This is a genomic window from Streptomyces sp. NPDC002779, assembly GCF_042888685.1.
Classification (GTDB): domain Bacteria; phylum Actinomycetota; class Actinomycetes; order Streptomycetales; family Streptomycetaceae; genus Streptomyces.
Window position 1 is genome coordinate 1 of the sequence record NZ_JBIAQC010000004.1, and the last position, 57,671, is coordinate 57,671.

Annotated in this window: 4 protein-coding genes and 2 pseudogenes (1 of these 6 running past the window's edge); all 6 read left to right on the top strand. The window is 73.7% G+C overall.

What is annotated here, in order from left to right; translation table 11 throughout:
- Positions 1 to 144: 144 nt before the first annotated feature.
- The gene (locus tag ACFYW5_RS12995; RefSeq protein ID WP_389417464.1) at positions 145 to 11,148 is read left to right on the top strand and encodes a type I polyketide synthase; all 11,004 of its coding nucleotides are present in this window, start codon (positions 145 to 147) and stop codon (positions 11,146 to 11,148) included.
- A gap of 93 nt (positions 11,149 to 11,241) precedes the next feature.
- Positions 11,242 to 16,812: pseudogene (locus ACFYW5_RS13000) on the top strand (SDR family NAD(P)-dependent oxidoreductase); the annotation flags it as partial.
- A gap of 105 nt (positions 16,813 to 16,917) precedes the next feature.
- Positions 16,918 to 29,694 (top strand): annotated as a pseudogene (locus tag ACFYW5_RS13005) (SDR family NAD(P)-dependent oxidoreductase); the annotation flags it as partial.
- 29 nt (positions 29,695 to 29,723) lie between these two features.
- Entirely contained in the window at positions 29,724 to 40,193 is a 10,470-nt protein-coding gene (locus ACFYW5_RS13010) for a type I polyketide synthase (protein ID WP_389417019.1), read from the top strand.
- Positions 40,194 to 40,204: 11 nt separating this feature from the next.
- A complete protein-coding gene (locus ACFYW5_RS13015) occupies positions 40,205 to 53,023 on the top strand; it encodes an SDR family NAD(P)-dependent oxidoreductase (protein ID WP_389417020.1) in 12,819 nt (4,272 codons plus the stop codon).
- 40 nt (positions 53,024 to 53,063) lie between these two features.
- Positions 53,064 to 57,671, top strand: partial view of a beta-ketoacyl synthase N-terminal-like domain-containing protein gene (locus tag ACFYW5_RS13020; protein ID WP_389417021.1) — the 5' portion only. It continues 2,631 nt past the right edge of the window; only the first 4,608 of its 7,239 coding nucleotides appear in the window; its start codon is at positions 53,064 to 53,066; its stop codon lies off the right edge, out of view.

The window sequence follows — 57,671 nt, forward strand, 5'->3', positions numbered from 1 at the left end:
ATGTTGCGGGCGTTGATGGGGCTGTTCGAGTCGGGTGTGCTGGAGCCGTTGCCGGTGCGGGCGTGGGATGTGCGCAGGGCGCCGGAGGCCTTCCGGTTCATCAGCCAGGCGAAGCATGTCGGCAAGGTCGCTCTGACCATGCCGGTGCCGGTGGATCCTGACGGCACCGTCCTGATCACCGGCGGGACCGGCACCCTCGGCTCGCTCCTGGCCCGGCACCTCGTGACCGAGCACGGCGCACGGAACCTGCTGCTGACCAGCCGCAGCGGACCGGAGGCACCGGGGGCGCAGGAACTCATCGCTGAGATAGAGGAGTTGGGGGCGGCGATCCAAGTGGCCGCATGCGACGCCGCCGACCGTGATCAGCTCGCCGCCCTGCTGAACGGCCGTACGCTGACCGGTGTCGTCCACGCAGCAGGGGTCCTGGCCGACGGTCTGGTCACCGCGCTCACCCCGGAGGAACTGGCCACGGTCTGGCGGCCCAAGGCACAAGCCGCCCTGCACCTGCACGAACTCACCCAGGACTCCGACCTCGCCTTCTTCGCGCTGTACTCCTCCGCCTCCGGCGTCTTCGGCGGTGCCGGGCAGGCCAACTACGCCGCCGCCAACAGCTTCCTGGACGCCCTCGCCCATCACCGCCGCGCCCAAGGGCTGCCCGCGACCTCCCTGGCCTGGGGGCTGTGGGAGCAGGCCAGTGCCATGACGGGTGAGCTGGACCTCGCGGATCGTCGGCGGCTGAGTCGCAGTGGGTTGGCTCCCTTGTCGTCCGCGGAAGGGCTGGCTCTGCTGGACCGGGCCCTCGCATCCGCCGAGCCCGCGCTCGTGCCCGCCCGCCTCGACCTGGCCGGTCTGCGCGGCTCGGAGACCGTGCCTGCCATACTGCGCGGACTCGTCCGTCCCGCGACCACCCGCCGCACCGCCGACACGACAGCCGGGATGCGCGACGCGGGGTCGGCGCTCACCGAGCGGCTGGCCGGGCTCGGCCGGGCCGAGCGGGAGCGGCATCTGGTGGAGCTGGTGCGCCGGAGCGTCGCGGCCGTTCTCGGCCATGCCTCCGGGCAGTCCGTCGACGCCGAGCGCTCCTTCAAGGAACAGGGCTTCGACTCGCTGACCGCCGTCGAACTGCGCAACCGTCTCGGCACGGCGACCGGGCTGCGGCTGCCCACCGCGATCGTCTTCGACCATCCGACGCCGACCGCGCTCGCCGCCCATCTGTATGAGGCGCTGTTCCCGCGGGACGTGGAGGCTGTTGACGAGGCGCGGACGCGCGTTGCGGCCGTGGCGGGGACGGACGAGCCGATCGCCATCGTCGGCATGGCCTGTCGGTTCCCCGGCGGTGTGGCCTCGCCCGAGGATCTGTGGCGGCTGGTCGCCGAGGGCGTCGACACCATCGGCGGCTTCCCCACCGACCGCGGCTGGGACCTGGAAGGGCTCTACCACCCCGACCCCGCGCACCCCGGAACCGCCTACACCCGACAGGGCGGATTCCTGTACGACGCGGCCGAGTTCGACCCCGACCTGTTCGGGATCTCGCCGCGCGAGGCGCTGGCGATGGACCCGCAGCAGCGGCTGCTGCTGGAGACCACGTGGGAGGCGTTCGAGCGGGCGGGGCTCGCGCCGACCTCGCTGCGTGGCAGCAGGACCGGTGTGTTCGCCGGTGTGGTCGCCACTGACTACGCGGCGCGGCTGGACGAGGTGCCCGACGATGTCGAGGGGTTCCTCGGCATCGGCAACACCTCCAGCGTCGCCTCCGGCCGGCTCGCCTACACCTTCGGTCTGGAGGGCCCGGCCGTCACCGTCGACACGGCCTGCTCGTCGGCGCTGGTGGCGCTCCACCTGGCCGCGCAGTCGCTGCGGAACGGCGAGTGCGACCTCGCCCTCGCGGGCGGCGTCGCCGTGATGCCGTCGCCGTACATGTTCGTGGAGTTCAGCCGGCAGCGCGGGCTCGCCGCCGACGGCCGCTGCAAGGCGTTCTCGGCGGCGGCGGACGGCACTGCCTGGTCCGAGGGTGCCGGGGTGCTCGTGGTCGAGCGGCTGTCGGACGCGGTCCGCAACGGCCATCAGGTGCTGGCGGTGGTGCGGGGTTCCGCCGTCAACCAGGACGGTGCGTCCAACGGCCTTACGGCGCCCAATGGTCCGTCCCAGCAGCGCGTCATACGGCAGGCCCTCGCGGGCGCCGGGCTGGCCCCCTCCGACATCGACGCCCTGGAGGCGCACGGTACGGGCACCGCGCTCGGCGACCCGATCGAGGCCGACGCCCTGTTGGCGACCTACGGGCAAGGGCGGGACGAGGAACGGCCGTTGTGGCTGGGGTCGGTGAAGTCGAACATCGGGCACACGCAGGCCGCGGCCGGTGTGGCGGGCGTCATCAAGATGGTGATGGCGATGCGGGCGGGCGTACTGCCCCGCACCCTGCACGCCGACGAGCCCACGCCGCATGTCGACTGGACAGCGGGCGGGGTACGGCTGCTGACCGAGAAGCGGGAGTGGCCGGCGGACGGCCGTCCGCGCCGCGCCGGGGTCTCCTCCTTCGGGATCAGCGGCACCAACGCGCACGTCATCCTGGAGCAAGCCCCGGAGCCCGCCGGCGCGGTGACTCCGGCCACGGCGTCCCCCGGCACGGTCCCGTGGGTGTTCTCCGGCCGTACGGAAGGAGCCCTCCGGGCCCAGGCCGACCGTCTCGCCGCCTTCGTCGCGGACCGGCCCGAGCTGCCTGCCGACGGCATCGCGCTGTCGCTCGCCGCGACCCGGGCCGCCCTCGATCACCGGGCCGTCGTCCTCGCCGATGACAACGCCGGGTTCGGGCGGGGGCTCGCTGCCGTCGCCTCGGGGGGCCATGCGCCCGAGGCCGTCACCGGTGTCGCCGCGTCCGAGGGTGCCGTCGCCGTCCTCTTCACCGGGCAGGGCGCCCAACGGGTCGGCATGGGCCGTGAGTTGTACGCCGCGTATCCGGCGTTCGCGCGGGCCCTGGACACCGTGTGCGAGGCGCTGGACGCCCATCTGGAACGGCCGCTGCGTGAGCTGCTGTTCGCGGAGCCGGGCAGCGCGGAGGCGGCGCTGCTGGACCGTACCGTGTGGGCACAGCCCGCACTGTTCGCCGTCGAGGTGGCCCTGTACCGGCTGGTCGAACAGTTGGGCGTGCGCCCCGACTACGTCGCCGGGCACTCCATCGGTGAGCTGGCCGCCGCCCATGTCGCCGGGGTCCTCTCGCTGCCCGACGCCGCCGCGCTGGTCACGGCGCGCGGACGGCTGATGCAGGCGATGCCGGAGGGCGGGGCCATGCTCTCCGTGCGGGCGGGGGAGGACGAGGTCCGCGAGACACTTGCCGGGCGGGAAGCCGTCGTGAGTGTGGCCGCCGTCAACGGCCCGGCGTCCGTGGTGATCGCCGGTGACCGGGAGGCCGTCGCCGAACTCGACGCCCTCTGGCGCGAGCGTGGCCGCAAGACGGCGTACCTGCGGGTCAGCCACGCCTTCCACTCCCCGCACATGGACGGCATGCTCGCGGAGTTCGGGACCGTCGCCGCCGGGCTGGAGTACGTCGAGCCCCGCATCCCGGTCGTCTCCAACGTCACCGGCGCGGGCGCGGCGCCGGGTGAGCTGGGCACCGCCGCGTACTGGGTACGGCATGTCCGCGAGCCCGTCCGTTTCCGGGACGGTGTGCGCTGGCTGCGGGACCAGGGCGTGACCACCTTCCTGGAGCTGGGCCCCGACGGCGTGCTGACGGCCATGGCCGACGACTGCCTCACCGAACCCGCCGCGCGCGAGGCCCACGAGCCCTCTACACCTCCCGCGTTGCTGCTCTCCGCCCTGCGCAAGGACCAGCCGGAACCGCGCACGCTGCTGCGCGCCCTCGCCCACCTGTACGTCCACGGCGGGACCGTCGACTGGGCCGCGCTGCACGACGGCGGCGCCGCCCGCCACGTCGAGTTGCCCACCTACCCGTTCCAGCGCTCCCGCTTCTGGCTGGAGTCCGCCCGTACCGGTACCGCCACGGTCGACACCGTGGACGCCCGGTTCTGGGAGCTGGTCGAGAACCAGGACGCGACGGCCCTCGCCGCCACCCTGGACCTCGGCCCGGCCGACGGCGCCGCCGGCCTCGACGCGCTGCTGCCCGCCCTCGCCTCCTGGCGGCGCGGCGAACGGGACCGGTCCACCCTGGACACCTGGCGCTACCGCACGGTGTGGAAGCCCGTCACGGTCCTCGGCTCCGGCCGCCTGGACGGCACCTGGCTCGCGGTACTTCCGGCCGACGACGGTACGTCCGACACGGCATGGGCACGCCTGTCCTACGCGCTGCGCGCCCTCGGCGCCGACGTCGTCGAACTCCGCCTCGGCGCCGCGGCGTTGGGGCTCGGTGCCGAGCACGTCGCGGGGCTGCTGCGGGACGCCGCTCCCCAGGGTGCCTCCGGGCTGGTCTCGCTCCTCCCCGGCGCCCACGGGCTGGGTGCCACCCTCACGCTGCTCCAGGCGCACCTGGCCGCCGGGCTCGACGCCCCGCTGTGGTGCGTCACCCGAGGTGCCGTCGCCGTCACCCCCGACGAGCGGATCACCGACCCCGCCCTCGCCCAGGTCTGGGGCCTCGGCCGGGTCTTCGGTCTGGAACACGCCCCGCTCTGGGGCGGCCTCGTCGACCTCCCGGCCGAGGTCGACGAGCGGGCCGCGGCCCGCCTCGCCGCCGTCCTGGCCGGCACCGACGGCGAGGACGAGTGCGCCGTCCGCGCCGCAGGGACCTTCCTGCGCCGCCTCACCCGGGCCGCCACCACCGGGGCCCGGGCGGCCACCACTGGCACTCGGACCGCCGTCCCCGGCGCCCGGACCGACACCACCGGCGACCGGACCGAGACCACCGGCCCCCGCGCCGCCGCCACTGGCACTGGGGCCGCCACCGGCGCCCCGACCGAGACCACCGACTCCCGCGCTGCCATCACCGGCGCCCCGACCGAGACCACCGGCCCCCGCGCCGCCGCCACTGGGGCCGCCACCGGCGCCCCGACCGAGACCACCGACCCCCGCGCTGCCATCACCGGCGCCCCGACCGAGACCACCGACCCCCGCGCTGCCATCACCGGCAACCCGACCGAGACCACCGACACCCGGGCCGCCGCCACCCCCGCCGCCACCACCCACTGGCAGCCCCACGGCACCGTCCTGATCACCGGCGGCACCGGTGGCCTCGGTGCGCACATCGCGCGCTGGCTGGCCCGGAACGGCGCCGAGGACCTCGTGCTGACCAGCCGCCGCGGCCCCGACGCGCCCGGCGCCGCCGAACTCGTCGCCGAACTGACCGCCCTCGGCGCCCAGGTCTCCGTCGTCGCCTGCGACATCGCCGACCGGGACGCCGTCGCCGCGCTCCTCGACACGCTGCCCGGACGCCGTCCCCTGAGCACGGTCGTCCACGCGGCCGGCGTCGGCCACTTCACCGCCGTACCGGAGCTGACCCAGGAGCAACTCGCGGACGTGCTGGCCGCCAAGGCGGACGGCGCTGACCACCTCGACGTCCTCCTCGGCGACCGGGACCTGGACGCGTTCGTGCTCTTCTCCTCCATCGCCGGTGTCTGGGGCAGCGGCCACCAGGGCGGGTACGCCGCCGCCAACGCCCACCTCGACGCCCTCGCCCAGGACCGGCGCGCCCGCGGCCTCGCCGCCACCGCCGTCGCTTGGGGCGCCTGGGCCGACGGCGGCATGGCCGACGCCGAGATGACGGCCCACCTCGAACGGCGCGGCATCCGCACGATGCGGCCCGAGCTGGCCCTCGCCGCTCTCCAGCAGGCCCTGGACCGGGGCGACACCGCCGTCACCGTCGCCGACGTCGACTGGGAGCGTTTCGTCCCCGCGTACACCGCCACCCGGCACCGCCCACTCATCAGCGAACTCCCTGACGCACAGCCCTACTTGACGGGCCCGGAGGGCGACCCGGCCGGCGCCGCCGACAGCGACCTCGCCCGCAGGCTCGCCGGACGCACCCCCGATGAGCAGGAGCACCTGCTCATCGAGACCGTCCTCACCGAGGTGGCCGCCGTCCTCGGCCACAGCGGCACCGCGAACCTCCAGCCCGCGCGCGCCTTCAAGGACCTCGGCTTCGACTCGCTCACCGCCGTCGAACTACGCAACCGGCTCACCGCCGCCACCGGGCTGCGCCTGCCGTCCACCCTGATCTTCGACCACCCGACGCCGACTGCCCTCACCGCCCACCTGCGCGGCGAACTCCTCGGTGCCACCGCCGACGCGACCCCGGCCGCCCCCACCACGGCGGCGGCGCCCGACGAGCCGATCGCCATCGTCGGCATGGCCTGCCACTACCCGGGCGGGGTCACCTCGCCGGAGGACCTGTGGCGGCTGGTCGCCGAAGCGGGCGACGCCATCGGCGCCTTCCCCGCCGACCGAGGCTGGGACATCGACGCCCTGTACGACCCCGACGGGCGCCGCCCCGGCACCTCGTACATCCGCGAAGGCGGCTTCCTACACGACGTCGCCGGATTCGACGCCGAGTTCTTCGGGATCTCGCCGCGCGAGGCGCTCGCCATGGATCCGCAGCAGCGGCTGCTGCTGGAGCTGTCCTGGCAGGCCCTGGAACGCGCCGGACTGCCCCCGACCGGGCTGCACGGCTCCGCGACCGGCATGTTCGTCGGCTCCAACGGCCAGGACTATGCCACCCTCCTGGGCCGCGCGCCCGAAGCCGTCGCCGGATACCAGGCCACCGGCAGCGCCGCCGCCGTCGTCTCCGGCCGGGTCGCCTACAGCCTCGGCCTCGAAGGCCCGGCGGTCACCGTCGACACCGCCTGCTCCTCCTCCCTGGTCGCCCTGCACATGGCCGTCCAGTCGCTGCGCAACGGCGAATGCGAACTGGCGCTCGCGGCCGGTGTGACGGTCATGTCCACGCCCGGCCCGTTCGTGGAGTTCAGCCGCCAGCGGGGCCTCGCCGCCGACGCCCGCTGCAAGCCCTTCGCCGAATCGGCCGACGGCACCGGCTGGTCGGAGGGCGCCGGTGTGCTCGTCGTCGAGCGGCTGTCCGACGCGGTCCGCAACGGTCACCAGGTGCTGGCGGTCGTCCGCGGCTCCGCCATCAACCAGGACGGCGCCTCCAACGGCCTCACCGCGCCCAACGGCCCCTCCCAGCAGCGCGTCATACGGCAGGCTCTCGCGAGCGCCGGACTCACCCCCGCCGACGTCGACGCCGTCGAGGCGCACGGCACCGGCACCACCCTCGGCGACCCCATCGAGGCCCAGGCGCTGTTGGCCACCTACGGACGGGCCCGGGACGCCGAACAGCCGCTGTGGCTCGGCTCGGTGAAGTCCAACATCGGCCACACCCAGGCCGCCGCCGGTGTCGCCGGTGTGATCAAGATGGTGATGGCGATGCGGGCGGGCGTCCTGCCGCCGTCCCGTCACGCCGGGGAGCCCACCAGCCACGTCGACTGGTCCGACGGCACCGTCGCCCTCCTCGACCGGGCGGTGCCCTGGACCGAGGGCCGCACCGGCCCGCGCCGGGCCGGAGTGTCCGCGTTCGGCATGTCCGGCACGAACGCCCACGTCATCCTGGAGGAAGCCCCGCCGGGCACCGCGTCCCGTCCCGTGGTCGTCGCCGGGCCCGCCGGACTGCCCGGTTCACACGTCCTCCCGTTGGTCGTCTCGGCCCGTACTGCCGAGGCCCTGACCGCCCAGGCCGCCCGGATCGCGGACGTCGTGGCAGCCGGGACGGACCCGGCCGACACCGGCTGGAGCCTGCTCACCACACGCTCCGCCCTGGAGCACCGCGCGGTGGCGTGGGGCGCCGAGGCGGGCGAGCTGACCGATGCCCTCCGGGCGCTGGCTTCCGGTACGCCCTCCGCACACGCCATCACCGGCACCGCCTCCGAAACGGGCGGCGGAACCGTCTTCGTCTTCCCGGGGCAGGGGGCGCAGTGGCTGGGAATGGGGCGGGGGCTGCTGGAGTCCTCGCCGGTGTTCGCGGCGCGGATCGGGGAGTGCGAGAGCGCGCTCGGGCCGTACGTGGACTGGTCGTTGACCGAGGTGCTGAAGGGCGACGACGACGCCTGGATGGAACGGGTGGACATGGTCCAGCCCGTGCTGTGGGCGGTCATGGTGTCGCTGGCTGCGGTGTGGGAGTCGTTCGGTGTGACTCCGGCGGCCGTGATCGGTCACTCGCAGGGGGAGATCGCCGCGGCTGCGGTAGTCGGTGCGCTGAGCCTGGAGGACGCCGCCCAGGTGGTCGCTCTCCGATCGGCTGCGATCCGGGACGAACTGGCCGGTCGTGGCGGGATGCTGGCGCTGGCGACCGGCCCGCAGCAGGCATCGCAGTGGGTGTCGTCGTTTGGCGAGCGGGTCTCGATAGCCGTCTTCAACGGTCCCGATGCCACGGTCGTTGCCGGTGATCCGGAAGCCTTGGAGGAGATCGCCTCGGTGGCGGAGGCCGCTGGTGTGCGGGCACGGCGGGTCCCGGTGGATTACGCCTCGCACTCCGCGCATGTCGAGGACATCAAGGCCAAGCTCCTCGACGTCCTGTCGCCGGTGACACCGCAGACCTCCCGCATCCCGGTGATCTCCACCGTCACCGGCGAGGTGTTGGACACGACGGCCATGAACGCCTCGTACTGGTACGAGGGCCTGCGCCGTCCGGTGCGCTTCACCGAGGCCGTCCAAGTAGCCCTGCAACAAGGCAATTACACCCTCATCGAGGTCAGCGCCCACCCCGTGCTCACCATGGGCGTGCAGGCCATCGCCGAGGCGGCGGAACAGCCGGTCACGGTCGTAGGCACCCTGCGCCGGGACGAGGACGAGAACGCCCGCTTCCTCGCGAGCGCGGCCGAACTCTGGGTCCATGGCGCCGACATCGACTGGTCCGCCGTCTACGCCGGGCGCCCCGTCAGCCGCGTCGATCTGCCCCCGTACGCCTTCCAGCATCGCCGCTACTGGCTGGAGCCCAGCGAGGACACCGCGGCCGACACCAGTCGTGGCGGCACCCTGGACTCCGCGTTCTGGGAGGCCGTCGAGAGCCAGGACATGGACGCTCTCTCCGGGGCGCTCGCTCTCAACGGTCAGCGGGACGCCTGGCGGGAGGTGTTGCCGGAGCTGGCCTCCTGGCGGCGCCGGCACCGTGAGCTGTCCACCGTGGACGGCTGGCGCTACAAGGTCGCCTGGAAGCAGCAGGCCGACCCCGCTGTACCGGCCGCGCTGTCCGGCCGCTGGCTGCACCTGGCCCCCGAGGGCGCCGGGGACGACTGGTGCACCGGTCTCACCGCGCTGCTCACCGGGCGCGGCGCCGATGTCGTGACCGTGCCCGTGCCGGTCGGTGGCGCCGACCGCGGCCTGCTGGCGCGGCTGTTGGGCGAGGCGGTCGGTTCGGAGGGGGTGACCGGGGTGTTGTCCACCCTGGCGCTGGCCGACGTGCGGTCCGTCGAGGGGCAGCCCGTGGTGGCCGAGGGCGTGGCAGCCACGCTCGCGCTGATACAGGCGGTCGCCGACACCGGGCTGTCCGCCCGGGTCTGGTGCGTCACCCGCGGGGCCGTCGCCACCGGCTACGGAGACGAGATCACCCACCCCGTCCAGGCCGAGGTCTGGGGCATGGGCCGGGTCGCCGCGCTCGAACTGCCGCAGCAGTGGGGCGGCCTCCTCGACCTGCCCGCCGACCTCGACGACGAGCGGGTCCGCCGCCGGATCGCGGCCGTGCTCGCCCAGCGCGACACCGTCGAGCACGACCAGGTCGCCGTCCGGCCCGGAGGTCTGTTCGCCCGCCGGATGGTGCCCGCGCCGCTGCCCGCCGACGGGCCGGTCCGGGACTGGAAGCCGCGCGGCACGACCCTCGTCACCGGGGGCACCGGACTGCTGGGCGGCATCCTCGCCCGCTGGCTCGCCCGCAACGGCGCCGACCACCTCGTCCTCACCAGCAGGCGGGGCCCCGAAGCCCCAGGAGCCGCCGAACTACGGTCGCAGTTGGAGGAGTTGGGCGCCAGGGTCACCATCGCGGCCTGCGATGTCACGGACCGCTCCGAACTCGCCTCGCTCATCGGCGGGCTGGACGCGGCCGGTGACGAGATCCGTGCCGTCTTCCACACCGCCGTCCGCTACGAGCTCGGCGCCCTCGCCGACACCACCCTTGCCCAGTACGCCCACGTCATCGACGCCAAGATCACCGGCGCCCGGATGCTCGCCGAACTGCTCGGCGAGCGGGAACTGGACGCCTTCGTCGTCTACTCGTCCGTCGCCGCCCTCTGGGGCAGCGGTGACCACGGCGCCTACTCCGCCGCCAACGCCCACCTCGACGCCTGGGCGCAGGGGCAGCGGGCCCGCGGGGTGCCGGTCACCGCCGTCGCCTGGGGCATCTGGGACGCCGTCAACGAGTGGGACAGCCAGGACGCCGCAGAACGGCCCGTCCTCAACCGGCGCGCCCAGCGCCAGGGCCTGCCGCTCATCGACCCCGAACTCGCCCTCACCGCCTTCCAGCAGGTCCTCGACCACGACGAGGTCAACATCGCCGTCGCCGACGTCGAATGGGAACGCTTCACCCAGCTCTTCACCTACGCCCGCACCACCCACTTCCTGGACGACCTCCCCCAGGCCCGGCCCCACCTCCCCACCCCCGGACAGACCGCCCCCGCCCCCGGCGCGGACACCTCCGAACTCCGCGCCCGCCTGCGCGCCCTGCCCGCCGGTGAACAGGAGCGTGAGCTCCTGGAGCTGGTACGGAGCCAGGCGGCGGCCGTCCTCGGCCACAGCGGCCCGGCGACCATCGAACCGACCCGCGTCTTCCGCGACCTCGGCTTCGACTCCCTGACCGCCGTCGAGCTGCGCAACCGCCTCGGCGCCGCCACCGGCCTCGCCCTCCCCACCACCCTGGTCTTCGAATATCCCACCGCCGACGCCGTGGTCGCTCTGCTCCGCGACGAGATGGCACTCGACGGCGACGCCCCGGGCAGCGGAGACGTGCTCACCGAACTCGGGCGACTCGAAGAGGCGTTGGCCGCGGCCACCCCTGATACCGACACCCGGCTCAAGCTCACCCGGCAGCTCCAGACCCTGCTGCTGCGGCTGAACGACGACGCGGCAGGCACCACCACCACCGGCACCGACACCACCGACGAAGGGGACCTCGAAGCGGCGACCGCCGACGAGATGTTCGCACTGATCGACCGCGAATTCGGTACCTCCTGACACCCGCTCCGGCCCGACCACCCAGCAACAGTGGAGATGTCGACGATGGCGCAGAACGAAGCGAAGCTCCTCGAATACCTCAAGCGGGTGACCACTGACCTCCGCCACACCCAGAACCGCCTCGCCGCCGTGGAGGAGAAGGACCGCGAGCCGATCGCCATCGTCGGCATGGCCTGCCGCTACCCGGGCGGCATCACCTCGCCCGAGCAGCTGTGGCAGCTCGTCACCGAAGGCGGCGACGCCATCGGCGGCCTCCCCGCCAACCGCGACTGGGACCTGGACAACCTCTACGACCCCGACCCCGACCGGCACGGCAAGAGCTACGTCCGCGAGGGCGGCTTCCTCCACGACGCCGACCGCTTCGACGCCGCACTCTTCGGGATCTCGCCGCGCGAGGCGGTGGCCATGGACCCGCAGCAGCGGATCCTGCTGGAGGTCGTGTGGGAGGCCTTCGAACGGACCGGGATCCCCGTCACCTCCCTGCGCTCCACCGCCACCGGGGTGTTCGTCGGCTGCAACCCGCTCGACTACCGCTCCGGCATCCACCAGGTCCCCGAAGGCGTCGAGGGCCACCTCGTCACCGGCAGCGCCAGCAGCATCGTCTCCGGCCGGATCGCCTACACCTTCGGCCTCGAAGGCCCCGCCGTCACCCTGGACACCGCCTGCTCCTCCTCGCTGACCGCCCTCCACCTCGCCGCGCAGTCGCTGCGCGGCGAGGAGTGCGGCCTCGCGGTCGCCGCGGGCGTCGCCATCATGTCCACCTCCGACGAGTTCAGCGGCTGGAGCCGCCAGCGCGGACTCGCCGCCGACGGCCGCTGCAAGGCCTTCGCCGCCGACGCCAACGGCATGGGCCTGTCCGAGGGCGCCGGCGTCCTCGTCCTGGAACGGCTCTCCGACGCCCGCCGCAACGGCCACCGGGTGCTGGGGGTCGTCCGCGGCTCCGCCCTCAACCAGGACGGCGCCTCCAACGGCCTGACCGCCCCCAGCGGCCAGGCCCAGCAGCGCGTCATCCGGCAGGCGCTGCTGAACTGCCGCCTCAATCCGGCCGACGTGGACGCCGTCGAGGCACACGGCACCGGCACCCCGCTGGGCGACCCGATCGAGGCCCGGGCCCTGCTCGCCACCTACGGCCAGGGCCGGGACCCCGACCGTCCGCTGCTGCTGGGGTCCATCAAGTCGAACATCGGCCATGCACAGGCCGCGGCCGGTATGGCGGGCGTGATCAAGATGGTGATGGCGATGCGGGCGGGCGTACTGCCCAAGACCCTGCACGTCGACGAGCCCACCCCGCACGTCGACTGGTCCGCCGGAAGCGTCTCCCTCCTCACCGAGCCGATGCCCTGGCCCGCGACGGGCCGTCCGCGGCGCTCCGCCGTCTCCGCGTTCGGGATCAGCGGGACGAACGTCCACGTGGTGCTGGAGGAGGGTCCGGCAGAGCCCGTCGAGCCGTCATCCGCCCCGGCTGAGGTCGGCGGGCTGCTGCCGTGGGTGCTGTCGGCCGGTTCGGCGCAGGCGTTGGTGGCGCAGGCCGAGCGGTTGTCCGGGGTGGTCGGGGCGCTGGATCCGGTGGATGTGGGGTGGTCGCTGGCGACCGGTCGGGCCGGGTTGGGGCATCGGGCGGTGGTGTGGGGGCGGGACCGTGCGGAGTTGACGGCGGGGCTGGCTGCCGTGGAGTCCTCCGGCGGGACGGTGGACGGGCGCCTCGCGCTGCTGTTCACGGGGCAGGGGTCGCAGCGGGCGCGGATGGGCGCTGAACTGGCCGCCGAGTTCCCGGTGTTCGCGCGGGCGCTGAACGAGGTGTGCGCCGGGTTCGAAGGGCTGCTGCCGGGGTCGCTGGTGGAGGCGCTGTCGGACGAGACGGGCGGGCTGCTGGACCGGACGGTGTTCACACAGGCCGGGCTGTTCGCGGTCGAGGTCGCCCTGTACCGGCTGGCGGAGTCCTGGGGCGTGTGTCCCGACTTCCTGATGGGGCATTCGGTCGGTGAGCTGGTCGCCGCGCATGTGGCGGGCGTGTTCTCGCTGGAGGACGCCTGCCGGCTCGTCGCGGCACGCGGGGGACTGATGGACGCGCTGCCCGGGGGCGGGGCGATGCTCGCGGTGCGCTCGGGCACTTCCCAGGTGCGCGACGTCCTCGCCACCCTCGGCAACGCGGTCGACGTGGCGGCGGTGAACGGGCCGACGTCGGTGGTGGTGTCGGGCTCGGTGTCGGATGTCGAGGCGGTGCGCGAGCGTTTCGACCTGGCAGGCATCAAGACCCGGCGGCTGACCGTCTCGCACGCCTTCCACTCCTCGCTTATGGAGCCCATGCTGGGCGAGTTCGAGCGGGTCGCCGCCGAGGTCGCGTACGCCGAGCCGCGCATCCCCGTCGTCTCGAACGTGTCGGGCCGGGTGGCGGGCGACGAGATACGCACCCCCGAGTACTGGGTCCGGCACGTCCGGGAGTCGGTGCGGTTCGCGGACGGCATGGCGTGGCTGGCCGGGGCCGGGGTGAGCAAGTTCCTGGAGCTGGGCCCGGACGCCACGCTCACCGCGATGGGCGCCGAGAACGTGGAGGGCCTGTTCCTCCCGGCCACGCGCCGGGGCCACGGCGAGGTGAAGACGTTCACGCAGGCGGTGTCCCGGCTGTGGACCAGCGGCGTCGACGTCGACTGGGCCGCCCACTTCACCGGGCGCGATCCGCACCCCGTCGACCTGCCCACGTACCCCTTCCAGCGTGAGCGCTACTGGCTCCAGGTCCACGACGGCTCCGGCGACCCCGCCGGACTCGGCCTCGCCGCGGCCGGTCACCCCTTGCTGGGCGCGGCCGTGCGCCTCGCCGCGGACGGCGGTGCCGTGCTGACCGGCCGCCTCTCCACCCGGACCCACCCCTGGCTCGCCGATCACGCGGTGGCGGGGACTGTGCTGCTGCCGGGGACGGCCTTCGTGGAGCTGGCGGTGCGTGCCGGTGACGAGGTCGGTTGCGGGAGTGTGCGCGAACTGACGCTTCAGGCGCCCCTGGTCCTGCCTGAACAGGGTGGTGTGCAGATCCAGGTCGTCGTCGGTGCCCCCGAGGAGGACGGGCAGCGCTCCCTCGCCGTCCACTCCCGTCCCGAGGACGCGGGCCCGGACGCCCCCTGGACCACGCACGCCGAAGGCATCCTGGCCGACGCCCAGGACACGACCCCCGCCGACCTCACGGCCTGGCCGCCGGACGGCGCGGAGCCGGTCGACGTCACCGGCTTCTACGCCGCCGCCGAGACCGCCGGTTACGGCTACGGCCCCGCCTTCCAGGGCATGACCGCCGCCTGGCGCAGGGGGGAGGAGGTCTACGCCGAGATCACGCTGCCCGAAGCCGTCCGCGCGGACGCCGACGCCTACGGCCTGCACCCCGCCCTCCTCGACGCGGCCCTGCACCCGCTCGGCGTCCTCGCCGACGCCGAGACCCACACCATCCGCCTGCCCTTCGCCTGGCGGGACGTCACCCTGCACGCCGCCGGAGCCGGACAGCTCCGGGTGGCCCTCACCCCCGGCGGCCCCGACGGCACCTCCCCGGCCGTCACCGTCGCCGACCCGACCGGCCGCCCGGTGCTCACCGCCGCATCCCTCACCCTGCGCCCGCTGCGCCCCGACCAGCTCCCGGCCGCCCCCGTCCATGGCGACCGGCTCTTCCGCCTCGACTGGCAGCCCCTCGACACGACCCTGCCCGAGACACCGCACGACGAGGCCTGGGCGACCCTCGGCCCCGACCCGCTGGCCCTCGCCGCGGGCCTGCAGTACGCCGGTACGACCGTCTCCGCGTACCCGGACCTGGCCGCGCTGACCGCCGTACTCGACGCGGGCGTCCCCGCGCCCCCCGTGGTGCTGCTTGCCTGCGCCGCTCCCGCCGACCCGTCCGCGCGTAACGCCGAAACCGCGCACGACGCCGAGACCCCCCACGACGCCGAAACCGCGCACGGCGCCGTCCGGACCACCCTCGCCACCCTGCGCGCATGGCTCGCCGACTCACGGCTCGCCGAGACCCGCCTGGTCCTCGTCACCGCCGGCGCCGTCGCCACCCGTACCGGCGAGGACGTCCCCGACCTCGCCCACGCCCCGCTGTGGGGCCTCGTCCGCACCGCCCAGAGCGAGCACCCCGACCGCTTCCTCCTGGTGGACGCCGAGGACGCCACCGGGGCGGAACCCGAGCTGCTGGCCGACGCGGTACGAGCCGCCCTGGCCGCGGGGGAGCCGCAGGCCGCCCTGCGCGGCGAGCGCGTCCTCGTGCCCCGCCTCGCCCGCTGGACCCCCACCGGTCCCGACGACCGCACCTCCCCCTGGCGCACCGAGGGCACCGTGCTCATCACCGGCGGCACCGGCACGCTCGGCACCTTGGTCGCCCGCCACCTTGCCGGGCACCACGGCGTCCGCAGGCTCCTGTTGACCAGCCGCTCCGGCGACAACTCCCCCGGGGCGGACGCCCTCGTGGCCGACCTGGCCCGGCTCGGCACCGACGCCGAGATCATCGCCTGCGACGTCGCCGACCCCGGCGAACTGGCCACCCTCCTCGACAAGATCCCCGCCGAGCACCCGCTGACCGCGGTCGTCCACGCCGCCGGAGTCGTCGACGACGCCGTCCTGACCGCCCTCACCCCCGACCAGGTGGAGGCCGTGCTGCGCCCCAAACTGGACGCCGCCCTCACCCTCCACCACCTCACCCGCGACCTCGACCTGTCCGCGTTCGTCCTGTTCTCCTCCACCGCCAGCGTCTTCGGCGGCCCGGGCCAGGCCAACTACGCCGCCGCAAACGCCTTCCTGGACGCGCTCGCCCATCACCGCCGCGCCCACGACCTGCCCGCCACTTCCGTCGCCTGGGGCCTGTGGGGCGAGACCAGCGGGATGACCGTCCGCCTCGACCAGGCGGACCTGGACCGCATCACCCGCTCCGGGCTCGCCCCGCTCTCCTCCCCGGCGGCCCTCGCCCTCCTCGACACGGCGAGCGCCGGCGGCGACGCCCTGCTCGTCGCCGTCGAGATCTCCATGGCCACCCTGCGACGGAACGCCCAGGCCGGCATGGTGCCCCCCATCCTCGGCGGCATCCTCCCCACCCCGCCCCGGCGCGCCTTTGCCCGCGCCACCGACACCGGCGGCCCGAGCCTCGCCCGGCAACTCGCGGGCAAGGACGCCAAGGAACGCCTCGCCCTCTTCCAGGAACTGGTCCGCGGCCATGTGGCCGAAGTGCTGGCCCACGGCAGCTCCGTCGAGGTCGCCGTCGACGCCGACCGCGACTTCAACGACCTCGGCTTCGACTCGCTCACCGCCGTCGAACTCCGCAACCGGCTCGGCACCGTCACCGGACTGCGCCTGCCCACCAGCCTCGTCTTCGACTACCCCAGCCCCCGCGCGCTCGCCGCCCACCTCAACAGCCGACTCACCCCCGAGGACGAGGGGCAACCCACCGCCCTCGGTGAACTGGAGCGGCTGGAGGCGGCCCTGGCCGCCGCCCCGCCCACCGCCCGGGGCCGCTCCGCGCTCCTCAAGCGCCTCCAGTCACTGGTCTGGCGACTGGAAGCCACCGACGAGGACGACAGCCCCGAAGCGCCCGACGGCACCCCCCTGGGCGCCGGGCCGCAAGCGACCGCCTCCCTCGACACCGCCACCGACGACGAGATGTTCGCCCTGATCAACAAGGAACTCGGCCTCGGCTGACCACCCCGAGCACCCCCGCTCCCCAGCGCCCGCCCCAACCCCTCCTGGAGACAAAGGCAGATGTCCGGCAACGAAGCCAAGCTCCGTGAGTACCTCAAGTTGGTCACCGCCGACCTCCAGGAGACCCGTCAGCGCCTGCAGCGGACCGAGGCCAAGAGCCACGAGCCGATCGCCATCGTCGGCATGGCCTGCCGCTTCCCCGGCGACGTCACCTCCGCCGACGACCTGTGGCGGCTGGTCGCGGAGGGCGGCGACGGCATCACCCCCTTCCCCGTCAACCGGGGCTGGGCCGAGGACCTGTACGACCCCGACCCGGACACACCCGGCAAGAGTTACGTCACCGAGGGCGGCTTCCTGCACGACGCCGACCGGTTCGACGCCGAGTTCTTCGGCATCTCACCGCGCGAAGCACTAGCCATGGACCCCCAGCAGCGGCTCCTGCTGGAGACGGGCTGGGAAGCGTTCGAGCACGCGGGGATGGCCCCCGGCTCCCTGCGCGGCAGCCGCACCGGCGTCTTCGTCGGCGCGTCGAGCTTCGGCTACCTCACCGACATGCTGAACGTCCCCGAACAGGTCAGCGGCTTCTCCCTGACCGGCAACGCCACCAGCGTCCTCACCGGGCGCCTCTCCTACACCCTGGGCCTGGAAGGCCCCGCGGTCACCGTCGACACGGCCTGCTCGTCGTCACTGGTCGCCCTGCACCTCGCGGTCCAGGCGTTGCGGAACGGCGAGTGCGACCTCGCCCTGGCGGGCGGCGTCACCGTCATGCCGAGCCCCGGCGTCTTCGTCGAGTTCAGCCGCCAGCGCGGTCTGTCGGCCGACGGCCGCTGCAAGGCCTTCGCGGCCGCAGCGGACGGCACCGGCTGGTCCGAGGGCATCGGCGTGATCGCCGTGGAACGCCTCTCGGACGCCCGCGCCAAGGGCCACCGCGTCCTCGCCGTCGTCCGTGGCTCCGCCGTCAACCAGGACGGCGCCTCCAACGGCCTCACCGCCCCCAACGGCCCCTCCCAGCAGCGCGTCATCCAGCAGGCGTTGGAGAGCGCCCGCCTCACCCCGCGCGACGTGGACGCGGTGGAGGCCCACGGCACGGGCACGACGCTGGGCGACCCGATCGAGGCACATGCGCTGCTGGCCACGTACGGCCAGGAGCGCTCGGCGGAACGGCCGCTGTGGCTGGGGTCGGTGAAGTCGAACATCGGTCATACGCAGGCCGCCGCGGGCGTCGCGGGCGTCATCAAGATGGTGATGGCGATGCGGGCGGGCGTACTGCCCCGCACCCTGCACGTGGACGAGCCCACCCCGCACGTGGACTGGACGGCCGGCCACGTCTCCGTGCTCACCGAACCGCGAACCTGGGACGCGGCAGAGGAGGGCGGGACGCGACGCGCGGCGGTGTCCTCCTTCGGTATCTCCGGGACGAACGCGCACGTGATCCTGGAGGAGGCACCCCCAGAGCCGGCGCCGGAGCCGGTGGTCGCCGCCGGTGCTGGGTGGCCTGTAGTGCCCTGGTTGGTGTCGGGGCGTACGGCGGGAGCGTTGGCTGCGCAGGCGGGTCGGTTGGCGGGAGTGACGGGTGACCCGGTGGACGTGGGGTGGAGCCTGTGGGCTTCGCGTACGGCGCTGGAGCATCGGGCGGTGGTGTGGGGCCGGGAGACCTCCGAACTGACGGCTGGGCTGGGGGCGCTGGCGTCGGGTGCTGTCGCGGGTAATGCGGTGTCGGGTGCGGCTGTGGCGTCGGGTGCGCCGGTGTTCGTGTTTCCGGGGCAGGGGTCGCAGTGGTTGGGGATGGGGCGGGGGTTGTTGGAGTCCTCGCCGGTGTTCGCGGCGCGGATCGGGGAGTGTGAGGCGGCGCTGGGGCCGTTCGTGGACTGGTCGTTGAGCGAGGTGCTGACCGGTGACGATGACGGGTGGATGCAGCGGGTGGACATGGTCCAGCCGGTGTTGTGGGCGGTCATGGTCTCGCTGGCTGCTGTGTGGGAGTCCTTCGGTGTGACTCCGGCGGCTGTCATCGGTCACTCGCAGGGGGAGATCGCGGCTGCTGCGGTGGTCGGTGCGCTGAGCCTGGAGGACGCGGCTCGGGTGGTCGCGCTGCGTTCGGCTGCGATTCGGGATGAACTGGCCGGTCGTGGTGGCATGTTGTCGCTGGCGACGAGTGCTGAGCAGGCTTCGGCTTGGGTGTCGCCGTACGGGGATCGGGTCTCGATAGCGGTTTACAACGGTCCGGACGCCACGGTGGTGGCCGGTGATCCCGAGGCCCTGGATGAGATTTCTGCGGTGGCGGAGGCCGCTGGTGTTCGTGCGCGGCGGGTTCCGGTGGATTACGCCTCGCACTCCGCCCATGTGGAGGACATCAGGGCCAAGCTGCTGGAAGCCCTCGCCCCGGTGGCACCGCAGACCTCCCGCATCCCGCTCATCTCCACCGTCACCGGTGCCGTGTTGGACAGCGAGACCATGGGTGCCGCGTACTGGTACGAGGGCCTGCGCCAGCCGGTGCGCTTCACCGAAGCAGTTCAAGTCGCCCTGGAACAGGGCCACTTCCGGCACATCGAGATCAGTGCGCACCCCGTCCTCAGCACGGCCGTGCAGGCCATCGCGGAGGCGGCGGAGAAGCCGGTCACCGTCGTCGGCACCCTGCGACGGGACGAGGACGAGAGTGCCCGCCTCATCGCGAGCGCCGCCGAACTCTGGGTCCACGGCACCGACATCGACTGGTCGGCGGTCTACGCCGGCCGTGCCGCCACCCGGGTCGATCTGCCGACGTACGCCTTCCAGCGGGAGCGCTTCTGGCTGGAGTCGGCCGGCTCCGCGGGTGACCCCGCCGAGTTGGGTCTCGGTGCCGCAGGGCATCCGCTGCTCGGGGCGGCCGTCAGTCTCGCGGCGGACGGGGGACTGGTGCTGACCGGCCGGCTCTCCACCCGGACCCATCCGTGGCTCGCCGATCACACCGTCGCGGGCACTGTCCTCTTCCCCGGCACCGGCTTCGTGGAACTGGCGATCCGCGCCGGGGACGAGGTGGGCTGCGGGCATCTCACCGAACTCACCCTCCACGCCCCGCTCCTCCTCCCCGAGAGCGCGGGCGTGCAGGTCCAGGTCGTCGTCGCGGCCCCCGACGACACCGGCCGCCGGGCCCTGAGCGTCCACGCCCGGCCCGAGACCGACGCCACCGTGGACACGCCGTGGACCCGCCACGCCGAGGGCGTCCTCGCGGCCGCGACCCCCGTCGCGCCCGAGCCCGAGGCCGAGCTGACCGTCTGGCCTCCGCAGGGCGCCGAAGCCGTCGACCTCGCCGTCTTCTACACCGAGGCGGAGGCGGCCGGGTACGGATACGGCCCCGCCTTCCGCGGTCTGCGCACGGCCTGGCGGCTCGGCGACGCGGTCTACGCCGAAGTGGAACTGCCGGAGGAGCAGCACGCGGGCGCCGCCCGCTTCGGTGTCCACCCGGCTCTGCTGGACGCGGTGCTGCAGGCGATCGGCCTCGGCCGGTTCGGCGGGGACGACGGCCGGGACGAGGGTGTGGTGCGGCTGCCGTACGCCTGGTCCGAGGTGGCGCTGGCGGCCGTAGGAGCGGCGGCGGCCCGGGTACGGCTGCGGCCAGTGGGTCCGGACGCCGTGACCATCGACGTCGCCGACGCGGCGGGCCGCCCGGTGGCTCGCGTGGGTTCCCTGGCGCTGCGGCCCGTGCGCCCCGAGCAGGTGGCGGCGGCCATCGCCCCGGCCAACGACGGTCTGTTCGCGCTGCGGTGGAGCTCCGTACCGGCGGTGGCGGCCGAGACTTCGACCGCTTGGGCGGTCGTCGGTGACGACACCCTCGGCCTGGCCGCCGCCGTGCAGGTCGCGGGCGTGGCCGTCGACTCGTACCAGGATCTCGCCGGGCTCCGTGAGGTCGTGGAGGCCGGGGTCCCGGCCCCGCGCACGGTCCTGTACGTGCCGCCCGCCGCGTCCGGCGCAGGGCTCGCCCGGGACGCGGAGGCGGTGACGGCCGCCCTGCTCGCCCTGCTCCAGGAGTGGCTCGCCGACGACGCGCCGGCGGAGTCCCGGCTGGCCGTGGTCACCCGGGGCGCGGTGGCCACCCGGACCGACGAGGACATCCCGGACCTGGCGGCGGCCGCCGTCTGGGGGCTGGTCCGTACCGCCCAGACCGAGGCGCCGGGCAGGTTCCTGCTGGTCGACCTCGACCCCGGCGAGCAGGCGGTCGACGAGGTCACCGACGCCGTCGCCGCCGCGCTGGCCGCGGACGAGTCGCAGGTCGCGGTCCGCTCCGGCGAGGTGCTGGCACCGCGGCTGACCCGTGCCGACACGGGCGGCGCACTCGTGCCCCCGGCCGGCGAGCGGGCCTGGCGGCTGGACACGGCCGCCTCCGGCACCCTGGAGGGCCTGCGGCTGCTGCCCGCTCCGCAGGCGGCGGCCGAACTGGCCCCCGGTGAGATCCGGATCGGGGTCCGCGCCACCGGCGTGAACTTCCGGGACGTGCTGATCGGGCTGGGCATGGTGCCCGGCCAGACGGTCATGGGCAGCGAGTGCGCGGGCGTCGTGCTGGAAGTGGGCGCGGAGGTCACCCGCTTCGCCCCGGGTGACCGCGTCGTCGGCATCGTCGACGGCGGCTTCGGCCCGCTGGCCGTGGCCGACGCGCGCATGGTGGCGCCGGTGCCCGAGGGCTGGTCGTACGAGCAGGCCGCCTCCGTGCCGGTGGCCTACCTGACCGCCTACTACGGGCTGATGGACCTCGGAGGCATCGGACCGGGGCGCACCGTCCTCGTCCACGCGGGCGCGGGCGGCGTCGGGATCGCCGCGATCCAGCTCGCCCGGCACTTCGGCGCCGACGTCCTCGCCACGGCCAGTCCCGGCAAGTGGGACGTGCTGCGCGGCCTGGGGCTCACGGACGACCGGATCGCCTCCTCCCGGGATCTCGAGTTCAGGGAGAAGTTCAGTGCCCAGCGCGTGGACATCGTTCTCAACTCCCTCGCCCGCGAGTTCGTCGACGCCTCCCTCGACCTGCTGCCGCGCGGCGGACGGTTCCTGGAGATGGGCAAGACCGACAAGCGCGACCCCGAACAGGTGGCGCGCGATCACGCGGGCGTCGTCTACCGGGCGTACGACCTGAAGGAAGCCGGAGCGGAGCGCTGCGGCGAGATGCTGGCCGAGGTGCTGGAGCTGTTCCGGCGGGGCGCGCTGCGGCCCATGCCGATCACGACCTGGGACGTCCGGCGCGGGCCCGAGGCGTTCCGGCACATGAGCCAGGCCAAGCACACGGGAAAGGTGGTCCTCACCGCGCCGCCCGCCCTCGACCCGGACGGCACGGTCCTCATCACCGGCGGCACCGGCACGCTCGGCTCGCTCCTCGCCCGCCACCTGGTCACGGACTATGGCGTCCGCAACCTCCTCCTCACCAGCCGCACCGGCCCGGCGGCACCGGGAGCAGCCGAACTCATAGCCGAGCTGGGCGAGTTGGGGGCGACCGCGACCGTCGCCGCCTGTGACGCAGCCGACCGCGACCAGCTCGCCGCCCTCCTGGACGGCCTGAACCTGACGGGTGTCGTCCATGCGGCGGGCGTCCTCGCCGACGGCCTGGTCACCTCCCTCACCCCGGACCAACTCGCCGCCGTCTGGCGGCCCAAGGTCGACGCCGCCGTCAACCTCCACGAGCTGACCCGCGACGCCGACCTCGCCCTGTTCGTGCTCTACTCCTCCGCCTCCGGCGTCTTCGGCGGGCCCGGACAGGCCAACTACGCCGCCGCGAACGTCTTCCTGGACGCGCTCGCCCAGCACCGCCGCGCCCAGGGACTGCCCGCCACCTCCCTCGCCTGGGGTCTGTGGGCACAGGCCAGCGCCATGACCGGACACCTCGCCGACACCGACATCAACCGGGTCGCGAAGAACGGCTTCGTCCCTCTCACCGACCGGACCGGCATCGCCCTCTTCGACGCCGCCGCTGCCCGTGACGAGGCCCACTTCGTCGCCGCCCAGGTCGACACCGCCGCCCTGCGCGCCGCCGTCGCCGGAAAGCCGGTACCGCCGCTGCTCCGCGGCCTCGTGCGCGGCACCGCCCGCCGCACCGCCGAGACCGGGGAGGCGGACCGCACCGGCTCCCTCGCCGCACGGATCGCCGCGCTGGCGCCCGCCGAACGCGAACGTCACCTGCTCGACCTGGTCCGCTCCCATGTCGCCGCCGTCCTCGGCCACACCACCCCGGGCTCCGTCGACGCCGAACGCCCCTTCAAGGACCTCGGCTTCGACTCCCTCACCGCCGTCGAGCTGCGCAACCGCGTCAACGCGGCCACCGGCCTGCGCCTCCCGGCCGCCCTCACCTTCGACCACCCCACCCCGGCCGCCGTGGCCCGCCTCGTCGCAGGCGAGCTGTCCGGCGTACGGGACGACTCCGCCACCGCCCCCGTCACGGCGGCGGCGCCGGACGAACCGATCGCGATCGTCGGCATGGCCTGCCGCTTCCCCGGCGGCGTCGGCTCGCCCGAGGACCTGTGGCGCCTCGTCGGCGACGGCCGCGACGCCGTCACCGTCTTCCCCGCCGACCGCGGCTGGGACATGGAGTCGCTCTACGACGCCGACCCCGACGTCCGCGGCAAGACCTACCTGCGCGGCGCCGGACTGATGGCCGACGTCGCCGGGTTCGACGCCGGGTTCTTCGGGATCTCACCGCGCGAGGCCCTGGCCATGGACCCGCAGCAGCGGCTCGCGCTGGAGGTCTCCTGGGAGGCCGTCGAACGCTCCGGCATCGACCCGGCCTCGCTGCGCCGCAGCCAGACCGGAGTCTTCGTCGGGGCACTCAACTCGGAGTACCTCTCCCGGCTCGACTCGGTCCCCGACGAGGTCGAGGGCTTCCTCGGCACCGGCAACATGCTCAGCGTCACCTCCGGCCGCATCGCCTACCAACTGGCCCTCGAAGGCCCGGCGGTCACCGTCGACACGGCCTGTTCCTCCTCCCTGGTCGCCCTGCACATGGCCGTCCAGGCGCTGCGCAACGGCGAGTGCGACATGGCCCTCGCCGGCGGGGTGACCGTCGTCTGCACCCCGGCCGGATTCGTCGAGATGAGCCGCCAGCGCGGTCTCTCCCCGGACGGCCGCTGCCGCGCCTTCTCCGCCGACGCCGACGGCTTCGGCCCGGCGGAAGGCGTCGGCATGCTGCTCGTGGAGAGGCTGTCGGACGCTCGCGCCAACGGCCACCGCGTCCTCGCGGTCGTCCGCGGCTCGGCCGTCAACCAGGACGGCGCCTCCAACGGCCTCACCGCCCCCAACGGCCCCTCCCAGCAGCGCGTCATCCGCCAGGCACTCGCCGCCGCCGGGCTGGCCGCCGCCGAGGTGGACGCGGTGGAGGCACACGGTACGGGGACGACGCTCGGCGACCCGATCGAGGCCGCCGCCCTCATGGCCACCTACGGCCAGGACCGGGACCCCGACCGGCCGTTGTGGCTCGGCTCGATCAAGTCGAACATCGGGCACACGCAGGCCGCGGCCGGTGTGGCGGGCGTCATCAAGATGGTGATGGCGATGCGGGAGGGCGTACTGCCCCGCACCCTGCACGTCGACGAACCCACCCCGCACATCGACTGGACGGCAGGCGGCCTACGACTGCTGGCCGAGGAGCAGGACTGGACGGCGAACGGGCACCCCCGCCGGGCCGGAGTGTCGTCCTTCGGGATCTCGGGGACCAATGCCCACGTCATCGTAGAAGAAGCCCCGGAGGACACCCGGGCCGAACCGGCGCCCGTCGTGGTCGCCGGTCCCGAGGGCCTGTCCGTCTCGCCCGTCGTGCCGTGGCCGCTCTCCGCCCGCGGCGCGGCAGGACTCACCGCCCGCGCCGCCTCCCTCGCCGAAGCGCTCACGGACGCCGACCCCGTCTCCGCCGGCTGGACGCTCGCCTCCGGCCGCTCCCCGTGGGAACACCGTGCGGTCGTCTGGGGAGGGGACACCGGTGAGCTGACCGGGGGCCTGGCCGCACTGGCGTCGGGTCGGGTGACGGGGAACGTCGTCTCCGGTGTGGTGGGTTCAGGCTCCGGCGCTGTGTTCGTGTTCCCGGGGCAGGGGGCGCAGTGGCTGGGGATGGGGCGGGGGCTGCTGGAGTCCTCGCCGCTGTTCGCGGCGCGGATCGGGGAGTGCGAGAGCGCGCTCGGGCCGTACGTGGACTGGTCGTTGACCGAGGTGCTGAAGGGTGACGACGACGCCTGGATGCAGCGGGTCGACATGGTCCAGCCGGTGCTGTGGGCGGTCATGGTTTCCCTGGCGGCTGTATGGGAGTCATTGGGCATCGAGCCCGCTGCCGTCATCGGCCATTCGCAGGGGGAGATCGCGGCTGCGGTGGTGGCTGGTGCGTTGAGTCTGGAGGACGCCGCCCAGGTGGTGGCGCTGCGGTCCGCCGCGGTCCGGGACGAACTGGCCGGCCGTGGCGGGATGCTGGCGCTGGCGACCGGCCCGCAGCAGGCATCGCAGTGGGTGTCGTCGTATGGCGAGCGGGTCTCGATAGCCGTCTTCAACGGTCCCGATGCCACGGTCGTTGCCGGTGATCCGGAAGCCCTGGAGGAGATCGCCTCGGTGGCGGAGGCCGCTGGTGTACGGGCCCGGCGCGTCCCGGTCGATTACGCCTCGCACTCCGCGCATGTCGAGGACATCAAGGCCCAACTCCTCGACGTCCTGTCGCCGGTGACACCGCAGACCTCCCGCATCCCGGTGATCTCCACCGTCACCGGCGAGGTGTTGGACACGACGACCATGAACGCCTCGTACTGGTACGAGGGCCTGCGTCAGCCGGTCCGCTTCACCGAGGCCGTCCAAGTAGCCCTGCAACAAGGCAATTACACCCTCATCGAGGTCAGCGCCCACCCCGTGCTCACCATGGGCGTGCAGGCCATCGCCGAGGCGGCGGAACAGCCGGTCACGGTCGTCGGCACCCTGCGCCGGGACGAGGACGAGAACGCCCGCTTCCTCGCCAGTGCCGCCGAACTCTGGGTCCACGGCACCGACATCGACTGGTCCGCCGTCTACGCCGGGCGCCCCGTCAGCCGCGTCGATCTGCCCCCGTACGCCTTCCAGCACCAGCGCTACTGGCTGGAGGCCAGCGCCACCACCGCCGATGTCAGCGGCGCAGGTCTGGCCACCACCGATCACCCGCTGCTGGGTGCCGCCGTCAGTCTCGCCGCGGACGGCGGGGTCGTGCTCACCGGGCGGCTCTCCACCCGTACCCACCCCTGGCTCGCCGACCACGCCGTCGCCGGGACGGTCCTGCTGCCCGGTACCGGGTTCGTCGAGCTGGCGATCCGGGCCGGGGACGAGGTCGGCTGCGGGCACCTCGGCGAACTCACCCTGCACGCGCCCCTGGTCGTCCCGGCGGACTCGGGAGTGCAGGTCCAGGTGGTCGTCGGAGCGCCGGACGAGGGCGGGGTGCGCGAACTGGCCGTCTACTCCCGGCCCGAGGGCGCCGAGCACGACCATCCGTGGCTGCGGCACGCGGAAGGGCTGGTGAGTGCGGAGCCGGTCGATCCGGCGTCCGCGATCGACCTCACCGCCTGGCCGCCGCCCGGCGCCGAGGCGGTGGACGTGTCGGCGTTCTATCCGACGGCCGCTGCCGCGGGATACGGCTACGGGCCCGTCTTCCAGGGCCTGCTGGCCGTCTGGCGGCGGGGCGAGGAGGTCTTTGCCGAGGTCGCCCTGCCGGAGGAGGAGCACGCCTCGGCGGCCCGCTTCGGCGTTCACCCCGCGCTGCTCGACTCCGCCCTGCACGCCATCGGTTTCGGCTCCTTCGGCGGCGATCCGGCCGCGCTGCGGCTGCCGTTCGCCTGGACCGGTGTCTCGCTGTTCGCGGGCGGTGCCGAGCGGCTCCGGGTGCGGATCACCGCGGCCGGGGAGGACTCCCTGAGCGTTCAGGTCGCCGATGTGACCGGCGCTCCCGTGGCCGCCGTGGACTCACTGGTGCTGCGGACCGTCACCGCCGATCAACTCGCCGCCTCCGAGGCGCCGGAGGCCGACTCCCTCTTCGTCGTCGACTGGATCCCGGTGCCGGTGCCGGACGGCATACGCGCGGACCGCTGGGCGGTGCTCGGCGACACGGTGCCGTTGCCCTCCGGCGCGGTCGCGCACCACGATCTTGCGGCGCTGCAGGCGGCCGTCGAGGCGGGCGCGCCGGTTCCCGAGGCGGTTCTCTGGTCGCCGCCCGCCCCAGGTGCCGGTTTCCCGGCCGACTCGGCTCGGCAGGTCACCGCGGACGTCCTCGCCCTCGCCCAGGAGTGGCTGGCGGACGAGCGGCTGGCGGACTCCCGGCTCGCCGTCGTGACCAGGGGCGCGGTCTCCACCGGCAGGGACGCCGACCTCACCGACCTGGCCGCCGCGCCCTCCTGGGGCCTGATCCGCTCCGCCCAGTCGGAGAACCCGGGCCGCTTCCTCCTGCTCGACCTGGACCCGGCGGAGGAACCCGGCGGCGCCGCCGTCGCAGCGGCGCTCGCCGCCGCCCTGGCGGCCGACGAGACCCAGGTCGCCGTGCGCGAGGGCACCCCGCTGGTGTCCCGGCTGGTGCGCCCCGGAGGATCGGACGCCCTGGTCCCGCCCCCGGGCGCCGCCTGGCGGCTGGACACGGCCGCCTCCGGAACCCTGGACGGGCTGACCCTCCTGCCGTACCCGGAGGCCACCGCGCCGCTCGCCGCCGGAGAGGTCCGGGTCTGCGTCCGTGCCGCGGGCGTCAACTTCCGCGACGTCCTGATCGGCCTCGGCATGGTCCCCGGCCAGACCGTCATGGGCAGCGAGGGCGCCGGAGTCGTCACCGAGGTCGGGCCCGGCGTCACGCGGTTCGCCCCCGGTGACCGGGTCCTCGGCCTCATGGGCGGCGCCCTCGGCCCGCTCGCCGTCACCGACCAGCGGGTCCTGGCCCCCGTACCGGAAGGATGGTCGTTCGAGCAGGCGGCGTCCGTGCCGGTGGCGTTCCTGACCGCGTACTACGGCCTGGTCGACCTCGGCTCCGTGAAGGAGGGCGACTCCGTCCTTGTGCACGCGGGCGCGGGCGGCGTCGGAATGGCCGCGATCCAGCTCGCCCGGCACTTCGGCGCCACCGTCCTCGCCACCGCCCACCCCGCCAAGTGGGAGGCGCTGCGCGAACTCGGTCTGCCGGACGAACGGATCGCCTCCTCCCGGGACCTCGACTTCCGCGACACGTTCAAGTCGGCCACCGGCGGTTCCGGCGCCGACATCGTCCTCAACTCCCTGGCTGGCGAGTACGTCGACGCCTCCCTCGACCTGCTGCCGCGCGGCGGCCGGTTCCTGGAGCTGGGCAAGACCGACCGGCGTGACCCCGCCCGCGTCGCCGAGGACCACCCCGGTGTCTCCTACGCGGCCTACGACCTCGCCGACGCCGGGGCCGGCCGCATCGGCGACATGCTCACCGACATCCTGCGGCTCTTCGCCACCGGAGCGCTCCGGCCGCTGCCCGTGACCACGTGGGACGTCCGCAGGGCCCCGGTGGCGTTCCGGCACATCAGCCAGGCCCGGCACACCGGCAAGGTCGTCCTCTCCATGCCGCCGGTCCTCGACCCCGACGGCACCGTCCTGATCACCGGCGGCACGGGCACCCTCGGCTCCCTCCTCGCCCGCCACCTGGTCGCCCGGCACGGCGTACGGAACCTGATGCTCACCAGCCGGCAGGGACCGGACGCCTCCGGCGCCGGTGACCTCCTGGCCGAACTGACCGAGCTGGGTGCCACCGCCGAGATCGTCGCCTGCGACACGGCTGACCGCGAGCAACTGGCCCGCGCCCTCGCCGCCGTACCCGCCGCGCATCCGCTCACCGGCGTCGTCCACGCCGCCGGGGTCCTGGCCGACGGTGTGCTCGCCGCGCACGGGCCCGAGACGCTGGCCCAGGTGTGGCGTCCCAAGGCGGAGGCCGTCATGCATCTGCACGAGCTGACCCGCGACCGCGACCTCGCCCTGTTCGCGCTCTACTCCTCCGTGGCCGGGATCGGCGGCGGCGCCGGACAGGCCAACTACGCCGCCGCCAACACCTTCCTGGACGCCCTCGCCCACCAGCGGCGCGCCCAGGGACTGCCCGCCCTCTCCCTCGTCTGGGGCCTGTGGGAGCAGGCCAGCGCCATGACCGGCCACCTCGACCGCACCGCCGCCGACCGGGCCCGTCAGAACGGACTGGTCAAGCCGATGGACAGCGACACCGGCCTCGCCCTCTTCGACGCCGCCCGCCGACTGGACGAGACCCTGGTCCTCCCCGTCCGGCTCGACCTGCCCCTGATGCGGGCCCGCGCCCGCACCACCGCCGACGTCCGCCCCCTGTTCCGCGCCCTGGTCAAGGTCAGCGGGCGGGGCCGCGCCGCCGACACCCGGTCGACCGCGGACGGCGCCGCCGCCCTCACCGCCGCCCTCGCCGGACTCAGCGCCCCCGAACGCGAGCACCACCTGCTGGACCTGGTGCGCACCCACGCGAGCGCGGTCCTCGGCCACACCGGCACCCGGGCCGTCGAAGCCAACCGGCCCTTCAAGGACCTCGGCTTCGACTCCCTGACCGCGGTCGAACTGCGCAACCGGCTCGGCGCCGCCACCGGCGTCCGCCTCGCCACCACCGTGGTCTTCGACCAGCCCACCCCGCTCGCCCTCAGCCGGCACCTCCTCGCCAAGGTCGCGCCGGACACCGGAACCACCGCCGCACCCGCCGCCCCGGACCAGGAGACCGGGGACGCCGAACTCGGCCGCGCGCTCGCCGCCATCCCGCTCCACCGCCTCCGCGAGGCGGGCCTCGCCGAGACGCTGCTGCGGCTCGCCCGGGACGAAACCGCACCGAACACCCCCAGCGACGACGACGGAACCACCGAAGCCATCGCGGACATGGAGGTCGACGACCTCGTCCGGATGGCCCTCGGGGATGCCGACTCCGACTGCTGAGACGACAGACCCGAGAAGACGGAGGCGACATGACCACCGCGCACGGAAATGACAGGAACGACAAGGTCGTTGCCGCCCTGCGCGCCTCGCTGACCGAGGCGGAACGGCTGCGCAAGCAGAACCGGCAGCTCCTGGCGGCCGCCCGGGAGCCCATCGCGATCGTCGCCATGGCCTGCCGCTACCCCGGCGACGTCCGCTCGCCCGAGGACCTGTGGCACCTCGTGGAGACGGGCACGGACGCCATGTCCGCCTTCCCCGCCGACCGCGGCTGGGACCTCGACACCCTCTACCACCCCGACCCGGACCGCCCGGGCACTTCCTACGTCCGCGAAGGCGGCTTCCTCCACGACGCCGCCGACTTCGACGCCGACCTCTTCGGCATCTCCCCGCGCGAGGCGCTGGCCATGGACCCGCAGCAGCGGCTACTGCTGGAGACGTCGTGGGAACTCCTCGAACGGGCCGGCGTCGACCCGGCCCGACTGCGCGGCCGACCGGTGGGCACCTTCGTCGGCGGCGGCCACTCCGGCTACGGCGTCGGAGGCGCCCGCCTCCCCGAGGGATACGCCCTGACCGGCAGCACCTCCAGCGTCATGTCCGGCCGGGTCGCCTACACCTTCGGCTTCGAGGGCCCCGCCGTCACCGTCGACACCGCCTGCTCCTCCTCCCTGGTCGCCCTGCACATGGCCGTCCAGGCGCTGCGCAGCGGCGAGTGCGACATGGCCCTCGCGGGCGGCTCCGCCGTCATGCCCACCCCGTTCACCTTCGTCGAGTTCAGCCGTCAGCGCGGGCTGGCCGCCGACGGCCGCTGCAAGTCCTTCGCTGCGGCTGCGGACGGCACGGGCTGGGGTGAGGGCGCGGGCGTGCTGCTGCTGGAGCGCCTGTCGGACGCGCAGCGCAACGGCCACCAGGTGCTGGCGGTGGTGCGGGGTACGGCGATCAATCAGGACGGCGCGTCCAATGGCCTCACGGCGCCCAACGGGCCGTCGCAACAGCGCGTGATCCGTGCCGCGCTCGACAACGCCGGGCTGACCGCCGCCGACGTGGACGCGGTGGAGGCCCACGGCACGGGGACGACGCTGGGCGACCCGATCGAGGCCCACGCGCTGCTGGAGACGTACGGCCAAGGCCGGGACCCGGAGCGGCCGTTGTGGCTGGGGTCGGTCAAGTCGAACATCGGGCACACGCAGTACGCGGCCGGTGTCGCGGGTGTCATCAAGATGGTGATGGCGATGCGGGCGGGAGTGCTCCCGCGTACCCTGCACGTCGACGAGCCGACCTCGCACGTCGACTGGACGGCAGGCGCCGTCGAACTCCTCACCGAAGGCATCGACTGGCCCGAGACGGGCCGCCCGCGCCGGTCTGCCGTGTCGGCCTTCGGGATCAGCGGGACGAACGCCCATGTGGTGTTGGAGCAGGCACCGGAGGTCGCGGAGGCGGTTGAGTCTGCGCCTCGGGTGGGTGGGGTGCTGCCGTGGGTGTTGTCGGCCGGTTCGGCGCAGGCGTTGGTGGCGCAGGCCGGGCGGTTGTCCGGGGTGGTCGGTGGGCTGGATCCGGTGGATGTGGGGTGGTCGCTGGCGACCGGTCGGGCCGGGCTGGGGCATCGGGCGGTGGTGTGGGGGCGGGACCGTGCGGAGTTGACGGCGGGGCTGGCTGCCGTGGAGTCCTCCGACGGGACGGTGGACGGGCGCCTCGCGCTGCTGTTCACGGGGCAGGGGTCGCAGCGGGCGCGGATGGGGGCGGAGCTGGCGGCTGAGTTCCCGGTGTTCGCGCGGGCGTTGGATGAGGTGTGTGCCGGGTTCGAGGGGCTGTTGCCCGGGTCGCTGGCGGACGTGTTGGCGACTGATACCGACATGTTGGACCAGACCGTGTTCACGCAGGCCGGGTTGTTCGCGGTGGAAGTGGCGCTGTACCGGCTCGCTGAATCGTGGGGTGTTCGTCCCGACTTCGTGATGGGGCATTCCATCGGTGAGTTGGTCGCCGCGTATGTGGCGGGGGTGTTCTCCCTTGAGGACGCCTGTCGCCTGGTCGCCGCCCGCGGTTCGTTGATGCAGGCGTTGCCCGGCGGTGGGGCGATGCTCGCGGTGCAGGCCGGTGTCGAGGACGTTGTTGCGGACCGGGTTGACGTGGCTGCCGTCAACGGGCCTACGTCGGTGGTGGTTTCGGGCGCCGAGGCGGATGTCGAGGAGGTGCGGGAGCGGCTGACGGCGGCCGGGGTCAAGACGCGGCGGCTGGCGGTCTCGCACGCCTTCCACTCCTCCCTGATGGAGCCGATGCTGGCCGACTTCTCCGAGGTGGCCGCGAGCGTCGACTACGCCGAGCCGCGCATCCCGGTGGTGTCGAACCTCTCGGGCCGGGTGGCGGGCGAGGAGATCCGGACCCCGGAGTACTGGGTACGGCACGTCCGTCAGACCGTGCGCTTCGCGGACGGGATGGCGTGGCTGGCCGGCGTAGGGGTGAACAAGTTCCTGGAGCTGGGCCCCGACGCCACGTTGACCGCGATGGGTGCCGAGAGCGTCGAGGGGCTGTTCGTCCCGGCCACTCGGCGGGGCCATGGCGAGGTGGAGACGTTCACGCAGGGCGTGTCCCGGCTGTGGGCGAGCGGTGTCGACGTGGACTGGGCCGCCCTCTTCGAAGGCCGCAACCCGCACCGCGTCGACCTGCCCACCTACGCCTTCCAGCGCGAGCGCTACTGGCTGGAGTCCGCCGGCACCCCCGCAACGGCACCCGAGGACCCCGAGGAGCTCCGGTTCTGGGAGGCCGTGGAACGGGAGGACGTCGTCGCGGTCGCGGAGGCGGTGGACGCCGGTCACGACGGCACGGATGCCGCTCTGCGCGAGGCGTTGCCCGCGCTCGCCGCCTGGCGTCGGCGTCGGCGGGAACAGAGTGCGGTCGACGGACTCCGCTACACGGTGACGTGGAAGCCCATGACCGGTAGGGAGGTGACGGCCGCCGGGCGCTGGCTCGTCGCCGTTCCCGAGGCCCCCGCAGATCCGGCGTTCCAGGCCGCCGTCCTGGCCGCCCTCACCGCGGCCGGGATCGAGCCGGTCACCCTGACCGTTCCGCTCACCGGCACGGACTGGGCCGAACGGCCCGCCGAGGACGCCCCGTACACCGGTGTGCTCTCCCTCCTGGGCTGCGACCCCGCCGCCCTCACCCCCGATGCCGACGGGCTCGCGCCCGCCGTGACCGCCACCGTCGCCCTGCTGCACGCCCTCACCGCCGCCGGGACCGACGCGCCCCTGTGGTGCGCCACCCGGGGTGCCGTCAGTGCCGCGCCCTCCGACGCCGCGCCCGACGCGGGCGGCGCCTCGCTCTGGGGGCTCGGCCGGGTCGTAGGGCTGGAGCTGCCCGATCTGTGGGGCGGTCTCGTCGACCTGCCCGCGACGTTGGACGAGCGGACCGGCCGGTTGCTCGTCTCCGCCCTGCGCGGCGCCGGAGGCGAGGACCAACTCGCCGTGCGCTCCTCCGGGTTGCTGGCCCGGCGGCTCGTGCGGGCGACCGGTGGTGCCCGGGAGGAGGGGGAGTGGCCGCCGCGCGGCACCGTCCTGATCACGGGTGGCACCGGCGCGCTCGGCGCCCATGTCGCCAGGGCCCTCGCCGATGCGGGCGCCGACCATCTGCTGCTGCTCAGCCGACGAGGGCCCGAGGCACCCGGCGCCAACGCCCTCGCCGCCGAACTGCGCGCTACGGGAACCCAGGTGACGGTCACCGCATGCGACGCCGCCGACCGGGACCGGCTCGCCGAGGTTCTGGCCGGAATCCCGGAGGAGCTGCCGCTCACCGCCGTCGTCCACACCGCCGGAATCGTCGAGGACGGCGTGGCGGCCTCCCTCACCGAGGACGCACTGCGCCGGGTCCTGCGTCCGAAGACGGCCGCCGCCCACCACCTCCACGAACTGACGGCACGTCACCACCTGTCGGCCTTCGTGCTGTTCTCCTCCGTCTCCGGCACCATCGGCACCCTCGGCCAGGCCGCCTACGCCGCCGCCAACGCCTCCCTGGACGCGCTGTCCGCGCGGCGCCGGGCCGACGGGCTTCCCGCCACCTCCGTCGCCTGGGGGCCCTGGGCCGGAGCGGGCATGGCGGGGGAGCAGGTCGTGGAGAGCGGGGTGCGGCGCGCCGGTCTGGTGCCGCTGGACCCCGCGCGTGCCGTGGCCGCGCTGCGCCGGGCCGTGCTCGGCGGCACCGATCCCGCCGGTGCCGTCGCCGTACTGGACGTGGAGTGGGACCGCTTCGCCACCGCCTTCACCGGCAACCGCCCCAGCCCGCTGCTCGCCGACCTCCCCGACGTGCGCCGGGCCCTCGCCGGCCGGGTCGTCGGCGGCGACCGTACGGCCGACGCCGACGACCTCGCCACCCGGCTCACCACGCTGCCCGCCCGCGACCGGGAGCGGGCCGTGGTGGACGTCGTACGCGGCCATGTGGCCGGAGCGCTCGGGCACGCCTCCGCCCAACGCGTCGACCCCGAAAGGCCGTTCAAGGAGCTGGGCTTCGACTCGCTGACCGCCGTGGACCTGCGCAACCGGCTCATCGCCCACACCGGGCTGCGGCTGCCCACCACCCTCGTCTTCGACTACCCCACCACCACCGCCCTCGGCCGCCACCTCCTCACCCACCTCCTGCCGGAGACGGAGGAGAACGGCAGCGCGACAACGGCCACGGGGCCGGGCGGCGACCTCGACGACGACCCGGTCGTCATCATCGGCATGGGCTGCCGGCTGCCCGGCGGGGTCGACTCGCCCGAAGCGCTGTGGGAACTGCTGGCCGAGGGCCGCGACGCCATCACGCCCTGCCCCGACGACCGCGGCTGGGACATCGAGGACTACTACGACCCCGACCCCGAGCGGCCCGGCAGCACCTACGGCCGCGCGGGCGGCTTCATGACCGGCGCGGACACCTTCGACGCCGGGTTCTTCGGGATCTCGCCGCGCGAAGCCCTCGCCATGGACCCCCAGCAGCGGCTCCTGCTCGAATCGAGCTGGGAGACCATCGAAGGGGCCGGGATCGACCCGCACAGCCTGCGCGGCAGCAGGACCGGCGTCTTCGTCGGCCTCGTCGCCTTCGACTACGCCGGCGCCTACGGCCCCGGACAGGAGGACCTGGAAGGCTTCCTCGGCATCGGCAACTCCGCGAGCGTGGCCTCCGGCCGGGTCGCCTACACGCTCGGCCTCGAAGGCCAGGCGCTCACCGTCGACACGGCCTGCTCCTCCTCGCTGGTCGCGCTGCACCTCGCCGCGCAGGCCCTCCGCAGCGGCGAGTGCTCGCTCGCGCTCGCCGGTGGCGTCACCGTCCTGCCCTCGCCCTCCATCTTCCTGGAGTTCAGCCGTCAGCGCGGACTGTCCGCCGACGGCCGCTGCCGCGCCTTCTCCTCCGACGCAGGCGGCTTCGCCCCCGCCGAGGGCGTCGGCATGCTGCTCCTCGAACGGCTCTCCGACGCCCGCCGCAACGGCCACCGCGTCCTCGCCGTCGTCAAGGGCAGCGCGATCAACCAGGACGGCGCCTCCAACGGCCTCACCGCCCCCAACGGCCCCTCCCAGCAGCGCGTCATCCGGGCCGCCCTCGACGGCGCCGGACTCACCACCGCCGACATCGACGCCGTCGAGGCGCACGGCACCGGCACCACCCTCGGCGACCCCATCGAGGCACAGGCGCTACTCGCCACCTACGGTCAGGGCCGGGAGGCGGACCGGCCGCTGTGGCTCGGCTCGGTGAAGTCCAACCTCGGCCACACGCAGGCCGCCGCCGGGGCCACCGGCATCATCAAGATGGTGCTGGCGATGCGGGCGGGCGTACTGCCCAAGACCCTGCACGTCGACGAGCCCACCCCGCACGTCGACTGGACCGCCGGTGACGTCGCCCTGCTCACCGAGCCGACGCCGTGGCCGGAGACGGGCCGGGTCCGCCGCGCGGGCGTCTCCTCCTTCGGGATCAGCGGCACCAACGCGCACGTCATCCTGGAGGCCCCGGAACCGCAGGACGCGGCCGGTGCCGTGCGGCCGCCCGGCTCCGGCGAGCCGGTCTGGCGGGACGGGCCCCCGCCGTGGCCCCTGTCCGCACGCGACGCCGACGCACTGCGCGCCCAAGCCGCCCGGCTGGCCGACCACTTGGCCTCCGGTGACGACGACCCGGCGGACGTCTCCTACGCCCTGCTGACCCAGCGCGCCGCCCTCGAACACCGCGCCGTCCTCCTCGGCCGGGACCGCACCGCCCTCCTGGGCGCCGCCCGCGCCCTCGCGGCGGATACGCAAGCCCGGACGCGCGGCACCCCGGCGGACACCGACGCCGCCGGTCTCGTCGTCACCGGGCGTGCCGGCTCCGCCGGCGGTGTCACGTTCGTCTTCCCCGGGCAGGGCTCGCAGTGGCTCGGCATGGGCCGTGAACTCCTCGCCACCAGCCCCGTCTTCGCCGCCCGCGTCGCCGATTGCGAGGCGGCCCTGGCGCCGTACGTCGAGTGGCGGCTCACCGACCTGCTCAACGGCCCTGCACCCGGTTCCCGTTGGGCGGAGTGGACGGAGCACGTCGAGATCATCCAGCCCGTGCTCTGGGCGGTCATGATCTCACTGGCGGCCGTCTGGGAGGCCCTCGGCGTCACGCCCTCCGCCGTCATCGGCCACTCCCAGGGCGAACTGGCCGCCGCCGTCGTCGCCGGGGCGCTGAGTTTGGAGGACGGGGCCCGCATCAGCACCGCCCGCGCGGCGCTCGGCGTGCCGTTCCAGGAACGCGGCGGCCTGGTGTCCGTCGCCGAGGGCGCCGAGGGAATCACCGCGCGGCTGGCCGCCCGGCACGGCACGCTCTTCGTCGCCGCCGTCAACGGACCCTCCTCCACCGTCGTCGCCGGCACCCACGAGGCGCTGGCCGACCTCATCGCCGAGCTGGAGACGGACGGCGTCTGGTGCCGCCGCGTCGCCCACTCCTACGCCTCCCACTCACCCCACATGGAGGAGATGAAGGAGGACCTGCTCGCCGCCATCGGCACCCTCGAACCCCGGCCCGCCCGCGCCGCCTTCCTCTCCACCGTCACCGGCGGCCCTTACGACCCCACCGCCCTGGACGCCGCCTACTGGTACCGCAACCAGAGCGAGCAGGTCGCCTTCCGTACCGCCGTCGAGGCCGCGCTCGACCTCGGCCACACCACCTTCATCGAGGTCAGCCCGCACCCCGTGTTCACCGCCGCCATCGAGGAAACCGCCGCCGCCGCCGACCGGTCCGCCGCCGTCACCGGGACCCTCCGCCGCAACGAAGGCGGACCCGACCGGTTCGCGACCGCCGCCGCCACCCTCTGGGCCGCCGGAGCCGACATCGACTGGACCACCCTGCACACCGGCCGCGCCCCACGCCGCGTCGACCTGCCCACCTACCCCTTCCAGCGACGCCGCTACTGGCTCACCGCCCCCGCCGGCGCCACGGGCGACCCCGCGGGCCTGGGCCTCACCGACACCGGCCACCCCCTGCTGGGCGCCGTCGTCCACCCCGCCGACGACGACACCCTGCTGCTCACCGGCCGACTCGCCGCCCACGGCCACCCCTGGCTCGGCCAGCACCGGGTGCTCGACACCGCGCTGCTCCCCGGCTCCGCCCTGACCGAGCTGGCCGTCCGCGCCGGCGACGAAGCGGGCTGCGGCCACCTGCGCGAACTCGTCCTGCGCAGCCCGCTGGTCCTGCCCGAGCGGGGCGGCGTACGGATCCAGGTCACCGTCGGTGCCCCGGGCGCCGACGGCGAACGCACCGTCGCGATCCACTCCCGCCCCGAGAGCGGCCCCGACGACGAGCCCTGGACCTGCCACGCGGAAGGAGTCGTACGCCCCGAGACCGGCTCCGAACCGGAACCGGCGGGCCTGACCACCTGGCCGCCGCTCGGCGCCGAACCCCTCGACGTCACCGGTTTCTACGACACCGCCGAGGCCGCCGGGTACGGCTACGGCCCCGCCTTCCGCGGCCTGCGCGCGGCCTGGCGGCTCGGCGAGGAGATCTACGCCGACGTAGCCCTCCCCGAGACACTCCGCTCCGAGGCCCAGCGCTACGGCCTCCACCCCGTCCTCTTCGACGCCGCCCTCCACGCGGGCGCCCTGACGCAACCCACCGATCCCGCCGCGACCGCCCTGGCCTCCGGTGTCACGGCCCCGGCTCCCGCTGCCACGGTCCCGGTCCCCGGCGCCACGGCCGCAGCCCCCGGTGTCACGGTTCCGGCCTCCGGCGCCACCGCCTCGGCCCCCGGCCTCACGGCCCCGGCCTCCGCCTCCGGCGCCCCGGTCCCGGCCTCCGGCGTCACGGCCCCGGCCTCCGCCTCCGGCGCTCCGGTCCCGGCCTCCGGCGTCACGGCCCCGGCCTCCGCCTCCGGCGCCCCGGTCCCGGCCCTCGGCGTCACCGCTCCGGCCCCCGCTGCCCCGGCCTCCAGCGCCACCGCCCCGGCCTCCCCTGCCACCGCCCTGCGGCAGCCCTTCGCCTGGACCGACGTACGCCTGCACGCCACCGGTGCCCCCGAACTCCGGGTCCGCCTCACCCCCGTGGGCCCCGACAGCACCCGGATCCTGCTCGCGGACCCGGCGGGCCGTACCGTCGCCGAGGTCGCCGCACTGGTCCAGCGCACCGTCGACGCCAAGCAGCTCGCCGCCGCGGCCACCGCCGACGACGTCCTCCTCCACATCGAGTGGACCCCGCTGACCGAGCCGGAAACCACCGTGCCCGGCGACGAGTTCGCCACCTGGGCCGTCCTCGGGGACGACCCGCTCGACCTCGCCGCCGCCCTTCAGAACGGCGGCCACCCCGTCAGCGACCACCCGGACCTCGACGGCCTCCTCGCCGTCCTCGACGCGGGCGTACCCGCACCGGAGTGGGTCCTGCTCCCCGCCGCCACCCGCGACCCGGCCGCCCCCACCCCCGCGATCCAAGCCGAGGAGGACCGTGCCGCGGCCCTCCTGGACCGCTGGCTCGCCGACGAACGACTGACCGACATCCGGCTGGCCGTCGTGACCCGCGGAGGCGTCGCCACCCAGGGTTCCGGAACCGTCGCGACCGACCCGGCGGGCGCCGCCGTCCACCACCTCGTCCGCCGCACCCAGGCCGAACACCCCGGCCGCGTCGTCCACCTCGACCTGGACACCGCCCCGGAACCGGACCTGCCGCACGCCCTGCGCACCGCCCACGCCACCGCGGAACCGGCCCTCGCCCTGCGCGACGGCACACTCCTCGTACCGCGCGCCCGCCGCCTGCCCCTGCCCACCACCGAGGAACACCCGCCCCTGAACGGCACCGTCCTGCTCACCGCCGCAGGCGACGGCGCCCCCGCCGCGGCCCTCGCCCACCACCTGGTGACCGAACGCGCCGTCCGCACCCTGCTCATCGCCGCCCCCGCCACCGACCCCCTCACCGAACTGACCACCGCCCTCGACGCCGACCTGCTCCGCAGCCATGGGGTGACCCTGCAACGGGCCACCGGCGACCCCACCGACCGCGGTTGGCTCGCCGGACTCCTCGACGCCCTGCCCGCCGAGCAGCCGCTCACCGCCGTCGTCGACACCGCGGCCGACCCCACGACCACTCTCCACCTGCACGAACTGACCACAGACCGCGCCCTCGGGGCCTTCGCCGTACTCGCCGCCGCACCCGACGCCCGCCTCACCGCCCTGGCCCACCACCGCCACGCCGCCGGACTCCCCGTCGCCCTCGTCACCAGCGCCCCCTGGGACCGCCGTACGAAGGCACCCGCGGCACCCGAACCGGACCCGGCCCCGCAAGCCGCGCCCCCGTCCGCCGCCCGCGTCCTCGCCGCCGCCCTCCACCTGAGCCTGCCGCCGCTCGTCACCACCCGGCTCGACCCGACGGACCTGCGCCGCCACGCCGCCGCCGGCACCCTCCCCCCGGAACTGCGGGAACTCGTACCCGCCGGCCCGACCCGCCGCCGCGGCGCCGCGGGCGCGGCCCAGGGCACCGACCCGGACGGCGGCGACGCCCTCCTCACCAGGCTCGCCGGCCTCACCGCCGACGAACGCCTCCGCCACCTCACCGACCTGGTACGCCGGGAAGCCGCCGCCGTCCTCGGCCACGACTCCGCGGACGCCGTCGACGCCCAACGGCAGTTCAAGGAGGTCGGCTTCGACTCGATGATGTCCGTCCAGCTCCGTAACCGCCTCGGCGCCGAGACCGGTCTCGACTTCCCGGCCACCCTCGTCTTCACCTACCCCGCCCCCGCCACCCTCGCCGCCCACCTCGACGAGCGGCTGCGCCTGGCCGACAGCGGCCCCGCCACCGACCGTACCGACCGCGTCCTGGCCGAGATCGAACGGCTCGACACCGCCCTCGCGGCCGTCGAGACCGACCTCACCGACCACGCCGCCCGCGCCCGCGTCGTCAAGCGTCTCCAGTCCGTGCTCTGGCGATGGACCGGCAACACCACACCCACGGGCGACAGCCCCGGCGAGGGCGTCATCGACGACACCGCCCTCGACTCCGTCACCGACGACGAGATGTTCGACCTGATCGACCGCGAGCTTGGAGCCTAGGAGTAACCGAGATGCCGACCAACGAAGACAAGCTCCGCGAATACCTCAAGCGCGTCACCGCCGACTACTCCCAGGTCCGGCAGCGGCTGCGCGAACTCGAGGCCAAGGACCAGGACCCCATCGCGATCGTCGGCATGGCCTGCCGTTTCCCCGGCGGCGCCGGATCGCCCGAGGAACTGTGGCGCATGGTCTGCGACGGCGTCGACGGCATCACTCCCTTCCCCACCGACCGGGGCTGGGACGAGGACCTGTACGACCCCGACCCCGACGCCTACGGCAAGAGTTACGTCGTCGAGGGCGGCTTCCTGCACGACGCCGCCGACTTCGACCCCGAGTTCTTCGGCATCTCACCGCGCGAGGCCCTGGCCATGGACCCGCAGCAGCGGCTCCTCCTCGAAGCCTCCTGGGAAGCCATCGAACGGGCCGGCATCGTCCCCGCCGGCCTGCGCGGCACCCGCACCGGCGTCTTCGCCGGAGCCGTCGCCTCCGACTACGCCGCACGCCTCGACTCCGTCCCCGAGGAGATCGAGGGCTTCCTCGTCACCGGCAACATGACCGCCGTCGTCTCCGGCCGCGTCTCCTACGTCCTGGGGCTGGAGGGCCCCGCGGTCACCGTCGACACCGCCTGCTCCTCCTCCCTCGTCGCCACCCACCTCGGCGTCCAGGCCCTGCGCAACGGCGAGTGCGACTACGCCCTCGCCGGCGGCGTCACCGTCATGCCCACCCCGTCGGGCTTCATCGGCTTCAGCCGCCAGCGCGGCCTCGCCCGCGACGGCCGCTGCAAGGCTTTCGCGGCCGCCGCGGACGGCACCATCTGGTCCGAGGGCGTCGGCGTCCTCCTCCTGGAACGCCTCTCCGACGCCCGCCGCAACGGCCATCGCGTCCTCGCCGTCATCCGCGGCTCCGCCACCAACCAGGACGGCGCCAGCAACGGCCTCAGCGCCCCCAGCGAACTGGCCCAACGCCGCGTCATCCAACAGGCCCTGGAGAGCGCCCGCCTCACCCCGCGCGACGTGGACGCGGTCGAGGCCCACGGCACGGGCACGACGCTGGGCGACCCGATCGAGGCGCAGGCGCTGCTGGCCACCTACGGCCAGGGCCGGGACGCCGACCGGCCGCTGTGGCTGGGGTCGATCAAGTCGAACATCGGCCACTCCGGCGCCTGCGCGGGTGTGGCCGGCGTCATCAAGATGGTGATGGCCCTCCGCGAAGGCGTCCTCCCGCGCACCCTCCACGTCGACGAGCCCACCCCGCACGTCGACTGGACCTCCGGCGACGTACGGCTGCTCACCGAACCCCGCGAGTGGGTCCCCCAGGGCGACCGGGCCCGCCGCGGCGCGGTGTCGTCCTTCGGCGTCTCCGGGACGAACGCGCACGTGATCCTGGAGGAGGCGCCGGCCGAGTCGGAGCCGGGGCCGGTGGTGGCTTCGGGTCCTGAGGGGTTGTCGGGGTCGGCGGTGGTGCCGTGGCTGGTGTCGGGGCGTACGGCGGGGGCGTTGGCTGCGCAGGCGGGTCGGTTGGCGGGGGTGTCGGGTGACCCGGTGGATGTGGGGTGGAGCCTGTGGGCTTCGCGTACGGCGCTGGAGCATCGGGCGGTGGTGTGGGGGCGGGAGCGCGCCGAACTGACGGCTGGGCTGGGGGCGCTGGCGTCGGGTGCTGTCGCGGGTAATGCGGTGTCGGGTGCGGCTGTGGTGTCGGGTGCGCCGGTGTTCGTGTTTCCGGGGCAGGGGTCGCAGTGGTTGGGGATGGGGCGGGGGTTGTTGGAGTCCTCGCCGGTGTTCGCGGCGCGGATCGCCGAGTGTGAGGCGGCGCTGGGGCCGTTCGTGGACTGGTCGTTGAGCGAGGTGCTGACCGGTGACGATGCCTGGATGCAGCGGGTGGACATGGTCCAGCCGGTGTTGTGGGCGGTCATGGTGTCGCTGGCTGCGGTGTGGGAGTCGTTCGGTGTGACTCCGGCGGCTGTGATCGGTCACTCGCAGGGGGAGATCGCGGCTGCGGTGGTGGCTGGTGCGTTGAGTCTGGAGGATGCGGCTCGGGTGGTGGCGCTGCGTTCGGCTGCGATTCGGGATGAACTGGCGGGTCGTGGTGGGATGTTGTCGCTGGCGACCGGTCCGGAGCAGGCATCGGAGTGGGTGTCGTCGTATGGCGAGAGGGTCTCGATAGCGGTTTACAACGGTCCGGACGCCACGGTGGTGGCCGGTGATCCGGAAGCCCTGGAGGAGATCGCCTCGGCGGCGGAGGCCGATGGTGTTCGTGCGCGGCGGGTTCCGGTCGATTACGCCTCGCACTCCGCCCATGTAGAGGACATCAAGACCAAGCTGCTTGAGGCACTTGCCCCGGTGACACCGCGGGTCTCGCGGGTTCCGGTGATCTCCACGGTGACTGGCGATGTGTTGGACACGACGACGATGGACGCCTCGTACTGGTACGAGGGCCTGCGCCAGCCAGTGCGCTTCACCGAAGCGGTCCAAGTAGCCCTCGAACAGGGCCACTCTCGCTTCAGCGAAGTGAGCGCCCACCCCGTCCTCATCATGGGCGTGCAGTCGATTGCCGAGGCGGCGGAACAGTCGGTCACGGTCGTCGGTACCCTGCGACGGGACGAGGAGGAGAACGCCCGCTTCCTCGCGAGCGCCGCCGAACTGTGGGTGCACGGCACCGACATCGACTGGTCCGCCGTCTACGCGGGCCGTACCGTGCACCGCGTCGACCTGCCCACCTACGCCTTCCAACACCAGCGCTACTGGCTGGAGTCCGGTGGTGCAGGCACCGTTGATGTCAGCGGCGCAGGTCTGGCCGCCGCGGATCACCCGTTGCTGGGGGCCGCGGTGAGCCTCGCCGCTGACGGAGGGCTGGTCCTGACTGGCCGGCTGTCTCTTCGTACGCACCCTTGGCTTGCGGATCACGCCGTTGCGGGCAGTGTTCTCCTCCCCGGCACCGGGTTCGTCGAGCTGGCGATCAGGGCCGGGGACGAGGTGGGCTGCGGCCACCTCACCGAACTCACCCTCCAAGCCCCGCTCCTCCTCCCCGAGCAAGGCGCCGTCCACCTTCAAGTCGTCGTCAGTGCCCCCGGCGCCCAAGGCGAGCGCGGACTTACGGTCTACTCCCGGCCCGAAGGCTCCGTGCCCGACCAGGAGTGGGCCCTCCACGCCGAGGGCCTGCTCAGCCCGGCGCCGGTCAACTCGCCCGGCATCGGGCTCACCGCATGGCCGCCCCCGGGCGCCGAGGCTGTCGACATCTCCGGGTTCTACGCGGGCGTAGAGGCGGCTGGTTACGGCTATGGCCCCGCGTTCCAGGGTCTGCGCGCGGTGTGGAGGCGCGGTGGCGAGGTGTTCGCCGAGGTTGAGTTGGGTGAGTCGGAGCGGGCGGAGGCGGCGCGGTTCGGGATGCATCCGGCGTTGTTGGACGCGGCGTTGCATGCCAATGGTTACGGCGATTTCGGTGCTGGCGGGGAGGTGTTGCGGCTGCCGTTTGCCTGGACGGGTGTTTCGCTGTTCGCGGCGGGGGCTGACCGGTTGCGGGTGCGGATCAGTGCGGCGGGTGAGGATGCGCTGGCTGTGGAGGTGGCCGACGGTACGGGGCAGCCGGTTGCCGAGGTGCGCTCGCTGGTACTGCGCCCGGTCTCGGCGGCTGCGTTGGGCAGCGGCCGGGGCGCGGAGGACGACGATCTCTACCGTGTGGACTGGACGTCTCTGCCGGTTCCCGAGGAGGTCACCGGGGCCGGGGTATGGGCCGTGCTCGGTGCGGAGGATCCGTACAACGTCGGTGCTGCCGTCCAAGGCGCCGGGCTCGCCGTGGACTCCTATCTGGACATCGAGGGGCTGCGTGCGGTCCTCGACGCCGGGGTTCCGGCACCCGAGGTCGCCATGGTCTGCGTCTCGTCGACGGACAGCGGGGAAGGGCTGGCCGAGAGCACTCGCCAGGTGACGGCGGATGCGCTGGCCTTGGTGCAGGAGTGGCTGGCGGTCGATGCGTTGGCCGACACCCGGCTGGTGGTGGTGACGCGGGGCGCTGTGGCGGCGCGTGAGGGTGAGGACGTACGGGATCTGGTGGCCGCTCCGGTGTGGGGGCTGGTCCGGTCGGCGCAGTCGGAGAATCCGGGTCGGTTCCTGCTGCTTGACCTGGACCCGGCCTCGGAGTTGGGCGCCGATCTTGTCGCCGAGGGTGTGCCGGCGGCGTTGGAGGCGGGGGAGTGGCAGCTCGCGGTGCGGGGCGGGGATGTCCTGGTGCCGAGGCTGGCGCGCGCTTCTTCCGGTACTGCGCTGGTTCCGCCGGCCGGGGAGCGGGCCTGGCGGCTGGACACCGTGGCCTCCGGCACCTTGGAAGGGCTCACTCTTTTGCCGGTCCCCGAGGCGACCGCGCCGCTTGCCGCCGGACAGGTGCGCATCGCCGTCCGGGCCGCGGGCCTCAACTTCCGGGACGTCCTCATCGGTCTGGGCATGGTGCCCGGTCAGACCGTGATGGGGAGCGAGTGCGCGGGCGTGGTGGCCGAGGTCGGCGAGGGGGTCACTCATCTCGCCGTCGGCGACCGTGTCATGGGCTTCGTGACGGGCGGCCTTGGGCCGTTCGCGGTCACCGACGCCCGGGTGGTGGTGCCTGTTCCCGAGGGGTGGTCGTTCGAGCAGGCGGCGTCCGTCCCAGTGGTGTTCCTGACCGCGTACTACGGCCTGGTGGACCTTGCCGCCGTCCAGCGGGGCGACACCGTGCTGGTGCATGCGGGTGCGGGTGGGGTCGGTATGGCGGCGATCCAGCTGGCCCGGCACTTCGGAGCCGAGGTCCTCGCCACGGCCAGTCCTGGGAAGTGGGATGTGCTGCGGGGGCTGGGTCTGACGGATGACCGGATCGCCTCTTCTCGGGATCTCGAGTTCCGGGAGAAGTTCAGTGCCAAGGGTGTGGACGTCGTCCTGAACTCCCTCGCCCGGGAGTTCGTCGACGCCTCCCTCGATCTGCTGCCTCACGGTGGCCGATTCCTGGAGCTGGGCAAGACCGACATCCGGGACGCCGAAGAGGTCGCCGCCGAGCGCTCCGGTGTCACCTACCTTGCCTACAGCCCCGGTGACGGCGGCCTGGACCGCGCGAGCGAGATCCTGCGGACCGTCGTCTCCCTCTTCGAGTCGGGTGTGCTGGAGCCGTTGCCGGTGCGGGCGTGGGATGTGCGCAGGGCTCCGGAAGCCTTCCGGTTCATGAGCCAGGCCAAGCACGTCGGCAAGGTGGTGCTCACCATGCCCCCGGTCCTCGACCCGGAGGGCACGGTTCTGATCACGGGCGGTACCGGCACCCTCGGCGCGCTCCTGGCCCGTCACTTGGTGACCGAGTACGGCGTACGGAACGTGCTGCTGACCAGCCGCACCGGACCCGATGCCCCGGGCGCTCAGCAACTCGTCGCCGAACTGGCAGAGTTGGGCGCGACCGCGACCGTCGCTGCTTGTGACGCCGCCGACCGTGACCAGCTCGCCGCCCTGCTGGAGGGCCGTACGCTCACCGGTGTCGTCCACGCGGCCGGCGTCTTGGCCGATGGCGTGTTGACCTCGCTCACCCCGGAGCAGCTGGCGACGGTCTGGCGGCCGAAGGTCGAGGCCGCCGTGAACCTGCACGAGCTGACCGAGGGCTGCGACCTTGCCCTGTTCGCTCTCTACTCCTCCGCCTCCGGTGTCTTCGGTGCGCCGGGCCAGGCCAACTACGCGGCGGCGAACGTCTTCCTGGACGCGCTCGCCCAGCACCGCCGCTCCCAGGGCCTGCCCGCCACCTCCCTGGCCTGGGGCTACTGGGAGCAGGCCAGCGCCATGACCGGCCACATGGAGAACCGCGACCGCGCCCGCCTCTCCCAAGGCGGCCTGATCGCGCTCTCCTCCGAGCACGGCCTGGCCCTCTTCGACCGAGCCCACAGCTTGGACGAAGGGTTGCTCCTCGCCAGCCCGCTGGATTTTGCGGAGCTGCGCGCCCATGCGGCGAGTGGCGTGCTGCCGATGTTGCTGCGGGGCTTGGTGCGTGCGCCGACCGTGACTCGGAGGGTAGCGGCCTCGACGGGGGCGGCCGGGGATGCGAGTTCGCTCGCGGAGCGGCTGGCCGGCCTGAGCGAGCCCGAACGGGAGCGGTTCCTGCTGGACTTGGTCCGTTCGCACGTCGCGGCGGTGCTGGGCCACGCCAACCCGCAAGCCGTCGACGCCGAACGCCCCTTCAAGGACCTCGGCTTCGACTCGCTCACCGCGGTGGAACTGCGCAACCGCCTCAACACCGCCACCGGCCTCCGCCTGCCCGCGACCCTCGTCTTCGACCACCCCACCCCCACCGCCCTCACCCGGCAGATCCGTTCGGAGATATCCGGGCTGCCCGCCGCACAGGAGCCGGGCGCCGTCGCTCGCACGGCGGTCACCGGTGGCCTGGCGGACGAGCCGATCGCGATCGTCGGCATGGCCTGTCGCTTCCCCGGCGGCATCGAGTCCCCGGAGGAACTGTGGCGGCTGGTGCGCGCCGGGGAGGACGCCATCACGGCCTTCCCGCAGGACCGTGACTGGGACGACGACCTCTACGACCCCGACCCCGAGGCCCAGGGCAAGACGTATGTCCGGGGCGGTGGATTCGTGGCGGACGCGGCCGGGTTCGACGCCGCGTTCTTCGGGATCTCACCGCGCGAGGCGCTGGCGATGGACCCGCAGCAGCGGCTCCTCCTCGAAGCCTCCTGGGAGGCCGTGGAGCGCGCGGGCATCGCCCCCGGCTCCTTGCGCGGCACCCGGACCGGCGTCTTCGCCGGGGCCCTGGCCTCCGAGTACGTGGCGCGACTCAACGCCGTACCGGACGGCATCGAGGGCTTCCTCGGCACCGGCAACATGTCCAGCGTCACCTCCGGCCGCGTCGCCTACCAACTCGGCCTGGAGGGACCGGCGGTGACCGTCGACACGGCCTGTTCGTCGTCACTGGTGGCGCTGCATCTGGCCGTGCAGTCGCTGCGCCAGGACGAGTGCGACATGGCACTCGCGGGCGGTGTGACGGTGATGTGCACGCCCACGGGCTTCGTGGAACTGAGCCGTCAGCGCGGTCTCTCGCCGGACGGCCGCTGCAAGGCGTTCGCGGCGGCCGCCGACGGCTTCGGTCCGGCGGAGGGTGTCGGCGTCCTCGTGGTCGAGCGGCTCTCCGACGCCCTCGCCAAGGGGCACCGGGTCCTCGCCGTGGTGCGCGGCTCGGCGATCAACCAGGACGGCGCGTCCAACGGCCTCACGGCGCCCAACGGTCCGTCCCAGCAGCGCGTCATCCGTGCCGCACTCGGCACCGTGGGTCTCTCGCCGACCGACATCGACGTGGTGGAGGCGCACGGCACGGGCACGACGCTCGGCGACCCGATCGAGGCGCAGGCGCTGCTGGCCACCTACGGCCAGGGCCGGGACGCGGAACGGCCGCTCTGGCTGGGATCGGTGAAGTCCAACATCGGGCACACCCAGGCCGCGGCGGGCGTCGCGGGTGTGATCAAGATGGTGATGGCGATGCGGGCGGGCGTGCTGCCCCGCACCCTGCACGTGGACGAGCCGAGCCCGCACGTCGACTGGACGACGGGTGAGGTCAGGCTCCTGACCGAGGAGCGGGACTGGGCGGCGAACGGTCACCCGCGCCGGGCCGGGGTGTCGTCCTTCGGCATCTCCGGGACCAACGCGCACGTGATTCTGGAGGAGGCGCCCGCCGCCTCGGAACCGGGACCGGTGGTGGTGTCCGGCCCGGAAGGGCTGTCGGGCTCGCCGGTCGTGCCTTGGCTGCTGTCCGGGCGGAGTGCGGGGGCGTTGGCCGTGCAGGCGGGTCGGCTGGCGGGAGTCACGGGCGATCCGCTGGACGTGGGGTGGCAACTGATCTCGGGGCGTACGGCGCTGGAGCATCGGGCGGTGGTGTGGGGGCGGGAGCGTGCTGAGCTGACGGCTGGGCTGGGGGCGCTGGCGTCGGGTGCTGTCGCGGGTAATGCGGTGTCGGGTGCGGCTGTGGCGTCGGGTGCGCCGGTGTTCGTGTTTCCGGGGCAGGGGTCGCAGTGGTTGGGGATGGGGCGGGGGTTGTTGGAGTCCTCGCCGGTGTTCGCGGCGCGGATCGCCGAGTGTGAGGCGGCGCTGGGGCCGTTCGTGGACTGGTCGTTGAGCGAGGTGCTGACCGGTGACGATGACGGGTGGATGCAGCGGGTGGACATGGTCCAGCCGGTGTTGTGGGCAGTCATGGTGTCGCTGGCTGCTGTGTGGGAGTCCTTCGGTGTGACTCCGGCGGCTGTCATCGGTCACTCGCAGGGGGAGATCGCGGCTGCTGCGGTGGTCGGTGCGCTGAGCCTGGAGGACGCCGCCCGGGTGGTGGCGCTGCGTTCGGCTGCGATTCGGGATGAACTGGCGGGTCGTGGTGGCATGTTGTCGCTGGCGACGAGTGCTGAGCAGGCTTCGGCTTGGGTGTCGCCGTACGGGGATCGGGTCTCGATAGCGGTTTACAACGGTCCGGATGCCACGGTGGTGGCCGGTGATCCGGAGGCCCTGGAGGAGATCGCTTCGGTGGCGGAGGCCGCTGGTGTTCGTGCGCGGCGGGTTCCGGTCGATTACGCCTCGCACTCCGCCCATGTCGAGGACATCAAGACCAAGCTGCTTGAGGCACTTGCCCCGGTGACACCGCGGGTCTCGCGGGTTCCGGTGATCTCCACGGTGACTGGCGATGTGTTGGACACGACGACGATGGACGCCTCGTACTGGTACGAGGGCCTGCGCCAGCCAGTGCGCTTCACCGAAGCGGTCCAAGTAGCCCTCGAACAGGGCCACTCTCGCTTCAGCGAAGTGAGCGCCCACCCCGTCCTCATCATGGGCGTGCAGTCGATTGCCGAGGCGGCGGAACAGTCGGTCACGGTCGTCGGCACCCTGCGACGGGACGAGGAGGAGAACGCCCGCTTCCTCGCGAGCGCCGCCGAACTGTGGGTGCACGGCACCGACATCGACTGGTCCGCCGTCTACGCGGGCCGTACCGTGAACCGCGTCGACCTGCCCACCTACGCCTTCCAACACCAGCGCTACTGGCTGGAGTCCGGTGGTGCAGGCACCGCCGATGTCAGCGGCGCAGGTCTGGCCGCCGCGGATCACCCGTTGCTGGGGGCCGCGGTGAGCCTCGCCGCTGACGGAGGGCTGGTCCTGACCGGCCGACTGTCTCTGCGTACGCACCCCTGGCTTGCGGATCACGCCGTTGCGGGCAGTGTTCTCCTCCCTGGCACCGGGTTCGTCGAGCTGGCGATCCGCGCCGGGGACGAGGTCGGCTGCGGCCACCTCACCGAACTCACCCTGCACGCCCCCCTCCTCCTCCCCGAGCGCGGCGCCATCCACCTCCAAGTGGTCGTCGGCGTACCGGACGAGAGCGGGGACCGGGCAGTGACCGTGCACTCCCGCGCGGAGGGCGCGGAGCCGGACGCCCCGTGGACGTGGCACGCCGAGGGGGTGCTCGGAGCGAAGACGGTCGAGCCACTCGCGACCGACCTCACCGTCTGGCCCCCGCAGGGTGCGGACCCGCTCGATGTGTCCGGCTTCTACGCGGGCGCCGAGGCTGCCGGTTACGGCTATGGCCCCGCGTTCCAGGGTCTGCGTACGGCCTGGAGGCGCGGTGGCGAGGTGTTCGCCGAGGTTGAGTTGGGTGAGTCGGAGCGGGCGGAGGCGGCGCGGTTCGGGGTTCATCCGGCGTTGTTGGATGCGGCGTTGCATGCCAATGGTTACGGCGATTTCGGTGGTGGCGGGGAGGTGTTGCGGCTGCCGTTTGCCTGGACGGGTGTTTCGCTGTTCGCGGCGGGGGCTGACCGGTTACGGGTGCGGATCAGTGCGGCGGGTGAGGATGCGCTGGCTGTGGAGGTGGCCGACGGTACGGGGCAGCCGGTTGCCGAGGTGCGCTCGCTGGTACTGCGCCCGGCTACGGCGCTGGGCGATGGCCCGGGCAGGGAGGCCGACGACCTCTTCCGTATGGACTGGGCGTCCTTGCCCGTTCCCGAGGAGGTCACCGGGGCCGGGGTATGGGCCGTGCTCGGTGCGGAGGATCCGTACGGCGTCGGCGCTGCCGTCCAAGGCGCCGGAATGGCCGTGGACTCGTACCCCGATCTTGGCGGGGTGCGAGTGGTGATGGAGGCCGGTGTACCAGCGCCCGAGGTGGTGCTCGTCTGTGTTCCGCCGGTGGACGGGGCTGACGGGCTCGCCGGGGCCGCGCAGCAGGTGACGGCGGACGTCCTGGCGCTGCTGCGGGACTGGCTGGCGGACGAAGGGCTGAGCGATACGCGGCTGGTGGTGGTGACGCGGGGCGCTGTGGCGGCGCGTGAGGGTGAGGACGTACGGGATCTGGTGGCCGCTCCGGTGTGGGGGCTGGTCCGGTCGGCGCAGTCGGAGAATCCGGGTCGGTTCCTGCTGCTTGACCTGGACCCGGCCTCGGAGTTGGGCGCTGATCTTGTCGCCGAGGGTGTGTCGGCGGCGTTGGAGGCGGGGGAGTGGCAGCTCGCGGTGCGGGGCGGGGATGTCCTGGTGCCGAGGCTGGCGCGCGCTTCTTCCGGTACTGCGCTGACTCCCCCCGCTGGTGAACAGGCCTGGCGGTTGGACACCGTGGCCTCCGGCACGCTCGACGGGCTGGCGCTGGTGCCGGCTCCGGAGGCGGCCGAGCCGCTTGCCGCCGGGCAGGTCCGCATCGCCGTCCGGGCCGCCGGAATGAACTTCCGCGACGTCCTGATCAGTCTCGGGATGTACCCCGGACAGCCCATCCTGGGGAGCGAGTGCGCGGGCGTGGTGGTCGAGGTCGGGGAGGGGGTCACCCATGTCGCCCCGGGCGACCGAGTCATGGGGGTCGTCCCGCACGCGTTCGCTCCGCTGGTCGTCGCCGACGCCCGGCTCGTGGTGCCGATCCCGGAGGGGTGGTCGTTCGAGCAGGCGGCGTCCGTCCCAGTCGTCTTCCTGACGGCGTACTACGGCCTGGTGGACCTGGGTGGCCTCAAGCGGGGTGACACCGTGCTGGTGCATGCGGGTGCGGGTGGGGTCGGTATGGCGGCGATCCAGCTGGCGCGGCACTTCGGCGCGGAAGTCCTCGCTACCGCCAGTCCTGGGAAGTGGGATGTGCTGCGGGGGCTGGGTCTGACGGATGACCGGATCGCCTCCTCCCGGGACCTGGACTTCCGGATGAAGTTCAGTGCCGAGTGCGTGGACGTCGTCCTGAATTCCCTCGCCCGCGAGTTCGTCGATGCCTCCCTCGAACTCCTCGCTCCTCAGGGCCGGTTCGTCGAAATGGGCAAGACGGATCTGCGTGACCCTGAGCGGTTGTCGCAGGCCAATCCGGGCATGAAGTACGCGCCCTTCGAACTGGGCGAGGCGGGGGCGCAACGGATGGGCGAGATCCTGGCCGAGGTGATGTCCCTCTTCGAGTCGGGTGTGCTGAAGCCGTTGCCGGTGTGGGCGTGGGATGTGCGCAGGGCTCCGGAAGCCTTCCGGTTCATGAGCCAGGCCAAGCACGTCGGCAAGGTGGTGCTCACCATGCCCCCGGTCCTCGACCCGGAGGGCACGGTTCTGATCACGGGCGGTACCGGCACCCTCGGCTCGCTCCTGGCCCGTCACTTGGTGACCGAGTACGGCGTACGGAACCTGCTGCTGACCAGCCGCACCGGACCCGATGCCCCGGGCGCTCAGCAACTCGTCGCCGAACTGGCAGAGTTGGGCGCGACCGCGACCGTCGCCGCCTGTGACGCCGCCGACCGTCACCAGCTCGCCGCCCTGCTGGAGGGCCGTACGCTCACCGGTGTCGTCCACGCGGCAGGCGTCTTGGCCGATGGCGTGTTGACCTCGCTCACCCCGGAGCAGCTGGCGACGGTCTGGCGGCCGAAGGTCGAGGCCGCCGTGAACCTGCACGAGCTGACCGAGGGCTGCGACCTTGCCCTGTTCGCTCTCTACTCCTCCGCCTCCGGTGTCTTCGGTGCGCCGGGCCAGGCCAACTACGCGGCGGCGAACGTCTTCCTGGACGCGCTCGCCCAGCACCGCCGCTCCCAGGGCCTGCCCGCCACCTCCCTGGCCTGGGGCTACTGGGAGCAGGCCAGTGCCATGACCGGCCACATGGAGAGCCGCGACCGCGCCCGCCTCTCCCAAGGCGGACTCGTCCCGCTCTCCTCCGAGCACGGCCTCGCCCTCTTCGACGAGGCTCTGCGCCTCGACGAGGGGCTGCTGGTGGCCAGTGGCATCGATCTCACCGAACTCCGCTCCCTCGCCGCCCGCGGTGTGCTGCCGGGGCTGTATGGGGGATTGGTGCGTCCGCCGGCCGTGACTCGGAGGGTAGCGGCCTCGACGGGGGCGGCCGGGGATGCGAGTTCGCTCGCGGAGCGCCTGGCCCGCCTCAGTGAGACCGAACGGGAGCGCTTCCTCCTGGACCTGGTCCGCTCGCACGTTGCCGCCGTCCTCGGCCACGCCAACCCGCAAGCCGTCGACGCCGAACGCCCCTTCAAGGACCTAGGCTTCGACTCGCTCACCGCGGTGGAACTGCGCAACCGCCTCAACACCGCCACCGGCCTCCGCCTGCCCGCGACCCTCGTCTTCGACCACCCCACCCCCACCGCCCTCACCCGGCAGATCCGCTCCCAGCTCCCGCTCGCCGAGGCGGCCGACACGGCGCCGACCCTCGCGGCGGAGCTGGAGCGGCTGGAGCGGGTCATCGGTGCGGCCGACTCCGACGACGTCGTCAGCCACCGTGTCACCGACCGGCTCCGGGCGCTGCTGGCGGCCCTGGAGGGCGCGGCGACCGCCGCCGACCCGGCGGAGGACGACGACCTGGACGGCGCCACGGACGACGAACTGTTCGACCTCCTCGACAGCGAGTTGGGGACAGCGTGAACCGATCCGGCCGACTCGACGCGCCCACGGGAGACCTCCGATGAACAACGAGCAGAAACTCCGCGACTACCTCAAGCGGGCGACTGCCGACCTCCGTCAGGCCCGCCGTCGCATCAAGCAGCTGGAGGAGCAGCCCGCCGTCGCGATCGTCGGCATGGCCTGCCGCTACCCGGGTGGCATCGCCTCGCCGGAGGACCTCTGGCGGCTCGTCCTCGAAGGCGAGGACGCCATCGGACCCTTCCCCGAGGACCGCGACTGGGACCTCGACGGCCTCTACGACCCCGACCCGGACGCCGAGGGCAAGACCTACGTCAAAGGCGGCGGCTTCCTGCGATCCGTCGGTGACTTCGACGCCGAGCTGTTCGGGATCTCACCGCGTGAGGCGCTGGCGATGGACCCGCAGCAGCGGCTGCTGCTCGAAGCGTCCTGGGAGGCCGTCGAGCGGGCGCGCATCGACCCGCACAGCCTGCGCGCCACCCCGACCGGCGTGTTCACCGGCGCCCCGTCGTCCGAGTACGTGTCCCGGCTGAACAGCCTTCCCGACGGCCTCGAGGGCTACATCAGCATCGGCAACGCCGTCAGCGTGGCCTCCGGACGGGTCGCCTACACCCTCGGCCTGGAAGGCCCGGCCGTCTCCGTCGACACCGCCTGCTCCTCCTCACTGGTCGCCCTGCACCTGGCGATCCAGGCACTCCGCAACGGCGAGTGCACCCTGGCGCTCGCGGGTGGTGTCACCGTCATGCCGACGCCCGCGACCTTCGTGGAGTTCGGCCGCCAGCGCGGGCTGGCCGAGGACGGCCGCTGCAAGGCGTTCGCGGCGGCGGCCGACGGCTTCGGTCCCGCGGAGGGTGTCGGCGTCCTCGTCGTGGAACGGCTCACGGACGCCGTCCGCAACGGCCACCCCGTCCTTGCGGTGGTCCGTGGTTCGGCCGTCAACCAGGACGGCGCCTCCAACGGCCTCACCGCCCCCAACGGCCCCTCCCAGCAGCGCGTCATCCAGCAGGCCCTCGCCAACGCGGGAGTGGCCGCCGCCGACGTCGACGTGGTGGAGGCGCACGGCACGGGTACGACGCTCGGCGACCCGATCGAGGCGCAGGCGCTGCTGGCCACCTACGGATTGGACCGGGACGCGGACCGGCCGCTCTGGCTCGGTTCCGTGAAGTCCAACATCGGGCACACCCAGGCCGCGGCGGGTGTCGCGGGCGTCATCAAGATGGTGATGGCGATGCGGGCGGGCGTCCTGCCGAAGACCCTCCACGTCGACGAACCCACCCCCCACGTCGACTGGACGACGGGCGAGGTCAAGCTCCTCACCGAGTCGCGCACTTGGACCACGGCCGACGAACGGCCCCGCCGCGCCGCTATCTCCTCCTTCGGCATTTCCGGTACGAACGCCCACGTCGTCCTGGAACAGGCCCCCGCGGACGAGCACCCCGGACCCGAGCCGGTCCCGGCCGACGGTGGCCTCGCCGGTTCCCCGCTGATCCCCTGGCTGGTCTCGGCCCGTACCGCCGAGGCACTGGCCGCCCAGGCGGAGCGCCTCGCGGATGCCGTGGCCGGCACCGACCCGATCGACGTTGGATGGAGCCTGCTGACCTCCCGCGCCACGCTCAACCACCGTGCGGTGGTGTGGAGTTCGAGGACGGAGGAGCTGACCTCCGGCCTGCGCGTCCTGGCCTCGGCCGGAGTCGCGCCCAATGTCGTGACAGGTGCGGCGGACACGGGCGGCTCCGGCGTCGTGCTCGTCTTCCCGGGCCAGGGGTCGCAGTGGCTGGGGATGGGACGGGGACTCCTCGACTCCTCGCCGGTGTTCGCGGCGCGGATCGGGGAGTGCGAGGCGGCGCTCGGGCCGTTCGTCGACTGGTCGTTGACCGACGTGCTGAAGGGCGATGACGACACCTGGATGCAGCGGGTCGACATGGTCCAGCCGGTGCTGTGGGCGGTCATGGTCTCCCTGGCGGCGGTCTGGGAGTCACTGGGCATCGAACCTGCCGCCGTCATCGGCCATTCGCAGGGGGAGATCGCGGCCGCCGCGGTGGTCGGTGCGCTGAGTCTGGAGGACGCGGCCCGGGTGGTCGCCCTGCGCTCGGCTGCGATCCGAGATGAACTGGCGGGTCGCGGTGGGATGTTGTCGCTTACGACCGGCCTCGAGCAGGCGGCGGCGTGGGTGGCGCCGTATGGCGACCGGGTGTCCATAGCCGTCTACAACGGCCCCGATGCCACGGTCGTTGCGGGCGACCCCGAGGCCCTGGACGAGATCTGCGCGAGGGCGGAGGCCGCCGACGTTCGCGCCCGGCGGGTTCCGGTGGACTACGCCTCGCACTCCGCCCATGTCGAGGACATCAAGGCCAAGCTGCTGGAAGCCCTCGCCCCTGTAGTACCACGGACCTCCCGCGTCCCGGTCATCTCCACGGTCACCGGCGGGGTGCTGGACACGACGACGATGGATGCCACCTACTGGTACGAGGGCCTCCGCCGGCCGGTCCGCTTCACCGAGGCGATCACCACTGCCCTCACCACCGGCCACACCCGCCTGGTTGAGGTGAGCGCGCACCCGGTGCTCACCATGGGCGTGCAGGCCATCGCGGAAGCCGCGGAGCAGCCGGTCACCGTCGTAGGCACCCTGCGCCGGGACGAGGACGAGAACGCCCGCTTCCTCGCGAGCGCCGCCGAACTCTGGGTCCACGGGACCGACATCGACTGGTCCGCCGTCTACGCGGGCCGTACCGTGAACCGCGTCGACCTGCCCACCTACGCCTTCCAACACCAGCGCTACTGGCTGGACGCAGGTTCCGCCGAGGCCGATGTCGTCGGCGCCGGACTGGTCCCCACCGGTCACCCGCTGCTGCGAGCCGCCGCCGGGCTTGCCGCGGACGGCGGAGTCGTGCTCACCGGCCGGCTCTCCACGCGCACCCATCCCTGGCTGGCGGACCACGCCGTCGCGGGCACGGTCCTCTTCCCCGGTACCGGGTTCGTGGAGCTGGCGATCCGCGCCGGGGACGAGGTCGGCTGCGGGCATCTCGCCGAACTCACCCTCCAGGCACCGCTGGTCTTCCCCGAGCAGGGCGCGGTACAGGTGCAGGTGTTCGTGGAACTGCCCGACGGCTCCGGGCGGCGTGCCGTTTCCGTGCACTCCCGGCCCGAGGGCTCGGACGGCGCCGCGGAGGAGTGGACCTTGCACGCGGAGGGCGCCCTGCTGCCAGAACAGCCTGCCCCTGCCGAGCCGTTCGGTGAGGTGTGGCCCCCGGCGGGCGCGGAGCCGGTGGACGTCTCCGGCTTCTACACCGCTGCGGCCGAGGCCGGTTACTCGTACGGGCCCGCGTTCCAGGGCCTGCGCGCGGTGTGGCGGCGCGGTGCCGACATCTTCGCCGAAGTGGCGCTGCCCGAGGGCCAGAAGGGCGACGCCGCCCGCTTCGGCCTGCACCCGGCGCTGCTGGACGCCGCCCTGCACGCCCACGGCTGCGCTCCCGCACCGGAGGAAGCCGCAGAACCGGACGGGACGCTGCGGCTGCCCTTCGCGTGGAACGGGGTGACCCTCTTCGCCACGGGCGCCGACCGGCTGCGCGTCCGGCTCCGCGCCGAGGCCGCCGACGCCGTACGCCTCGACCTCGCCGACGGTACCGGCGCGCCGGTCGCCTCCGTCGACTCCCTGCTGGTCCGCCCGGTGACGGCGGCCGAGCTCGCGGCGGCCCGGACGCCGCCGACGCACGACATGTTCCGGGTCCGCTGGATCCCGGTGCCCTGCGATCCGGAGGCCGTGCGCCACGCCACCTGGGCCGTGGTCGGGGACGACCCCTACGGCCTGGGCGCGGCGGTGCAGGGCGCGGGGCTGGCGGCCGACGCCTACCTCGACGTGGCGGGGGTCCGTGGCGTCCTGGAGTGGGGGGTGCCCGCCCCGCACGTCACCCTGCTCGCGGTGGCCCCGGCCGCTGACCCGGCCCCCGGCGACCCGGCGAGCGCGGCCCAGGAGACGGCCGAGCGGATCCTGGCCGTCGTCCAGGAGTGGCTGGCCGAGGAGGGTCTGGCCGACTCCCGGCTGGTGTTCGTCACCCGGGGTGCCGTGCCCGCGGGCGGCGACGACACGCTGACCGACCTGACCGGCGCCCCGGTATGGGGTTTGATCCGCTCCGCGCAGTCGGAGCACCCGAACCGGTTCCTGCTGGTCGACCTGGACCCGGCCGAGCAGCCGGGCGGCCCGGACGCCGACCTGCTGCCGGCGGCTGTCACGGCCGCGCTGGACACCGGTGAGGGCCAGGTCGCGGTGCGCGGCGGGACGACCCTGGTGCCCCGGCTGGTGCGGCCCGGCGCCGAGGAGGCCCTGGTGCCGCCCGCGGACGCGGATGCCTGGCGGCTGGACGCCACGGGCAGCGGCACCCCGGACGGGCTGACCCTGGTGCCCGCCCTCGAGGCGGACGCCCCGTTGGCGTCGGGCGAGATCCGGGTCGCCGTGCGTGCCGCCGGTGTCAACTTCCGCGATGTGCTGCTGACCCTGGGCATGTATCCGGGGCGGCCGATCCTCGGCAGCGAGGCGGCCGGGGTGGTCCTGGAGGTCGGCGCCGACGTCACCGGCATCGCCCCGGGGGACCGTGTGATGGGCCTGATGACGGAGGGCTTCGGCCCGCTGGTCGTCGCCGACGCCCGGCTCGTG

Excerpts from the sequence above, each read along its gene's own strand:
- ACFYW5_RS13010 (WP_389417019.1), top strand. The coding sequence starts at position 29,724 with ATGACCACCGCGCACGGAAATGACAGGAACGACAAGGTCGTTGCCGCC.
- ACFYW5_RS13015 (WP_389417020.1), top strand. The coding sequence starts at position 40,205 with ATGCCGACCAACGAAGACAAGCTCCGCGAATACCTCAAGCGCGTCACC.